The sequence below is a fragment of the Ruegeria sp. CG1 genome (assembly GCF_056537265.1).
In genome coordinates this window covers 456,440-512,485 of the sequence record NZ_JBQFRF010000003.1, presented here as the reverse complement: position 1 = coordinate 512,485, position 56,046 = coordinate 456,440, and the positions used below count along the sequence as shown (strand labels likewise).

55 protein-coding genes and 1 riboswitch (2 of these 56 only partly in view) are annotated in these 56,046 nt (G+C 58.7%); of the genes, 41 read left to right on the top strand and 14 right to left on the bottom strand.

Annotation, left to right across the window (positions count from 1 at the left end):
* Positions 1-24, top strand: a riboswitch (cobalamin riboswitch); it begins 183 nt to the left of the window's first position.
* A gap of 85 nt (positions 25-109) precedes the next feature.
* From ACR0AU_RS12035 to cobJ, 7 genes are read left to right on the top strand one after another with little or no spacing between them, the layout of a single operon-like run.
* Positions 110-490 (top strand): DUF1636 family protein, encoded by a 381-nt coding sequence (locus ACR0AU_RS12035; RefSeq protein ID WP_170391837.1) that lies wholly within the window; start codon positions 110-112, stop codon positions 488-490.
* Complete coding sequence (gene cobW / locus ACR0AU_RS12030) at positions 487-1,542, top strand: cobalamin biosynthesis protein CobW (protein WP_480795717.1); 1,056 nt, start codon at positions 487-489, stop codon at positions 1,540-1,542. Before ACR0AU_RS12035 ends, cobW begins: the two co-directional genes overlap by 4 nt.
* 5 nt (positions 1,543-1,547) lie before the next feature.
* Entirely contained in the window at positions 1,548-4,841 is a 3,294-nt protein-coding gene (cobN, locus tag ACR0AU_RS12025) for a cobaltochelatase subunit CobN (RefSeq protein WP_480795716.1), read from the top strand.
* Positions 4,838-5,965 (top strand): precorrin-3B synthase, encoded by a 1,128-nt coding sequence (gene cobG, locus ACR0AU_RS12020; RefSeq protein WP_170732864.1) that lies wholly within the window; start codon positions 4,838-4,840, stop codon positions 5,963-5,965. Before cobN ends, cobG begins: the two co-directional genes overlap by 4 nt.
* Positions 5,965-6,594, top strand: a complete 630-nt coding sequence (locus tag ACR0AU_RS12015) for a precorrin-8X methylmutase (RefSeq protein WP_170594882.1) — start codon at positions 5,965-5,967, stop codon at positions 6,592-6,594. Before cobG ends, ACR0AU_RS12015 begins: the two co-directional genes overlap by 1 nt.
* Positions 6,591-7,319 (top strand): precorrin-2 C(20)-methyltransferase, encoded by a 729-nt coding sequence (locus ACR0AU_RS12010; protein ID WP_170732865.1) that lies wholly within the window; start codon positions 6,591-6,593, stop codon positions 7,317-7,319. The genes ACR0AU_RS12015 and ACR0AU_RS12010 overlap by 4 nt, the downstream gene beginning before the upstream one ends.
* On the top strand, positions 7,316-8,074 hold the full coding sequence (gene cobJ, locus ACR0AU_RS12005; protein ID WP_480795715.1) for a precorrin-3B C(17)-methyltransferase: 759 nt from the start codon (positions 7,316-7,318) through the stop codon (positions 8,072-8,074). The genes ACR0AU_RS12010 and cobJ overlap by 4 nt, the downstream gene beginning before the upstream one ends.
* Here the strand turns inward: cobJ and ACR0AU_RS12000 are convergent.
* Entirely contained in the window at positions 8,071-8,802 is a 732-nt protein-coding gene (locus tag ACR0AU_RS12000; protein ID WP_480795714.1) for a cobalt-precorrin-6A reductase, read from the bottom strand. The genes cobJ and ACR0AU_RS12000 overlap by 4 nt on opposite strands.
* Here ACR0AU_RS12000 and cbiE point away from each other — a divergent pair.
* From cbiE to mdoH, 13 genes are all read left to right on the top strand, one after another.
* A complete protein-coding gene (cbiE, locus tag ACR0AU_RS11995; protein WP_170732868.1) occupies positions 8,801-10,000 on the top strand; it encodes a precorrin-6y C5,15-methyltransferase (decarboxylating) subunit CbiE in 1,200 nt (399 codons plus the stop codon). The genes ACR0AU_RS12000 and cbiE overlap by 2 nt on opposite strands.
* Positions 9,997-10,365 (top strand): cobalamin biosynthesis protein, encoded by a 369-nt coding sequence (locus tag ACR0AU_RS11990; RefSeq protein ID WP_170732869.1) that lies wholly within the window; start codon positions 9,997-9,999, stop codon positions 10,363-10,365. Before cbiE ends, ACR0AU_RS11990 begins: the two co-directional genes overlap by 4 nt.
* The gene (gene cobM / locus ACR0AU_RS11985; protein WP_170391857.1) at positions 10,362-11,156 is read left to right on the top strand and encodes a precorrin-4 C(11)-methyltransferase; all 795 of its coding nucleotides are present in this window, start codon (positions 10,362-10,364) and stop codon (positions 11,154-11,156) included. Before ACR0AU_RS11990 ends, cobM begins: the two co-directional genes overlap by 4 nt.
* Complete coding sequence (locus ACR0AU_RS11980; protein WP_480439220.1) at positions 11,143-12,465, top strand: cobyrinic acid a,c-diamide synthase CobB; 1,323 nt, start codon at positions 11,143-11,145, stop codon at positions 12,463-12,465. The genes cobM and ACR0AU_RS11980 overlap by 14 nt, the downstream gene beginning before the upstream one ends.
* A complete protein-coding gene (gene cobA / locus ACR0AU_RS11975; protein WP_480795713.1) occupies positions 12,462-13,190 on the top strand; it encodes a uroporphyrinogen-III C-methyltransferase in 729 nt (242 codons plus the stop codon). Before ACR0AU_RS11980 ends, cobA begins: the two co-directional genes overlap by 4 nt.
* Complete coding sequence (gene cobF, locus ACR0AU_RS11970; protein ID WP_170609347.1) at positions 13,183-13,926, top strand: precorrin-6A synthase (deacetylating); 744 nt, start codon at positions 13,183-13,185, stop codon at positions 13,924-13,926. Before cobA ends, cobF begins: the two co-directional genes overlap by 8 nt.
* A 76-nt stretch (positions 13,927-14,002) precedes the next feature.
* Entirely contained in the window at positions 14,003-14,467 is a 465-nt protein-coding gene (locus tag ACR0AU_RS11965; RefSeq protein ID WP_480795712.1) for a DUF302 domain-containing protein, read from the top strand.
* A gap of 79 nt (positions 14,468-14,546) precedes the next feature.
* Positions 14,547-16,166, top strand: coding sequence for a thiamine pyrophosphate-binding protein (locus ACR0AU_RS11960; RefSeq protein WP_170662082.1), 1,620 nt, complete (start codon positions 14,547-14,549; stop codon positions 16,164-16,166).
* Positions 16,153-17,337, top strand: a complete 1,185-nt coding sequence (locus ACR0AU_RS11955; RefSeq protein ID WP_480795711.1) for a CaiB/BaiF CoA transferase family protein — start codon at positions 16,153-16,155, stop codon at positions 17,335-17,337. Before ACR0AU_RS11960 ends, ACR0AU_RS11955 begins: the two co-directional genes overlap by 14 nt.
* Before the next feature lie 180 nt (positions 17,338-17,517).
* The gene (locus ACR0AU_RS11950; RefSeq protein ID WP_170512182.1) at positions 17,518-18,888 is read left to right on the top strand and encodes a tetratricopeptide repeat protein; all 1,371 of its coding nucleotides are present in this window, start codon (positions 17,518-17,520) and stop codon (positions 18,886-18,888) included.
* Positions 18,889-18,921: 33 nt separating this feature from the next.
* Complete coding sequence (locus ACR0AU_RS11945) at positions 18,922-20,139, top strand: OpgC domain-containing protein (RefSeq protein ID WP_170648103.1); 1,218 nt, start codon at positions 18,922-18,924, stop codon at positions 20,137-20,139.
* Positions 20,136-21,635, top strand: coding sequence for an OpgD/OpgG family glucan biosynthesis protein (locus ACR0AU_RS11940; RefSeq protein WP_480795710.1), 1,500 nt, complete (start codon positions 20,136-20,138; stop codon positions 21,633-21,635). The genes ACR0AU_RS11945 and ACR0AU_RS11940 overlap by 4 nt, the downstream gene beginning before the upstream one ends.
* Positions 21,632-23,503, top strand: a complete 1,872-nt coding sequence (mdoH, locus tag ACR0AU_RS11935) for a glucans biosynthesis glucosyltransferase MdoH (protein ID WP_170563640.1) — start codon at positions 21,632-21,634, stop codon at positions 23,501-23,503. Before ACR0AU_RS11940 ends, mdoH begins: the two co-directional genes overlap by 4 nt.
* On the opposite strand, the gene ACR0AU_RS11930 is transcribed toward mdoH, so the two are convergent.
* Positions 23,504-24,319 carry a PHB depolymerase family esterase gene (locus ACR0AU_RS11930; RefSeq protein ID WP_170391879.1) on the bottom strand — a complete coding sequence of 272 codons (816 nt, stop codon included), beginning with the start codon at positions 24,317-24,319 and terminating at the stop codon, positions 23,504-23,506.
* Entirely contained in the window at positions 24,316-24,789 is a 474-nt protein-coding gene (locus tag ACR0AU_RS11925) for a rhodanese-like domain-containing protein (protein WP_170732875.1), read from the bottom strand. Before ACR0AU_RS11925 ends, ACR0AU_RS11930 begins: the two co-directional genes overlap by 4 nt.
* A gap of 220 nt (positions 24,790-25,009) precedes the next feature.
* On the opposite strand from ACR0AU_RS11925, the gene ACR0AU_RS11920 reads away from it, so the two are divergent.
* From ACR0AU_RS11920 to selD, 7 genes are read left to right on the top strand one after another with little or no spacing between them, the layout of a single operon-like run.
* A complete protein-coding gene (locus ACR0AU_RS11920) occupies positions 25,010-27,880 on the top strand; it encodes a monovalent cation/H+ antiporter subunit A (protein ID WP_170732876.1) in 2,871 nt (956 codons plus the stop codon).
* A complete protein-coding gene (locus ACR0AU_RS11915; protein ID WP_170391885.1) occupies positions 27,880-28,239 on the top strand; it encodes a Na+/H+ antiporter subunit C in 360 nt (119 codons plus the stop codon). Before ACR0AU_RS11920 ends, ACR0AU_RS11915 begins: the two co-directional genes overlap by 1 nt.
* Complete coding sequence (locus ACR0AU_RS11910) at positions 28,236-29,774, top strand: monovalent cation/H+ antiporter subunit D (RefSeq protein ID WP_480591766.1); 1,539 nt, start codon at positions 28,236-28,238, stop codon at positions 29,772-29,774. The genes ACR0AU_RS11915 and ACR0AU_RS11910 overlap by 4 nt, the downstream gene beginning before the upstream one ends.
* Positions 29,774-30,271 carry a Na+/H+ antiporter subunit E gene (locus tag ACR0AU_RS11905; RefSeq protein ID WP_170392908.1) on the top strand — a complete coding sequence of 166 codons (498 nt, stop codon included), beginning with the start codon at positions 29,774-29,776 and terminating at the stop codon, positions 30,269-30,271. Before ACR0AU_RS11910 ends, ACR0AU_RS11905 begins: the two co-directional genes overlap by 1 nt.
* Positions 30,268-30,537, top strand: coding sequence for a K+/H+ antiporter subunit F (locus ACR0AU_RS11900; RefSeq protein WP_170391889.1), 270 nt, complete (start codon positions 30,268-30,270; stop codon positions 30,535-30,537). Before ACR0AU_RS11905 ends, ACR0AU_RS11900 begins: the two co-directional genes overlap by 4 nt.
* A gap of 7 nt (positions 30,538-30,544) precedes the next feature.
* A complete protein-coding gene (locus ACR0AU_RS11895) occupies positions 30,545-30,931 on the top strand; it encodes a Na+/H+ antiporter subunit G (RefSeq protein ID WP_170401276.1) in 387 nt (128 codons plus the stop codon).
* Between the two features lie 5 nt (positions 30,932-30,936).
* On the top strand, positions 30,937-33,096 hold the full coding sequence (gene selD / locus ACR0AU_RS11890; protein WP_480795709.1) for a selenide, water dikinase SelD: 2,160 nt from the start codon (positions 30,937-30,939) through the stop codon (positions 33,094-33,096).
* Here the strand turns inward: selD and mnmH are convergent.
* The gene (gene mnmH, locus ACR0AU_RS11885; protein ID WP_170732879.1) at positions 33,087-34,139 is read right to left on the bottom strand and encodes a tRNA 2-selenouridine(34) synthase MnmH; all 1,053 of its coding nucleotides are present in this window, start codon (positions 34,137-34,139) and stop codon (positions 33,087-33,089) included. The two genes, selD and mnmH, sit on opposite strands and share 10 nt — an antisense overlap.
* A gap of 151 nt (positions 34,140-34,290) precedes the next feature.
* On the opposite strand from mnmH, the gene ACR0AU_RS11880 reads away from it, so the two are divergent.
* Complete coding sequence (locus tag ACR0AU_RS11880; RefSeq protein ID WP_170776256.1) at positions 34,291-35,943, top strand: tetratricopeptide repeat-containing sulfotransferase family protein; 1,653 nt, start codon at positions 34,291-34,293, stop codon at positions 35,941-35,943.
* 51 nt (positions 35,944-35,994) lie between these two features.
* On the opposite strand, the gene ACR0AU_RS11875 is transcribed toward ACR0AU_RS11880, so the two are convergent.
* Positions 35,995-37,572 carry a bifunctional metallophosphatase/5'-nucleotidase gene (locus ACR0AU_RS11875; RefSeq protein WP_170625323.1) on the bottom strand — a complete coding sequence of 526 codons (1,578 nt, stop codon included), beginning with the start codon at positions 37,570-37,572 and terminating at the stop codon, positions 35,995-35,997.
* Positions 37,573-37,680: 108 nt separating this feature from the next.
* Here ACR0AU_RS11875 and ACR0AU_RS11870 point away from each other — a divergent pair, with 108 nt between their 5' ends.
* Genes ACR0AU_RS11870 through arsC form a run of 4 tightly spaced genes read left to right on the top strand, consistent with a single transcriptional unit; the run spans position 37,681 to position 39,840 of the window.
* Positions 37,681-38,019 (top strand): DUF952 domain-containing protein, encoded by a 339-nt coding sequence (locus tag ACR0AU_RS11870; RefSeq protein ID WP_480795708.1) that lies wholly within the window; start codon positions 37,681-37,683, stop codon positions 38,017-38,019.
* Positions 38,016-38,447 (top strand): DUF1330 domain-containing protein, encoded by a 432-nt coding sequence (locus ACR0AU_RS11865; protein ID WP_480795707.1) that lies wholly within the window; start codon positions 38,016-38,018, stop codon positions 38,445-38,447. Before ACR0AU_RS11870 ends, ACR0AU_RS11865 begins: the two co-directional genes overlap by 4 nt.
* Complete coding sequence (locus tag ACR0AU_RS11860; RefSeq protein WP_480795706.1) at positions 38,444-39,502, top strand: quinone-dependent dihydroorotate dehydrogenase; 1,059 nt, start codon at positions 38,444-38,446, stop codon at positions 39,500-39,502. Before ACR0AU_RS11865 ends, ACR0AU_RS11860 begins: the two co-directional genes overlap by 4 nt.
* The gene (gene arsC / locus ACR0AU_RS11855; protein WP_170420902.1) at positions 39,499-39,840 is read left to right on the top strand and encodes an arsenate reductase (glutaredoxin); all 342 of its coding nucleotides are present in this window, start codon (positions 39,499-39,501) and stop codon (positions 39,838-39,840) included. The genes ACR0AU_RS11860 and arsC overlap by 4 nt, the downstream gene beginning before the upstream one ends.
* Here the strand turns inward: arsC and ACR0AU_RS11850 are convergent.
* From ACR0AU_RS11850 to ACR0AU_RS11840, 3 genes are read right to left on the bottom strand one after another with little or no spacing between them, the layout of a single operon-like run.
* A complete protein-coding gene (locus ACR0AU_RS11850; RefSeq protein WP_170391909.1) occupies positions 39,837-41,153 on the bottom strand; it encodes an MATE family efflux transporter in 1,317 nt (438 codons plus the stop codon). The two genes, arsC and ACR0AU_RS11850, sit on opposite strands and share 4 nt — an antisense overlap.
* A gap of 2 nt (positions 41,154-41,155) precedes the next feature.
* Positions 41,156-41,674, bottom strand: a complete 519-nt coding sequence (locus ACR0AU_RS11845; RefSeq protein WP_170391910.1) for a PaaI family thioesterase — start codon at positions 41,672-41,674, stop codon at positions 41,156-41,158.
* A gap of 1 nt (position 41,675) precedes the next feature.
* Complete coding sequence (locus ACR0AU_RS11840; protein WP_010438901.1) at positions 41,676-42,095, bottom strand: PaaI family thioesterase; 420 nt, start codon at positions 42,093-42,095, stop codon at positions 41,676-41,678.
* Positions 42,096-42,212: 117 nt separating this feature from the next.
* Between ACR0AU_RS11840 and ACR0AU_RS11835 the strand changes: the two genes are divergently transcribed.
* The 8 genes from ACR0AU_RS11835 (at position 42,213) to ACR0AU_RS11800 (ending at position 49,817) form a co-directional block, all read left to right on the top strand.
* Positions 42,213-42,581 carry a MerR family transcriptional regulator gene (locus tag ACR0AU_RS11835; RefSeq protein ID WP_170391912.1) on the top strand — a complete coding sequence of 123 codons (369 nt, stop codon included), beginning with the start codon at positions 42,213-42,215 and terminating at the stop codon, positions 42,579-42,581.
* A 172-nt stretch (positions 42,582-42,753) separates the two neighbouring features.
* Complete coding sequence (locus tag ACR0AU_RS11830) at positions 42,754-43,155, top strand: MerR family transcriptional regulator (protein WP_039536426.1); 402 nt, start codon at positions 42,754-42,756, stop codon at positions 43,153-43,155.
* Between the two features lie 38 nt (positions 43,156-43,193).
* Positions 43,194-44,975, top strand: a complete 1,782-nt coding sequence (locus tag ACR0AU_RS11825; RefSeq protein WP_170512231.1) for an acyl-CoA dehydrogenase C-terminal domain-containing protein — start codon at positions 43,194-43,196, stop codon at positions 44,973-44,975.
* Positions 44,976-45,028: 53 nt separating this feature from the next.
* A complete protein-coding gene (locus ACR0AU_RS11820; protein WP_170391916.1) occupies positions 45,029-45,241 on the top strand; it encodes a hypothetical protein in 213 nt (70 codons plus the stop codon).
* A gap of 31 nt (positions 45,242-45,272) precedes the next feature.
* Entirely contained in the window at positions 45,273-45,911 is a 639-nt protein-coding gene (locus ACR0AU_RS11815) for a glutathione S-transferase (RefSeq protein WP_170420898.1), read from the top strand.
* A 12-nt stretch (positions 45,912-45,923) separates the two neighbouring features.
* Positions 45,924-47,135, top strand: a complete 1,212-nt coding sequence (locus ACR0AU_RS11810) for an acetyl-CoA C-acetyltransferase (protein WP_480795705.1) — start codon at positions 45,924-45,926, stop codon at positions 47,133-47,135.
* A complete protein-coding gene (locus tag ACR0AU_RS11805) occupies positions 47,135-47,623 on the top strand; it encodes a cupin domain-containing protein (RefSeq protein WP_480795704.1) in 489 nt (162 codons plus the stop codon). The genes ACR0AU_RS11810 and ACR0AU_RS11805 overlap by 1 nt, the downstream gene beginning before the upstream one ends.
* The gene (locus ACR0AU_RS11800) at positions 47,616-49,817 is read left to right on the top strand and encodes a 3-hydroxyacyl-CoA dehydrogenase NAD-binding domain-containing protein (RefSeq protein WP_480734536.1); all 2,202 of its coding nucleotides are present in this window, start codon (positions 47,616-47,618) and stop codon (positions 49,815-49,817) included. Before ACR0AU_RS11805 ends, ACR0AU_RS11800 begins: the two co-directional genes overlap by 8 nt.
* A 53-nt stretch (positions 49,818-49,870) precedes the next feature.
* Here the strand turns inward: ACR0AU_RS11800 and ACR0AU_RS11795 are convergent, their stop codons facing one another.
* Both ACR0AU_RS11795 and ACR0AU_RS11790 read right to left on the bottom strand, forming a co-directional pair.
* Positions 49,871-50,647, bottom strand: coding sequence for a Hint domain-containing protein (locus ACR0AU_RS11795; RefSeq protein ID WP_480439192.1), 777 nt, complete (start codon positions 50,645-50,647; stop codon positions 49,871-49,873).
* A 209-nt stretch (positions 50,648-50,856) separates the two neighbouring features.
* Complete coding sequence (locus ACR0AU_RS11790) at positions 50,857-51,795, bottom strand: DMT family transporter (RefSeq protein ID WP_170594814.1); 939 nt, start codon at positions 51,793-51,795, stop codon at positions 50,857-50,859.
* Positions 51,796-51,942: 147 nt separating this feature from the next.
* Between ACR0AU_RS11790 and ACR0AU_RS11785 the strand changes: the two genes are divergently transcribed.
* Entirely contained in the window at positions 51,943-52,956 is a 1,014-nt protein-coding gene (locus tag ACR0AU_RS11785) for a hypothetical protein (protein ID WP_480795703.1), read from the top strand.
* 3 nt (positions 52,957-52,959) lie between these two features.
* Here ACR0AU_RS11785 and upp read toward each other — a convergent pair whose 3' ends face one another.
* The 4 genes in view from upp to ACR0AU_RS11765 are tightly spaced (each overlapping or abutting the next) and all read right to left on the bottom strand, a layout consistent with a single transcriptional unit that may run on beyond the window.
* On the bottom strand, positions 52,960-53,592 hold the full coding sequence (gene upp, locus ACR0AU_RS11780; protein WP_170391930.1) for a uracil phosphoribosyltransferase: 633 nt from the start codon (positions 53,590-53,592) through the stop codon (positions 52,960-52,962).
* Positions 53,589-54,575 (bottom strand): adenosine deaminase, encoded by a 987-nt coding sequence (locus tag ACR0AU_RS11775; protein ID WP_480795702.1) that lies wholly within the window; start codon positions 54,573-54,575, stop codon positions 53,589-53,591. Before ACR0AU_RS11775 ends, upp begins: the two co-directional genes overlap by 4 nt.
* Positions 54,572-55,783, bottom strand: coding sequence for a phosphopentomutase (locus tag ACR0AU_RS11770; RefSeq protein WP_480795701.1), 1,212 nt, complete (start codon positions 55,781-55,783; stop codon positions 54,572-54,574). The genes ACR0AU_RS11775 and ACR0AU_RS11770 overlap by 4 nt, the downstream gene beginning before the upstream one ends.
* On the bottom strand, positions 55,780-56,046 hold the end of the coding sequence (locus ACR0AU_RS11765) for a thymidine phosphorylase (protein ID WP_480795745.1). Its footprint extends 1,041 nt past the window's final position; only the last 267 of its 1,308 coding nucleotides appear in the window; the start codon falls outside the window, past its right edge; it ends in the stop codon at positions 55,780-55,782. The genes ACR0AU_RS11770 and ACR0AU_RS11765 overlap by 4 nt, the downstream gene beginning before the upstream one ends.

The window sequence follows — 56,046 nt, the reverse complement described above, 5'->3', positions numbered from 1 at the left end:
ACCTGCCAACGCCCGAAGATGAAACCGGACGGGGTGTTCCGGTGTGGGGCTGTGATCGGCCCGCATGAAACCCCGTCCCCCACGAAGAGGATTTGGGGGGATGAGAGACATGACCGAGACCGCACCGGTCGAACTGCTGGTTTGCACTACCTGCCGTCGCGGGCTGCCTGTCGAGGATGACGCCCAGCGCCCCGGCACGTTGCTGCACAAGGCGCTTGAACAGGCGGGCCTGCCCGAAGGCATTACCTTGAAAGCTGTGGAATGCCTGTCGAATTGCGATGAAGGCTGCTCGATCGTGCTACGCGGAGGACCGGATCGCTGGACTTTCGTGTATGAGCATCTGAACGAGATCGACCATGTTGAAACCATCGTCGAAGGCGCAGCCAAATACCTCGCCACCGAGGACGGTTTGGTCAAATGGCGCGAACGTCCCGAACATTTCCGCAAAAACTGTGCGGCCCGCATTCCCCCGATTGGAGCCCTGAAATGAGCAATCTCGAGAAACTCCCCGTCACTGTGATCACCGGCTTTTTGGGCTCGGGCAAAACCACACTGGTGCGCCATCTGATGCAGAACCCGCAGGGCAAGCGTCTGGCGGTGGTCGTCAACGAATTCGGCGATGTCGGCGTCGATGGCGATATCCTGAAGTCCTGCGCCATTCCTGATTGCCCGGCGGAAAACATCATGGAACTGGCCAATGGTTGCATCTGCTGCACCGTGGCCGATGATTTCATCCCGACCATTGAAGCCCTGATGGCACTAGAGCCGCGCCCCGATCACATCCTGATCGAAACCTCCGGTCTTGCCCTGCCAAAACCGCTGCTGAAGGCGTTCGACTGGCCCGATATCCGCTCGAAAATTACCGTCGATGGCGTGATTGCTCTGGCCGATGCCGAGGCCGTGGCCGCTGGTCGGTTCGCTCCGAATGTCGAGGCGGTGGATGCGCAACGCATGGCAGATGACTCGATTGATCATGAAACGCCCTTGTCCGAGGTGTTCGAGGATCAGATTTCCTGCGCCGACATCATTCTGCTGACCAAGCCCGATCTGGCTGGCCCGGAAGGCGTTGCGAAAGCGAAAGAGATCATCGCCGCCGAAGCGCCCCGCCCCATGCCCGTGGTCGAAGTGGCCGAGGGTGCCGTGGACGTCCGCGTCGTGCTGGGTCTAGAAGCCGCGGCCGAGGATGACATGGACGCGCGTCCCAGCCATCACGACGGCCATCACGATCACGAGCATGACGAATTCGAAAGCATCATCGTTGAACTGCCCGAGCAAACCGATCCGATTGATCTGGTCGCCAAGATTGAACGATTGGCCAACGAGTTGAATATCCTGCGCGTCAAAGGCTATGCCGCCGTTCAGGGCAAGCCCATGCGCCTACTGGTTCAGGCCGTCGGTGCGCGCGTGCGTCACCAATATGACCGCCTGTGGGAGCCCGGCGAAGACCGTCGCTCGCGCCTTGTGGTCATTGCCGAGCATGACGATATCAAAGAGGCCGAGATCCGGGATATCCTCGTGGGTGTAACCGAGGCTGCCGAGTAAGACCTATGCACGTCGTCTTCCGCGAAAGCCATGGGCTCGAAGAAACCGAGACCCCGACCGATCTGGGTCAGAGCCCGGCGGACCTGGTGGTGCTGTCCTTTTCCGACAGTGACCTTGGCGCTTTCGCGGCGGGATGGCATCGTGGAGGTGGGCCTGAAGGACGCATGCCAACGATGCGGCTGGCCAATCTGACGGCGCTGAAGCATCCCCTCTCAGTCGACACATATGTCGAGCAGACACTGGAGAGCGCAAAGGGCATCCTGATCCGTCTGATCGGTGGAGTGCCCTATTGGGCGTACGGCTTGCAGCAGGTTCTGGCGCTGGCGCAGGCCAAAGGGATTGCACTGGCCGTGCTGCCCGCAGACGGTCGCGAGGATACGCGGCTGGATGATTACTCTACCCTGCCTGTCTCGACCCTGCGGCGGCTGGCGCATCTGTGCGACACCGGCGGTGAGGTCGCGGCGCAGGCCGCTCTGGCGCAGATGGCACTGGCTGCGGGGTTGTATGCAGGTCCGGTCATGGGCGCGAAGACCATCCCTGAATGCGGCGCCTGGTGCCCAGATCACGGCGTGATCCCTACAGAAAACGCTCTGCCCGGTGATGCGAAACGTATCATCGTAACCTTCTATCGTGCTTATCTGACCTCGGCGGACACAGCCCCAATCGCAGCGCTGATCCGCAGCTTGCGCGCGCGAGGTTTTGAGGCCGTCGGCCTGTTTGCCCCGTCGCTCAAAGCACCAAATGTCGCCGATTGGCTGCGCGAGACTATTGTAGCGCTGAAGCCTTCGGCGATCGTCAACGCCACCTCATTCTCAGGCAAGGGCGCATCAGGCACCTCACCTCTCGATGTGGCAGAGGTGCCGGTCTTTCAGGTGGCGCTGGCCACCTCACGCCGCAAAGCGTGGGCCGAAGCGGAACGTGGCCTTTCACCAGCTGATCTTGCCATGCATGTGGTCCTTCCGGAAGTGGACGGGCGGATCAACGCGGGCATCGTATCCTTCAAAGAGCCGGGCAAACGCGACCCGCATCTCGAGTATTCTCGCTTCGCTCATCGGGCTGAACCCGAACGGATCGAAGCCATCATCAACCGCATCTCCGGCTGGCTGAACCTTCACGACAAACCCAAAGCGGAGCAGGTTCCGGCGCTGGTACTATCGACCTATCCCGGCAAAGACTGGCAGATGGCACATGCAGTGGGTCTGGATGCGCTGGCCTCGGCTGAGGCAATGTTGCTCGATCTGCAAGGCGAAGGGTATGACACCGCGCCTGCCGAGCCGATTGCTGAAACTCTTCTTGATGCCCGGATTTCATGGCCGCTAGAGGATTATCAGGTGGCGCTGGCGGCGCTGCCGGAAACACTCCGCGCCGATCTCAATAAGGTTTGGGGCACTCCCGAAGACGACCCTGCTTTCACAAATGGCGCGTTCTACTTCACTGCGCTGCGTCGCGGAAAGGCTCTGATCGCGCTGCAGCCCGAGCGCGGCACACCCGAACTGCGCGATGATGACTATCACGATCTGTCGCGCACACCGCGCCACGCCTACGTCGCCTTTTACCTTTGGTTACGCAAAGGATTGGGCGCGGATGCGCTGATCCATATCGGCGCGCATGGCACGCTGGAATGGTTGCCGGGAAAATCAGTCGCCTTGTGCAACGAATGTTGGCCCGAGGCGTTAATCGGCGATCTGCCGGTGATCTACCCCTTCATTGTCAACGACCCCGGCGAGGCCGCGCAGGCCAAGCGTCGGATCGGGGCGGTCACGTTGGGCCATATCCCCCCCCCGATGAAGGAAAGCGGCACACCAGATCGCATGGTGCGGCTGGAATCGCTGTTGGACGAGTTCTCGAATGCGGATGGCCTCGACCCCAAACGCCGTGACCGCCTGCAGGAAGATATCCGGGACGAGGCGCAGGCGATCGGGTTGGAAAACGACCTTGGCCTCGATCAGGCAACCTGCACCGCCGAGGCGATCACGCGCATTGACCGATTTGTCTGCGACATCAAGGAAAGCCAGTTCGGTGATGGGCTGCATATCTTTGGGCGCGTCCCCGATGAGACGGGCAATTTCGACGCTGCCCACTCAGCCCAAGCTGAACGCTCTGCCCTGATTGACGCTTTAGCGGGCAAACGGATCGAGGCCGGGCCGTCCGGTTCCCCCTATCGCGGGCGTACGGATGTTTTGCCGACCGGGCGGAATCTTTACACGACCGACCCACGCTCGGTTCCCACGCGCGCGGCCTATACACAAGGCGTCAAGCTCGCCGAGGAACTGGTTCGGCGGCACCTGCAAGAAGAAGGCGACTACCCCAAGGGCTTGATCGTCGATCTATGGGGTTCGGCCACTATGCGCACAGCGGGCGAGGAATTCGCCATGGCGCTACACCTGCTGGGAGTGAAGCCGGTTTGGGATAAAGGGTCTGAGCGGGTCTCGGGCATCGAAGTGTTGCCGATCACCGATCTCAGCCGCCCGCGTCTGGACGTAACATTGCGCGTCTCTGGCCTGTTCCGGGACGTGTTCCCGACGCTTTCAGCGCTGTACGGTCAGGCTGTTCGCGCATTGACCAAACGAGATGAAGCACCCGACTGGAATCCTTACGCCGGTCAGGAGCCTGCGGCGCGGGTCTATGGGCCAGCCCCCGGCAGCTATGGTCTGAACATGACTCATCTGTCCGAAATCTATACGGATGAGGCACGCGTGCAAGCGGGTGAGGCTTGGCTTGATGCCAGTTCCTTCGCTTTGGAAGGCGAGCATATAGCGCAAGATAAGGACGGCATCTCTCAGCGCGTCGCCAATGCCGACAGCTTTGTGCACCTACAGGACCTGACCGAAACCGATCTGCTGCTGGCCAACGACTATGCCACGCACGAGGCCGGATTTGCCGCCGCCAAGAAAATCACCGGCGGTACCGCACAGCTCTATCATCTGGACAATACCAACCCGGACAACCCGCGCGCCCGCACCCTGCCCGAGGAAATCAGCCGCGTCGTCTATGCCCGCGCCGCCAACCCGGGCTGGATTGCCGGAATGCAGCGGCACGGGTTTCGGGGTGCCGCTGAAATCGCGGCGACGCTGGATCATATGGCATCTTTCGCGCATCTGTCCGGCACAGTCGCACCGCATCTGTTCGATCTGTACCACGACGCCACGCTGGGCAATGAAGAGGTCGACGCCTTCCTGCAACAGGCAAACCCGCAAGCACATCAGGCCATGCAGGATCGGTTCCGTGCACTGCTGGAGGCAGGGCTATGGCATACCCGCCGGAACTCGATCCGCGCCGACCTGGAGGGGTTGGGATGAGTGCGCCCATCGTGCAGGGCTGGTGCCCCAGTGCCCATCGCCCGATGATGTCCGGTGATGGGCTGGTTGTGCGTGTACGCCCTCGGCTGGCGCGTCTGGATGCCCAACAGGCGATAGGGCTGTGCGAATTGGCGGAACGGTTCGGCAATGGCACGATCGACCTTACCAACCGCGCCAACCTTCAGCTGCGTGGAGTAGAGGAAACCGACCATCAATCCTTGTTGGCCGCGCTTTCCTCGCTGAACCTGCTGGACGCCGAACCCGGAATCGAAATTCGCCGCAACATTCTGGTCTCGCCACTCTATGAAGCCGGTGATCTGACCGCACGGCTGACACAGGAATTGATCCAGCGTCTGGCCGAGCTTCCGGATTTACCTGCCAAGTTCGGCTTTGCCATCGACACAGGTTCCGAGCGTTTATTGGCCGATGACTCGGCGGATATCCGGCTTGAACTCGGTTCGGGCAGCCTGATCCTGCGCGCGGACGGGGCCGAAACCGGGCGAGTGGTGTCGGAAGCTCAAGCCATCGACCAAGTGATCGCGTTGGCGAAGTGGTTTGCGCAAACCCACACAACCGAGACCCGCCGCATGGCGCGGACCGTTGCCACATATGGTTTGCCCAACGAGTGGCAAGGCAGCGCGCCCGGCCCCATTGGCGTGCCTCTTCAACCGGGAGCCTGCGTGCAGGGGACACTCTATGGCGCTGCCTTTGGGCAGCTACCGGCGCGGCAACTCCATTTGCTGATCGAAAACAGCAACGCCACTGCCCTGCGGGTCACACCATGGCGGCTGTTCCTGTTGGAAGGCGGGGCGGCGATACCCGCCCTTGACTTTGTCACAGATGGCACCGACCCGCTGAGAACAACCGACGCCTGCCCCGGCGCGCCATACTGCCCGCAGGCGCAGGTCGAAACCCGCGGTGTGGCGCGCGCCCTGGCCGCGCGCGTTGCAGGCAGCCTGCATGTATCGGGCTGCGCCAAGGGATGCGCCCGAATGGGTCCGGCCGATGTCACTTTGGTTGGCAATTCCGGACGATTTGACCTTGTCAAACAAGGCCGTGCGGGGGATGAGCCCTGCCAACGCGGCCTGACCGAAGAAACACTCATGACCATGGACTTCACCTGATGCCCTATGAATACGAAACCGACGGCGCGGCGATCTACAAGCAGAGCTTTGCCACCATCCGATCCGAGGCTGATCTGGCCCGGTTCGATGCCGATGAAGAACAGGTCGCCGTTCGGATGATCCACGCCGCAGGGATGGTCGGGCTGGAAGAGTTCGTCCATTTCTCGGACGGTTTTGTCTCGGCAGCGCGTTCCGCGCTGGAAAATGGCGCGCCGATCCTGTGTGATGCCCGCATGGTCAGCGAAGGCGTCACCCGCTTTCGCCTGCCCGCTGATAACGAAGTGATCTGCACCCTGCATGACGAGCGCGTGCGCCCTCTGGCTGCCGAAATGAGCAACACGCGCTCTGCCGCCGCGCTAGAGCTGTGGCGTCCGCATCTGCAAGGAGCACTGGTCGCGATCGGTAACGCCCCTACCGCGCTTTTCCACCTTCTGAACATGTTGGAAGATCCCGACTGCCCACGCCCCGCTGCCATTATCGGCTGCCCGGTGGGCTTCGTCGGAGCGGTCGAGTCCAAGGATGCCTTGTGGGAAGCGCAGCCAGTACCATCCTGTATCGTCAAAGGCCGTTTGGGAGGCAGTGCGATCACAGTTGCTGCCATCAATGCTATCGCGAGCCGCACCGAATGAGCGGGGGTAAAATATACGGCGTGGGCCTCGGCCCCGGCGATCCGGACCTGATGAGTGTCCGTGCGGACCGCCTGCTGCGCAATGCCCGCCATGTGGCGTTTTTTCGCAAACCTGGCCGCACAGGTCAGGCCCGCAAGATCGTCAATGGAATGATCCCCGGCGACGCCATCGAGTTTCCAATGGAGTACCCGGTAACAACCGAAATCCCGGTGACAGATCCAAGGTATAATGAACTCCTTTCGGTGTTTTACGAAGACTGTGCCACACATCTGAAATCACTTACCGAAAATGGTGAGGATGTAGTGGTCCTGTGCGAAGGCGATCCGTTCTTCTATGGATCATTTATGCACCTTTACAATCGACTACGAGACATATCTGAAGTCGAAGTCGTACCTGCCATAACCGGCATGTCCGGCGCTTGGACCGCAACCGGTGACCCGATAACTTGGGGCGACGATGTCCTCACGGTTCTTGTTGGAACCTTGCCCGAGGATACGCTGACTGAACGCATGACCCAGACCGACGCGCTGGTTGTCATGAAGATCGGGCGGAACTTCGACAAGGTAAAGCGCGCGCTGAAACAGGCCGGGCTGTATGACCGCGCGTGGATCGTCGAATACGCTCAGATGCCGAACCAACGGGTCTGCAAACTGTCTGATAATTGCGAAGGGATCACGCCCTATTTCTCAATCATTCTGGTTCATGGACAGGGACGCCGACCATGAGCGGTTGGGTCAAGATCGCTGGCCTTGGGCCTGGAAACGAAGCACTGGTCACTCCCGAAGTCACTGCCGCTCTGGCAGAAGCGACGGACGTGGTTGGCTACATCCCTTATGTTGCTCGGGTGGCCGAGCGAGAGGGGTTGACCCTGCACGCCAGCGATAACCGGGTCGAGATCGACCGCTCTCAGCACGCTTTGCAAATGGCGGCCGACGGTAAACGCGTCGTTGTAGTCTCGTCAGGGGATCCTGGCGTGTTTGCAATGGCCGCTGCGGTGTTTGAAGCGCTTGAAAACGGGCCGAAAAACTGGCGCGACATACAGATCGAAGTGTTGCCGGGGATCACTGCGATGCTGGCGGCTTCGGCCCGCGCTGGGGCACCGTTAGGGCATGATTTCTGCGCCATCAACCTGAGCGACAACCTGAAGCCATGGCCACTGATCGAAAAGCGCCTCCGACTTGCCGCGCAGGGCGATTTCGCCATGGCGTTCTATAACCCTCGCTCGAAGTCTCGACCGGAAGGGTTTGAAAAAACGCTGGAAATCCTGCGGGAGGAATGTGAGCCGGAACGCCTGATCCTGTTCGCACGCGCTGTATCCCGCGAGGATGAGGCTTTGCGGATTTCAACTCTGGAAGAAGCCACGGCAGATATGGCGGACATGCAGACTGTCGTCATCGTCGGCTCGTCCCTGACCCGCATAGTCGAGCGCAACAGCGCCCCGATCGTCTACACCCCGAGATTCACGCTGGCCAAGGATTAAGTATGCGCCAGCCAGTCCAAGACCTGCGTGACATTTGCCAACTCGGTCCGCTTCGGCAGAGTCGGACGGTCTATCATCAGAACCGGCAAGCCCAGCGCCCTGGCGGCATCCAGTTTGGCCCGCGCGCCGGTGCCACCCGCATTCTTGGATACAATCAATTGCGTATGGTGACGTTCCATCAAGGCCCGGTCCTCTTCAACAGAAAACGGGCCCCGCGAAACGATCACATCGCTTTTCGGAAGCGGCAATGCGTCCGGATCGTCTACAAGCCGCAAAAGATAGTGATGCTGAGGGTGGGCTGCGAAGTCATGAAGATGCATGCGGCCGACTGCCAGGAAGACGCGGCGGGCTGGACCGGCCAGAGCTTCAACCGCACCTTCAATATCCGGTACGTGCTGCCAGTTGTCCCCGTCTTGCGCGACCCAAGCAGGTCGCGTCAAAGCGGCCAAGGGCGTTGCGCCCCCCGCACAGGCTTCCACCGCATTTCGGCTCATCTGCGCCGCAAAGGGATGAGTCGCATCGACAACATGGGTGACGCCGTGCTCGTGAATGTACCGCGCCAGTCCCGCTGCACCACCAAACCCGCCCACGCGCATCGGCACGGGTTGCGAGCACGGGTTATCGACACGTCCGGCGTAGGAATATGTAGCGGGAATGCCTTGATCGGCAACCGATTTTGCCAGAGCATTCGCCTCGGTCGTGCCACCAAGAATAAGGAGGTTGGGCATGTCTGAAACTCCGTGGTTGACCGTTCTGGGTTTGGGCGAAGATGGACTGGATGGCCTGTCCCCTGCAAGCCGTCAAGTGCTGGACCGCGCTGAGATTGTCATGGGTCCGACACGCCACCTGTCGTTGATCCCAGACAGCGCGGCGGAACGGATTGAATGGCCGGTCCCATTTGCCGATGGCCTGCCAATTCTGACCGCATTGCGCGGTCGGCAAACCGTTGTGCTGGCCTCGGGTGATCCGTTCTGGTTCGGGGCCGGGTCCGTTATCGCGCGTAATTTCGAAACGAACGAATGGATTGCCCTACCCGGCCAGTCGACCTTTTCGCTTGCTGCTGCGCGGCTTGGTTGGCCGCTTGAAAACACGTTGACCTTCGGGCTACATGCCGCGCCTCTGACGCGCCTTCGCCCTCACTTGGCAGCCGGCCTGCGCGCGATTCTCTTGCTGCGCGACGGCAAAGCCGTAGCCGAGCTTGCGACCTATCTGGGCGAAACCGATTTTGCCGATTGCACTCTGCACGTCATGGAAGCGCTCGGTGGCCCCCGTGAACGCGCGCGCAGCGTGTCGCTGACCGAGGCGTTGCTTGGAACCTTCGAACATCCGGTTTGTGTCGGTCTTGATGTCGCGGGTACTGGGCGTGCCTTTCCCAAAGCCTCGGGAAAGCCCGATGACATCTTTGAAACCGACGGCCAGATCACCAAGCGCCCCATTCGCGCGCTAACCCTGTCGGCGCTTGCCCCTCATCGGGGTGAGCATCTGTGGGATATCGGTGGTGGCACCGGTTCGATCAGCATCGAGTGGCTGATGTGCGATCCGACGCTAACTGCAACGACTATCGAGCCGCGTGCTGATCGGGCCGAACGCATTCGCCGCAATGCCAATACGTTAGGGCAGGATCGGTTGTGCGTTGTGCACGGTTCTGCACCAGAGTCGTTGGCTGATCTTGACCGACCCGATGTGGTGTTCATCGGTGGCGGTCTGAGTGCGGATCTGCTGAACTGGCTACACGCTAATCTTCAGGCCGGCACGCGGCTGATCGCCAACGCGGTGACATTGGAAAGCGAAGCGTTGCTAGCTGAATGGCACGACAAGCTCGGCGGAGACCTGCTGCGCATCGAACTGGCGCAGGCAGCTGCGCTTGGTCCACGGCGAGGCTGGAAATCTGCCTACCCAGTGGTGCAGTGGAGCCTCACGTTATGATCGTCGCGGGGTTAGGTTTCTCATCCTCTGCTACGCTGGCCAGTCTTCGTGCCGCTTTCGAGCTTGCCTCGACAGGAAAAACTGTCGATGCCCTTGCGACCGTTGCGGACAAGGACGGACACGCCGCACTTGCCGCGCTTGCAGAAGCAACTGAGCTGCCGATACATTTCATTCCGGCAAATGATCTTGCCGAACAACGCACACTTACTTGCTCAGCCCGCAGTCGCGCCACATATGGCACCGGCAGCGTGGCCGAAGCATCCGCTCTTGCTGCCGCCGGACATGGCGCGCGGCTGATTTCACCCAGACAAATCTCGGACGACAGGCTTGCAACCTGCGCCGTCGCCATCGGAGGACAGACATGACCGTTCATTTCATCGGCGCCGGACCGGGCGCCGCCGACCTGCTAACCCTGCGCGGGCGCGATATCATCGGCTCCTGCCCGGTGTGCCTCTATGCGGGTTCATTGGTACCCGAGGAGATTCTGGGCCACTGCCCCGAAGGCGCGAAGATCGTAAACACCGCACCCATGGATCTGGATCAGATCATGGCCGAAATCGAAGCAGCGCATAAAGCTGGACAGGACGTGGCGCGGCTGCATTCCGGGGACCTCTCGGTCTGGTCGGCGATGGGTGAGCAAATCAGACGTCTGAAAGAGATGGGTGTCCCGGTCAGCGTCACGCCCGGTGTACCCTCGTTTGCGGCTGCGGCTGCAGCGCTCGGGACCGAGCTGACACTGCCCGGTCTGGCGCAATCAGTGGTCTTGACCCGCACGCCCGGGCGTGCGTCTTCGATGCCGGAAGGCGAGACACTGAAAAACTTCGCTAAAACAGGTGCGACTTTGGCTATCCACCTTTCGATCGGAAATCTGGATAACGTCATCGCCGACCTGACACCTGCCTATGGGGCAGACTGCCCGGTCGCCGTGGTCTACCGCGCTAGTTGGCCGGATGAGAAGATCATCCGCGCAACGCTTGCCACGTTGAAGGAGGCACTGGACAACAGCATCTCGCGCACCGCACTGATCATGGTTGGTCCGGCGCTTGCAGGTGAAGGGTTTGACGAAAGCTGTCTGTATTCCAAGACATATGACCGCCGCTATCGCCCTCAAAGCGCCGACAGTCCGTGGTCGAGCTGGAGCCATGGTGATGACTAACCCCCCCGGAATACTGATTTCCGCTCCGTCGTCGGGTACAGGCAAGACCACTGTCATGCTGGGATTGCTCCGGGCTTTGGCCCAGGACGGCTTGACCGTGCAACCGTTCAAAAGCGGGCCGGACTATATAGATCCGGCGTTTCACCGCGCTGCAGCGGGCCGAGCCTCGTTCAATCTGGATAGCTGGGCGATGGGAGAGCCACTGCTAACCGCGATCTCAGAGCAGGCAACCGGAGCAGATATCGTGGTGGCCGAGGGCTCGATGGGTCTGTTTGATGGTGTCGCCAAACCCGGAGAGCTGGGGCATGGGTCGAGCGCTGAAACGGCGCTGCGCATGGGATGGCCGGTCGTTCTGGTCCTGGATGTCGGAGGACAGGCGCAATCGGCGGCGGCGACCGCGCTTGGCTTTCGGATGTATAACCCCGATCTACCTTTTGCCGGGGTGATCCTGAACCGCTGTGCCAGCCCAAGACATGAGCGGCTGACGCGGCTGGGCATGGAACGGGCTGGATTGCCGGTTCTGGGCGTTCTTCCGCGCCGAGGTGATCTGACTCTGCCCGAAAGACATCTAGGCCTGATCCAGGCGGTTGAGCATCCGGATCTGGAAACGGCAATCGCCGGATATGCCGCATTCCTGCGTGAACATGTCGATCTGGATGCGATCAAACGGGCGGCCTCCTCAGGCCCTGCTGGGCCATCGTCAGCCGCGCTGCCGCGCCCCCCGGCGCAGCGGATCGCACTGGCCCGTGATGCAGCGTTTTCATTTACCTACCCGCATCTGCTGGAAGGGTGGCGCAGCGCCGGTGCAGAAATACTGCCCTTTTCCCCACTGGCAAACGAAGCGCCAACTGCAGACGCTGAACTGGTCTGGCTACCGGGGGGCTATCCCGAGCTGCACGCAGGAACATTGGCGGCAGCAGATACCTTCTTGACGGGGCTGCGCAAACACGCGGAAACGCGGCCCGTGCATGGTGAATGCGGGGGCTATATGGCATTGGGGGAAGTTCTGGTCGACAAGGAAGGCGCGCCACATCAGATGGCGGGGTTGTTGGGTCTGCAAACCTCACACCAAAAGCGCAAATTCAACCTTGGCTATCGTAGGGCTGAACTTTTGGCGTCGATGCCTGGCTTTGCCAAGGGTACCGCCTTGCGCGGACATGAGTTCCACTATTCCTCGATCATCGAACAACCTGACGCTCCTCTTGCGCGAGTCTTCGATGCCGAGGGGGCCGAAGGCCCTCAGACAGGATCGCGACGTGGCAATGTCACCGGCACATTTTTCCATCTTATTGCAGAGGCCTCGGCATGACCGGTTTTGTCTCTTTCATTGGCTCCGGTCCGGGTGATCCGGAGCTACTAACGCTCAAGGCCGTAGACCGGATGCAGAGAGCCGATGCGGTGCTGTTTGATGATCTCAGCAGCGGCCCGATCCTGACCCATGCGCGTGACGATGCTGATCTGGTTGGTGTTGGCAAACGCGCCGGTCGCCCTTCGCCCAAGCAGGATCACGTCAGCCGATTGTTGGTGGAGTATGCGCAGACCGGTCAGCAGGTGGTACGCCTGAAATCCGGTGACGGAGGAATGTTCGGTCGACTGGAAGAAGAACTGGTCGCGTTGCAGGCAGCCGGCATCAAGTACGAGATCATTCCCGGCATCCCCTCTGCCGTCGCGGCGGCAGCTGCAGCTGGTATTCCTCTGACCCGACGCCTGACTGCACGTCGTGTTCAATTCGTCACCGGGCATGACGTAAGTGGCAAATTGCCGACCGATCTGAACCTTTCCGCCCTGGCTGATGCTAGCGCGACGACGGTCGTATTTATGGGCAAGCGCACCTTTCCCTTGCTGGTCGAAGCCCTGAGCGCGCGTGGCTTGCCGTTGGACACGCCTGCTTTGATGGCCGAATCTGTTTCAACTCCCGAGCAATCCTTGGAGCGCTCCACAATCGGAGACCTGTCCGACAAGCTGCGATCCGAGGTTGGAACCGCCCCGGCCCTGATCCTGTATGGCCCGCTGGCAGAGTTCGAAGATGTTTGAACTGATTCTGATCGGAATCGGCACGGGTAATCCCGACCACCTGACCTTTCAGGGGGCGAAGGCGATCAGATCAGCGGACCTGATCCTGATCCCGCGAAAAGGAGAGAACAAAGCTGATCTGGCCGGTTTGCGCGAAGACATCATCTCGCAGGTCACCGACAAACCTGCACGGATCGCCTATTTCGACGTTCCCAAACGCCGGGCAGATGACGGCTATCTCCGAGGCGTCGACGAATGGCACGACGCAATTGCCCTGCGCTGGCACGAGGCGATTTCAGCCTACCCGGACGCGCAGAAGGTGGCGTTGCTGATCTGGGGTGATCCGTCGCTGTATGACAGTTCGCTAAGAATTGCAGCGCGGCTGGACCCGCAACCGCCAGTCCAGGTTATTCCGGGAATCACAGCGTTACAGGCATTGACTGCAGCCCATGCGATCCCGATCAATGAGCTGGGCGCGCCCTATGTCGTGACCACAGGCCGTCGCATCCGCGATGATGGATGGCCTGAAACGGCGTCGAAAGTGGCCGTAATGCTGGATGGCGAATGCTCGTTCCAGAGCCTGAAGATGACCGATTATGACATCTGGTGGGCGGCATATGTGGGCATGAAAGAAGAGATTCTGATCAAAGGCCCATTGGCGGATGTGGCGCAAGACATTCTGGATACCCGCGCGCAGGCCCGTTCTGATCACGGCTGGATCATGGATATCTATCTGCTGAAGAAACGTGCGGCCTGACGCGCGCACAGGATTGTGAGCCCCGTTTCAGCGCTTTTCTGTCATCAATTCCCCAGTCAACAGGAAGGGAAAGAACATGAGGGCGCTTTGGGCTGCGATCTGCCTGCTGGCGATGCCTGCTTGGGCCGACGGCATCGAACCTCTTGCTGGATGGGCGGTTTACTCCAGCGGAAAAAGCTATGAGACCCTCGTGGATGACACAAAGGCCGCGGTAAAGGAAAACGGCCTGATCGTTGTGACACAGGCCGGGCCGACCAAAGCGGCGGCCTCGCGCGGTATCACCATTCCGGGCAACCGGGTGATTGGCGCATTCAACAACGATTACGCAGTTCGGGTTCTTGAAACCTCGACCAACGCGATGATCGAAGCGCCCATCCGTTTCTACGTGACCGAGAACGAGGACGGCACTGCAACCCTTTCTTACAAGACACCAAGCTTCGTCTTTGCCCCTTACGCAGACGAGGGCGGAGACGCTCTGCGCGAGATTGCCATAGAATTGGACGCAAAGTTTCAGGCCGTAGCGGAAAACGCCGTCAAATAGTCACACTGACGTGAACCTGCTTGCGTCCGGACGCGTCCTCCGCAATCTGCTGACAGATAACTTTGTCGGAGCTTGATTAATGCAGGACCTGTCTCCCCGCGCTGCGGATTTGTTGGCACAACGCCTTTTCGAGGCCGGATGCCGCCATGCGTTCGGTATGCCCGGCGGCGAGGTTCTGACATTGGTGGATGCGCTGGAAAGCGCGGGCATTGCTTTCCACCTTGCAAAACACGAAAACTCAGCAGGTTTCATGGCCGAAGCGGTCCACCATCGCGATGGTGCACCTGCAATCCTCGTGGCCACACTCGGGCCCGGAGCGATGAACGGGATCAATGTGGTCGCCAACGCCCTGCAGGATCGGGTGCCGATGATCGTGCTGACCGGATGTGTCGACGCGGATGAGGCGTTGACCTACACCCATCAAGTGATGGATCACGCGCAAGTCTATCGCTCGATCACCAAAGGCAGCTTTATGCTGACGGCCGACGGGGCCGATATCATCGCCGACAAGGCGGTATCGCTTGCCAACCAAGCGCGCCCCGGCCCGGTACACATCGATGTGCCTATCTCGGTGGCCGATACGCGCGTATCAGGGGTTAAACGTCGTCGACTGGCAAAAGTTGCTCCTGTCGCGCCTGGCGCGGAATGTCTGGAAAAGGCCCGCCGCTGGGTGGCCGAGGCTGAGCGACCTTTGGCGATCATCGGTCTTGATGTTCTTTACGACGACTCGCGCTGTGTGGTGCGAGCATTTCTAGAGCATTTCAACATTCCCTTTGTCACCACCTACAAGGCCAAGGGGGTGGTGCCCGAGGATCATCCACTCTGCCTGGGCGGGGCGGGTTTGTCTCCGCTGGCCGATAAGCATCTAGTCCCGCTGGTGGAACAGGCTGATTTGGTACTGTGTTTGGGATATGACCCTATCGAGATGCGCCCCGGCTGGCGCGAGATCTGGGACCCAGAAACCAAGCGCGTGATCGACATATCAGCCGTGGTGAACGATCATTACATGCATCAGGCTGGGCTAAATCTGGTCGCCGACACCGGCGCAACGCTTGAGGCCATTGCCAAGGGCAACCCTGCCGGCAAGACCTGGCCGAATGGTGAGCCTGAACAGGTCAAGGCTGCGCTGGCGAATGCTTTTCCGACAGATGAAGACTGGGGACCGGCGGCGATCATCGCAGAAACTCGTGCCGTTCTGCCACCCGAGACCCTCGCCACGGCCGACAGCGGCGCGCATCGCATTCTGCTCAGTCAGATGTGGGAGTGTTCGGAGGCACGAGGGTTGATCCAGTCCTCGGCGCTCTGCACCATGGGGTGTGCCGTTCCGATGGCGATCGGTCTGAAAATGGCCGAACCGGATCGCCCCGTGATCAGCTTTTCTGGCGATGCCGGCTTTCTGATGGTTGCTGGAGAGCTGTCGACTGCCGCCGAATTGGGTGGCAACCCAATCTTTCTGGTCTTTGTCGATGCCAGCCTTGCGCTTATCGAACTGAAACAACGCCAGCGCCAGATGGGCAATCGCGGAGTGGACTTTGACCGCCATGACTTTGCGGCTTTAGGCCGCGCATTCGGCGGTTATGGTCACACAGTTCGTAGCCGCGACGATTTGCGGGCTGCATTGGATCAGGCGTTGAAAGCAGACAAGTTCACTGTCATTGCTGCGGAAATTGACCGTGGAGGATATGATGGCCGCATCTGAAGGACCGCTGAAAGGCGTCAAGGTACTGGATCTGTCTCGCATTCTGGCAGGACCCACTTGTACGCAGTTGTTGGGCGACCTTGGCGCTACCGTCATCAAAGTCGAAAACCCGGCGACCGGTGGTGATGATACGCGGCAATGGGGCCCTCCTTACGCCGAGGATGCGGATGGCAACCGCTCAGACCTGAGCGCATATTTCATGTCCTCCAACCGCAACAAGAAATCGGTCGCCTTGGATATCGCAACACCCGAAGGACAGGCAGAAGTCCGACGCCTAGCCTCGCACGCTGATATTCTGATCGAGAATTTCAAGCCCGGTGGACTGGCGAAATACGGGCTCGACTACGCAACCTTGTCCAATGAGTTTCCTGACCTCGTCTACTGTTCGATCTCAGGCTACGGGCAGACAGGCCCAAACTCATCGAAGCCCGGATATGATCTTATGGCGCAAGGATATGGCGGGATCATGTCTCTGACCGGAGACGCCGACGGCGCGCCGATGAAAGTAGGCGTCGGAATTGCTGACGTGATGTGTGGTATGTATGCCTGCGTTGGTATTCTGGCTGCGCTGCGTCATCGCGACATGACTGGCGAGGGTCAGCAGATCGATCTGGCGCTGGTGGATGCACAGATCTCTTGGCTGATCAATGAAGGCGTGAATTATCTGACCTCGGGCGAAGTGCCTCAGCGGCGCGGCAACGGGCATCCCAATATTGTGCCTTACGAGGTCTATCAGACGGCGGATGGGCACGTGATTCTGGCCGTTGGAAATGACAGTCAGTTCAAAAGATTCTGCAGCTTCATCGAAAAGCCAGAGCTTGCCGACGATCCCCGATTTGCCACCAACCCGGCCCGTCTTGAAAATAGGGATGCGTTGAATGCGATCCTGCGTCCGGCAGTTCAGGCGCTGGATACAGGCAGCGTCATCGCGGGGCTTGAAGAGCTGAAAGTCCCTGTTGGCCCGGTGCGGACGCTCGATCAGGTTTTTGCCTCGGATCAGGTCGCTGCCCGCCAGATGCAGATCTCGATGCAAGCTGAGCCTGGCGAGGTGCAACTGATCGGGAATCCCCTGAACCTGTCACGCACGCCTGTAACATATCGCAGCGCACCACCGGTCTGTGGGGCTGACACACAGGCTGTTCTGAACGCGGAAAACCCCTTCGAAGATTGAAACACTCTGCCCGTTTAGGCGGCAAGTTGCTGAAACATGCCCTTGAATCGGCGGTTTTTTTCGCGTTTCTCACACACGGGATTTCACCAATTCGAGAGCAGGGTCGATACTGTTACGACCCGGCTGCACACTCTGTTACATCGAACAGTGTAGAACGTCGCAATCAGATTGGACTCGAGTATGAAACAAGACGTCTTTGGACAGATGAACACCCTGAACCAGCCCGCGAGCGTCGAGGCATGGGATGGTGTTCTCCTTGGGTTCATGGCGCATGCCGCTGTCACACCGCAACATCTGGGCAAGGTGCTGGAGCTTGAGCCGGACTTTGCGCTGGGCCATGCGGTCAAGGGGCTGTTCATGGTTCTGCTGGGCCGGCGTGAGATGATCGCGGTCGCTGCCGAAGCGCTGAGTGCCGCGAATGCAGCGATGGAGCGTCAGCCCGTTTCAGCCCGGGAAAGGCTATATGTCGAGGCGCTGGGTTTGTATATGGCCGACCTTCCATCACAGGCCGTTCAGAAATTTGAAGAGATTCTGCGAGCGCACCCAACTGATACTCTGGCCATGAAGCTCAGTCATGCGACGCGTTTCGTTCTGGGCGATGCGGCGGGGATGCGTCGGTCGATCGAACGGGTGATGCCTGCGTATGAACCCGACCACGCCGGACGTGGATACTTGCTGGGATGCCACTCGTTCGCGCTGGAGGAAACCGGCGCCTACGAGAAAGCCGAGATCGCCGGTCGTCAGGCCTTGTGGATGGTTTCGGACGACGCCTGGGGATTGCACGCTGTAGCGCACGTGCACGAGATGACGGGCAACGCGCAGCTGGGACTGGACTGGCTCGCGGGACGCGAGGACGCTTGGGCGCATTGCAACAATTTCCGCTATCATGTCTGGTGGCACAAGGCGCTGATGCATCTGGATTTGGGGCAAGTCGATCAAGTGATGGCGCTTTACGATCATCACATCCGCCAGGACAAAACCGACGACTATCGCGATATCTCGAATGCAACCTCGCTGCTGTCCCGGCTAGAGCTTGAGGGCGTTGATGTTGGCAACCGTTGGGAAGAACTGGCCGATCTCAGCGCAGCCCGAACCGAAGACGGATGCTTGATCTTCGCCGATCTTCACTACTTGCTGGCATTGACCGGGGACAATCGTTCGGAGGCTACAGCAAATATGCTGCAGCGTATTCAAAATGACGCCCAGCGCAATCAGGGTGACACGCCGATCCGCATGTCCGACCCGGGCATTGCCGCCGCCAAGGGGCTTGAGGCCTTTGGAGAGGGCCTTTACGGCCAAGCCTTTGATTTTCTTTCAAATGCCCGGGGTGGGATGCAACTGGCGGGTGGCAGCCACGCCCAACGTGATGTATTCGAGCGCATCACCATTGATTCCGGCCTGCGCGCTGGCCGTCTGGATGCTGTCGAGCGCATCCTGGACGACCGCCGCGCCAAACGTGCCGGGGGAGAGGACAATTACGCCCTCGCCCGCCGAGAATTGATCGAGGCCGCACGCGACAGCGGCGACGCACAAAGCGTCCCCGCCGAATAACAACAATAAAAGACCAAGAAGGACAGAAACCGTATGGCGACCGCATCGCCCGCTTCTGATTTTGCTCCGGTGGCGTCTCAGGTCGCCGCCCCCGCCGCTACGCGCGATCCGCGGTTGGATTTCTATCGCGGCATCGCGATGTTCATCATCCTGATTGCCCATATTCCGAACGATCCGTGGGCCAAATGGATACCTGCCCGCTTTGGCTTTTCGGACGCAACCGAGATCTTCGTATTCTGTTCAGGCATGGCTTCGGCAATTGCTTTTGGGGGGGCGTTCATGCGCAAAGGCTGGTGGATGGGCACCGCACGCGTGAGCTTTCGCATCTGGCAGGTCTACTGGGCGCATATCTGCCTGTTCTTCTTTGTCGCGATGACAATGGCGGCCCTGAACCAGAGTGGGCTGTTCGAGAAAAACTATATCTCCTCTCTCAATCTACAGCATTTCTTCAACGATCCGGCGTCACAGATCGTCGGACTGTTTACCCTGACCTATGTGCCGAACTACTTCGATATCCTACCGATGTATCTGGTGGTACTGGCGATGATGCCCCTGTTTATGGGGCTATATCGTATCGGATTCTGGGCGGTCGCCATGGCCTCGGTCACGATCTGGCTCGTTGCACAATTCGACTACCTTGACCTGCCGGCCGAGCCCTGGTCAGAGCGCCAGTGGTTCTTCAACCCATTCGGGTGGCAATTGCTGTTCTTCACCGGCTTTGCGTTCATGCGAGGTTGGATTCCAGCGCCGCCGGTGTCGAAAACTCTGATCTGGGCGGCAGCATTGTTTTTGATCTTCTCGATGCCGTTCGGCTCGTGGAAGGTATTCAGTTGGATCAATGCAGCAGCCCCTGATCTGGCTGATGAGATTCGCAAGGTCTGGCCAGTGACCAAAGAATTTCGCGACAAGACCGACTTTGGTCTATTCCGATATCTACATTTCCTGTCGCTTGCCTATCTGGGTTGGGTTATCGCTGGTGAGCACGGCCGTCGCCTGATAGCGACCGGTCAGGGGGCAGCTGCAAAAGTCTGGCAGTTCCTGCTGACCATCATCACCAAAGTGGGTCAGCAATCGCTCGCGGTGTTCGTATTTTCTATGGCAGCAGCACGACTTATCGGCGTCGGACTGGACCTGAGTGGGCGGGATGTTGCCAGTGTGTTCATCGCCAACATGATTGGCTTTGCCATGATCATCGGCGTGGCTTATCTGGCCGCCTGGTTCAAGTCACAACCTTGGAAATCAAAGAAATGAACTTTACACGTCGCGCTTTTCTCGCCTCATCAACCGCTCTGGCCTTCGCCCCAGCGGCATATGCCACAGGTGGAGAGACCCCGTTCAGCCGAGACGACGTCATCGCAATGGCCCGCGACCTGGCCAGCCGCGATTATGCCGAGCGTGAGATGGTTCCGCAGGAGTGGCAGGACCTGACGTATCAGCAATACCGTTCAATCCGGTTCCGGCTGGATCGCGCGCTGTGGTACGAGACCGAGACGCCCTTCAACGTCGATTTTTTCACGCCGGGCCTGTATTTTCCACGCACAGTGAAAGTATCGACCGTCGAGGACGGTATGACCAAGCCGGTCGCCTTTGATCTAGCCATGTTCGATAAGTCTGAAGACGTACCTGAGCTGCCCATTGACGACACGCTGGGCTTTTCAGGTCTACGCCTGCGTACTGAGATGCACCGTCCTGGCGAGACAGACGAGTTCTGCGTTTGGCAAGGGGCCAGCTATTTCCGCGCCATCGGTTTGCACGAAGTCTATGGCCTTTCGGCCAGAGGGCTCGCCTTGAAGACCGGCGATCCAGATGGCGAGGAATTCCCCGAGTTCATTCGTTTCTGGTTGGAGCGTCCAGAACCGGATCAACGTTACATGGTCGTTCATGCGCTCATGGACAGCCCCAGCGTTACAGGGGCCTACCGCTTCCACGTTACCGCCGGATCAGATTGCGTGATGGATATTGAAGCCACCCTGTTCCCACGTACCGAACTGCCCCATGTCGGCATCGCGCCCGGCACATCTATGTTCCTGTTCGATCAGACCAATCACAGCCGTTTCGATGATTTTCGCCCCGCAGTGCACGACAGTGACGGGTTGATGATCCGCAACGGCGCAGGAGAGGTTCTGTGGCGCCCGCTTGCGAACCCGACTCGCCTGCAGATCTCGTCTTTTGTCGACACAAACCCCCGCGGCTTTGGTCTGATGCAACGCAAGCGCAAGTTCTCAGACTATGCGGATCTTGAAGCCAATTATCACAAACGCCCAAGCTTGTGGGTCGAACCCAGCGAAGACTGGGGTAAAGGCACCGTCACGCTTGTCGAAATCCCGGCGGATCAGGAGATTTATGACAACATCGTCGCCTATTGGCGCCCGATGGAACCCTACGCCGCAGGCAGCCAGATTGATCTGTCCTATCGCCTGATCTGGGGCGAGGAACCGCAGCACACCCCTATGGCCCGCGTGATCAACACCGCGATGGGCGACAACACGTTCGGCGAGGGCCGTTTGGCTGTGATTGACTTCGAAGCCAGTGAGCTGCTTGACGATCCCGAGGCCATCACGGTGTTTGTCGACTCGCCCCATGCCGAAACCTCAGAAGGCGTTCTGCAGCTTAACCCAGACACGGGCGGGTTGCGGCTGGCGTTCTCATTCGAACCAGGCGAACGCAACCACGTGGAACTGCGCGCGCAGTTGCTGAAAGACAAACAACCAGCCTCTGAAGTCTGGCTTTACCGTTGGACCATATGAACCGCGATCTTCATATCATGCCGCCCGAGGCCCCTCTGGCGATGCCAGCGCAGAACTTTGCGCAGGGATTCCGCGATGCGCAGGTACCTGCCGGGGGTCGAATTCCCTCTGTCGGGTTCTGGCGCGCGCTGGTCTTCTCACCTGCCATGGCGGCGGCTTTGGGCCTGCTCTGGGTCATGTCCGACTGGTTCAGCGCCGAAGGGATTAATCTGGTCGAAGGTATCCTGCTGACGCTAATCTCGTTCAATTTCTTCTGGATTTCCTTCACGGTCTGCACCGTGCTGCTGGGCATGGTCTCGCTGTCCCGGCAAGAGCAGCCAAAGCGTGAAGGACGCTCGCAACCGTTGCGCGTGGCGCTTTTGACGCCTGTCTATAACGAGGTGCCGTGGAACGTGCTGGGGAACGCCCGCACGATGCTGGAAGACCTGCAGAAACGCGGTGGTCAGCACCACTATGCCATGTTCATTTTATCCGACACGCGCGACCCCGAGATCGCCGCGCAGGAACAGGCCAGCGTTGAGGCGTTGCGGACCACGCTGGCACCGGGGCTTGAACTCTATTACCGCCGCCGCCCCCAGAATACGGATCGCAAGGTCGGTAATATTGCCGATTGGGTCAGCCGCTGGGGCGCGGACTGGGACGCGATGTTGGTGCTGGATGCCGACAGCCTGATGACGGGTCGCGCGATCTCGCGTCTGACCGATGCGCTAGCCCGCGATCCCGGCGCAGGCCTGATCCAAAGCTATCCGCAGCTTATTGGCGCGCAATCGGTCTTTGCCCGGATGCAGCAGTTTGCCAACGGCGTCTATGGTATTGCCTTTGCCGAAGGCCTCGCGCGCTGGTGCGGGCAAGAAGGCAATTATTGGGGCCACAACGCCATCATTCGCACCTGTGCATTTGCTTCTAGCGCAGGTCTGCCCAAGTTGCGGTCGCTCAACGGACAAGACAAGCTGATCATGAGCCACGATTTCGTCGAGGCAGGATTGCTGCGCCGCGCAGGATGGGCCGTGCGCTTTCTGCCGCGCATACGCGGATCATATGAGGAAACACCCCCAACCCTCATTGACCACGCAATGCGCGATCGCCGCTGGTGTCAGGGCAACCTGCAGCACCTGAAACTGCTGGGTTCGACCGGCTTCCGCGCAGTCTCGCGGTTCCATATGTTCCACGGTGCGGTCGGATATCTGATGTCGCCGTTATGGTTCGCACTTTTGGTGATGTGGGCCTTGATCGGTCAGGGCAAGGACGCCTCGGTCCTGCATTACTTCAGCCCGGACAATCCGCTGTTCCCGCAATGGCCAGAAATGTCCGAAACACGCCATGTGCTGATCATTCTGGTGATGTATGCGATGCTATTGGCACCCAAGGTTTTGGGCGTCGCTGCTCTGCCCCTCAGCGGTGTGCGCTATTCCGATTTCGGCGGAACGCGGAAATTCTTCACTTCATTTCTGTCCGAAGTCATCCTGTCGATCCTCTATGCCCCTATACTTATGGTGCAGCAGATGATTGCAGTGTTCCGCACCGCGTTGGGCATTCAAAAGGGCTGGTCCCCGCAAGCGCGCGATGGTGGCAGCTACGGGCTGCGCACGCTGATCCTGTGCCACAGCCTTGAGACTATCATCGGCGTCGCGCTTAGCGTTGGCATCCTCGCCGGTCTGGTCTCGGTCTGGCTGGCCCCGATTGCGATCAGCCTGGCACTGGCGATCCCATTGTCTGCGCTCAGCGGCGTATCGGCAGGCACCGCGCGCCGAATGGTTGGTATGCGCGAAGATGTCAGTGAGCCTGCAATTACACGCTCGGCCCGGCGCTATCGCGATGAGTTGAAGCGATTGATCGAAGGCAAGGGCGTGATCACACCGGCGGAATGATCACCCGCCGGGCAAGCCTTCGTACCAGTCTACCATCATATCAGCCCAGCCGTTTGGCACCGTATGGCCGCCCGGGAACAGAGCAAATTCCAAGGCGCTACCTTCGGCACATCCCATCCAGTTGCGACGCATAAACTGGCCCGTGGTAGAAAACCCGCTGGGCTTGGTATCGGCACACTCATTGGCGACCCGCCAGATTTCCAATCCGGCAAAGATATCGCCCTGGTGGAAACGGCCTCCGCCCAAAAGGCGGCCCTCCAGCGGCACCACATTGTCCGTCCAACCATGGGTGTGGAACATGCGTACCGGACCATCACAGCTTTCGGGATGTGGCCGCCAGAACCCGCCTGAAACCGGGACATAAGCAGAAAATGAATCCGGCGCAGCGCAGGCGAGGTAATAAACCATGAACGCGCCAGCCGAGAAGCCGCCCAGCACCACGCGATCCGGGTCGATATCAAACCGGTCGGCAGCGTCCTGCACTACTTCACGAAGAAACGCGGGTTCATCCCGACCTTCCCAACCGGGAAAGAAGTTCCAGCTTTTTCGGCCGTTTCTCTCGGACCCTTCCGGTGCCATCACCGCGTAGCCGCGCGCCAGCAGTGGCTCGACCATGGATCGGTTCTTGAGCGTACCGGTGGCGCTGCCGCCATAGCCGTGCAGGAACACAACCAGCGGAGGGTTCTCCGCTTTCGGCAGTTCGATGTGATATCCGCCTGATGCGGTTTCGCACATCCCCTCGGTATCGCCACAAGCCGCAAGGCCGGGTTGCCCGGCAAAAACAAAGCACGCGGCCAACCAGTGTCTGACACTCATCCCGTTTCCTCTTCATAAGCGTTGACAGGCAACCCAGCCCGCACCCAACCGGGCCCGGCCGCCGAACCCAGCATGCCCTCGGGCACGTCGATGATATTGGTAAATCCAGCCTCGGTCAGTCGATTGCTTAATCGGGCCGAGCGCACCCCGCGTGCACAGATCAGTGCGACAGGTGCAGATCGGTCCCCCCCGAGCAGGTGGTCCAAGGCCTGCACGAAATCCTCACGGCGCATGTCGAGCGGATGGGCCGCTTCGGCGACCCCGGTCGCCCGCCATTCGCGTGGGGTTCGGATATCGATAAGATGGATCGCGCCGTCGAGAGCCTGTTGATGGGCGGTGGCCGCCGCAATCTGACCACCAGCATAGGCCTGCGGGATCAGCCGGTATTCGCGGATTGCGAAACCCGCTGCAATGGCGGCCCCTCCGCCCAATAGGACCCATCTGCGGGTTCGGCCTTTCCCTTCTGCCATGCGGCACTCTCCTGCATTGTCAGATCGGTATTATCATATGGCAATTCGCGACGCTTTCAGGAAATCCAACCCTCAGATCAAGTTCGCGTCATAGTTACACAGGTAGATCACGTCCAATATGTGCGCTTTAGGACCTTTCGGAACCTTGCAATTTCCGGACAGTCAATAAATTATCCCTAGCAATTCAGTCATATTGACCGCACAGACCGGAGTATCGCACTTGTCCCTATTCCTTATCGCGGCCCTTCCCTTCCTCGGAGCTGTCTTTCCGGCCCTCCTGATCCGGGCAGGACGAAACGCAGCAGCATCAGCGGCTGGGTTGACCACCTTCCTCGCGTTGATGGGATTGCTGATCCACATTCCCAGCGTCATGCGCGGTGATGTTGTGACCGCGCGGTTCGACTGGATACCCGGGCTTGGACTAAACGCGAACTTCATGCTGGACGGTCTGGGTTTCTTGTTCGCCTTGCTGATCCTGGGCATCGGTCTTCTGATCATCCTCTACGCACGATTCTACTTGTCGCGCGAGGATCCGATGGGGCAATTCTATACCTATCTGCTGCTGTTTCAGGGCGCGATGGTGGGAATTGTTCTGTCTGACAATATCCTGCTTCTGCTAATATTCTGGGAACTTACGTCGCTCAGTTCATTCTTGCTGATCGGTTACTGGAAGCACCTGCCCGAGGGTCGTCAAGGCGCGCGTATGGCTTTGGCCGTGACCGGCTCGGGCGGGCTGGCGATGATCGCAGGGATGCTTATCCTCGGCAATATCGTGGGATCTTATGACCTGAGTGTCATTCTGCAGAACAAAGAGCTGATCCAGTCCTCACCCTACTACCTTCCGGCGCTGATCCTAATCTTGCTTGGCTGTTTCACCAAATCGGCGCAATTCCCGTTCCATTTCTGGCTGCCGCACGCGATGGCGGCACCGACGCCGGTGTCGGCCTATCTGCACTCGGCCACAATGGTGAAGGCAGGCCTGTTCCTGATGGCCCGGATGTGGCCGGTTCTGGCGGGTACGGATGCGTGGTTCTACATCGTCGCCACTACCGGTTTGATCACCATGCTGCTGGGTGCCGTGATTGCGCTGTTCAAGGATGACCTAAAGGCGCTGTTGGCGTTTTCGACGGTGTCCCATCTGGGTCTCGTTACGATGCTACTGGGCTTTGGCACGACGATCGCTGCTGTTGCAGCCGTCTTCCACATCATCAACCACGCGACGTTCAAGGCGGCCTTGTTCATGACCGCCGGGATCGTGGACCACGAGACCGGCACACGCGATGTCAAACGGCTGGGTGGTTTGCGGCATCTGATGCCGATCACGTTTACTATCGGCACCATCGCTGCCCTGTCGATGGCCGGTCTGCCACCGCTGAATGGCTTCCTCTCGAAAGAGATGATGCTGGAAGAGACGGTCCACACGACTTGGCTTAACTCGCCTTACTTGGTACCCGGCTTGACGCTTTTGGCTGCGCTATTTTCAGCGGCCTACTCCTTTCGCTTTGTCAGCCATGTCTTCCTTGGGCCCGAGCGGGACGATTACCCCGCGCATCCGCATGACCCGCCTGTTGGTCTTTGGTTGGCGCCGGCGTTCCTTGTGGTGCTGGTTGTCCTGATCGGTCTCTATTCTGCTGCCATCGTTGGCCCGCTTGTCGCGGTTGTCTCCAGCGCCGTGATCGGGGGCGAGAAGCTGCCTTATTACTCGCTGAAACTGTGGCACGGCTTTACACCTGCGCTTTACATGTCGGTGGTCGCGACGCTGGGAGGCCTGTTCCTGCTGTCGTTGCACAAACGCGGCGACCAGATATGGAACGCCCTGCCCCGGCCCGAGGCAAAGGTGATCTTCGAGGCAATCATCGACGCGCTGACCCGACTCAGCCGCTGGATTACGGACGAGCTGCATAATGGTGTGCTCAGCCGATATGCGATCATCTTCGTGGCTTTTGTCGTTGGGCTTGGCTACTACGCCTACTCCACCGGCACCATTGGCGTTGAAACACGCGTACCGCTTGAGGCTCAGGTCATCCCGATCATCGGCTGGATCTGTCTGGTGGGTGCGACGCTGGCGATCATGTGGTTCCACCGCAACCGACTGCTGTCACTGGTGTTGATCGGGGTGGTTGGCCTGATCGTTTCGATGGCATTCAACTACCTTTCTGCCCCCGATCTGGCGCTGACACAGATTTCGGTCGAAGTGGTGACCATGATCCTGCTGTTGTTGTCGCTGAACTTTCTGCCGACCGACACACCCTGGGACAGCAGCGCGGCACGGCGTTGGCGTGATGCGGCAATTTCGGTGGTTGCCGGGATCGGCTCAGGCGCTTTGATCTATGCGCTGATGATGCGGGATTTTGCTTTCCCAACGATCTCGGAATTCCATCTGGCCAATTCGTACAAAGGTGGCGGTGGCACCAACGTCGTGAACGTGATCCTCGTAGACTTCCGGGGTTTTGATACCTTTGGCGAGATCATCGTGCTGGGCATCGCAGCCCTGATCATCTACGCCCTGACCGAAGCAGTGCTGAGCACCAATGTGCGCAGTTACCTGCTGAACCGTAAACCACATTGGCCGCAGTCGGGTGACTCTCACCCATTGATGATGGTGGTCGTCACCCGCGTGATGATGCCCATCGCATTGATGGTCGGGGCCTATATCTTCTTCCGAGGCCACAACCAGCCCGGCGGCGGCTTCATCGCAGGCCTCATCGTCGCGATCGCCTTCCTGATGCAATATATGGCCAGCGGCTATACCTGGGCGATTGAACGGCAGCGGTTCTACTATCACGGCACCATCGGTTGGGGCGTTCTGATCGCCGCTGCCACTGGTCTGGGTGCATGGTTCAATGAACGCCCGTTCCTGACCAGCGATTTCGGTTATATCCACTGGCCCCCGCTGGAAGAATTCGAATGGGCCACCGCGATTCTGTTCGATACCGGCGTCTTCCTTGCGGTACTGGGCGCTGTGATGCTGGCGCTCGACAGCCTGTCGCGCTTCGCGTGGCAGCCGGGAATGGCACAAGAATTCCCGATGGATATCAACCCGCTGCGGGATAGCCCTCAGGATGAAGATAACGAGAAGGAGCAGGCCTGATGGAAGCGCTCGTAGCCTCTGCAGTCGGCGTCATGACCGCCGCCGGGATATTTCTGATCCTGCGCCGCCGTACATTCCCAGTCATTCTGGGCCTGTCCCTGATCACCTATGCGGTGAACGTGTTCCTATTCGCCACCGGGCGGCTGGCGCTGAACGCACCTGCCGTTCTGAACAAATATGAAGATGTCCCCTATACCGACCCGCTACCGCAGGCGCTGGTGTTGACGGCCATCGTGATCTCATTCGGGATGACGGCGGTGATCGTGATGATCTCGCTGTCCGCCTATCTGTCCTCGAAGGATGACCATATCGATATGAGCGCAAGCGATAGCGTGGACGCACCGGGAGAAGACGCATGAACCATTGGATCGTCGCGCCGATCGTCCTGCCCGCGATCCTGGCCCCGTTTATCATTATGGTGTTGCGATATCATTTGGACCTTCAACGCATCTTCTCGGTCGCCGGCGTCGTGGGATTGCTGGGTATCGCCTTGACCATTACCGCCCAGGCATCGGGTGGCGAGGTTCAGGTCTATGAGCTCGGCAACTGGCCCGCACCGTTCGGCATCGTAATGGTGTTGGACAAACTTTCGGCCATGATGGTGTTGTTGACGGCCCTGCTGGCCCTGCCGGTTGTCCTTTATGCCATCGGCTCTGGCTGGGATGAGAGAGGCAAACACTTCCATGCTCTACTCCATTTTCAGCTAATGGGTGTCTGCGGTGCTTTTCTGACCGGCGACGCCTTCAACCTTTTTGTGTTTTTCGAGGTCCTGCTGATTGCCTCTTACGGCCTCATGACGCATGCAGGTGGCGCAGTGCGGTTGAAGGCCGGTGTTCAGTACGTCGCCTATAACCTGCTCGGCTCGACCTTGTTCCTGTTTGCCTTGGGCACGATCTATGCTGTGACCGGCACGCTCAACATGGCTGATCTGGCCGTTCGCGTGGCCGATATCCCACCCGAAGACACCGCCTTGCTGCGGGTTGGAGCAGTCTTGCTATTACTGGTTTTCTGTATCAAGGCCGCAGTGTTGCCACTGCATTTCTGGCTTCCTGCAAGCTACGCAAATGCGCCGCTGCCCGTTGCGGCGCTGTTCGCGATCATGACCAAAGTCGGTGCTTATTCGATCCTGCGGGTCTATACGCTGGTCTTTGGGCCCAATGTAGCCGCAACCGAAGGGCTAGTCGGTAGTTGGCTACAACCTGCAGCGCTGCTGACATTGGCCGTTGGCGCTATTGGCATTCTGGGCTCGCAACATATCGCGCGAATGGTGGCCTTTTGCGCCATCGCATCGATGGGCACATTGCTGATTGCGATCTCGTTGTTTAGCGAGGCCGCGACGGCGGCAGCGCTCTACTATATCTTCCATTCGACGCTGGCGACGGCCCTGCTGTTCCTTGTCGCGGACATGGTAATGGAGCGCCGTGGCGGAGCCATAGCCCCTTCGACGCCGATGCCGCAATCCGGTCTGATCTCAGCCCTGTTCTTTGTCGGCGCCATCGCGATGGCTGGCATGCCGCCACTATCGGGCTTTGTGGGCAAGCTGCTGGTACTGGACGCCTCACGTGGCGCGCCCGATGCAAATGCAGTCTGGGCCGTGATCTTGATCGGGTCGTTCGTCACAATCGTGGGTCTGGCCCGCGCGGGAACGCTGATCTTCTGGAAAAGTCACGACGCCCAACATAATGTGACGCCTGAGCCAACCGAAGAAGCCGGCCTACCAACCGCGCCCGAGCCCTATCCAGGCCTCGCCTTTACTTCGGTGTTCGGGGCGGTTCTGGGACTTGTGCTGCTGACACTGTTTGCAGGTCCGGCGCTGCAATATGCCAGCAACACGGCCGTGCAACTGTTCGCGCCGGATGACTACATTTCGGCTGTGCTGGGAGGGGAAGAATGATGAAGCTTCTGCACCGTATATTTCCGCATCCCCATCTGACCGCACTACTTACACTGGTGTGGGTGTTTCTGGCAAACACCGGGTCTTTGAACTCGGTGGTCTTTGGCCTGCTATTGGGAATCATCATTCCGTTTATCACTCAGCCCTATTGGCCGGATCGCCCGAAACTGCGCAATTGGCCGATGGTGGCGGAATACATGTTGGTAGTCTTATGGGATATCGTGATGGCCAATATCGCAGTGGCCCGGATCATCCTGTTCAAGCGCGATGCCGACCGCCAGCCAAGCTTTGTCAGCGTCCCGCTGGAACTGCGCACGCCCGAGGCCATCACAGTTCTGGCCGGAACCATCACCATGACCCCCGGCACCGTCAGTTGCGATTTGTCCGCACAAGGGCACTACCTGCTGGTTCATTGTCTGGATGCACCGAACCCCGAAGAGGTGCGCGACCAGATCAAACAACGCTATGAGCGCCGCCTGAAGGAGATTTTCGAATGATCACCTATGCGATCTACTTTGCTTTTGCCTGCTTCGGCGCTGCGATCATGATGTGCTTGTGGCGTATCATTACTGCCGACGGTGTCGGTACCCGTGTTCTGGCTCTGGATACAATGGTGATCAACACCATTGCTCTGCTTATCCTTTACGGCTTGAGTATCGAGACCGAAATCTTCTTTGAATCCGCCATGATAATCGCCATGCTCGGCTTTGTCTCAACCGTGGCTTATGCGCGCTTTATGCTGCGTGGCAATATCATCGAATGAGCGTGGCATGACCTTTATCTTCGAACTGCTCATCGCATTCTTCCTGATCGTATCGGGCATTTTCGGCTTTGTCGGATCATTCGGCATGATCAAGCTGAAAGACCCCATGTCCCGCCTGCACGCACCCACCAAGGCAACTACGCTGGGCGTGGGCGGCGTCCTGCTGGCCTCGATCGCGCATTCGGTTTTGCTTGAGGGCAAACTGTCGATGCACGAGTTGTTGATCACGCTCTTTCTGTTCCTGACGGCCCCGATCACGGCCCTGTTCATTGCCAAATGGCACATTCATCGCCATGAAAAACCCAGTGATCTACCAGACGCAGGCGAGGATGAGCTTTGGGCCACCCACGCGGTCGAACAGGTCGAGGACGTCCCGGACCACAGTACGAACTGAGACCCATGCGCACACCTCCGCTGCCCCTAACCCGCGATCTGGTTCTGATAGGCGGAGGACACACGCACGCGCTGCTGCTGCGCAAATGGGGCATGAAACCGCTGTCCGGCGTGCGGGTCACGTTGATAAACCCCGGTCCCACCGCACCCTATTCGGGCATGTTGCCAGGATTTGTCGCTGGTCACTATCAGCGGTGGGAGCTTGATATTGATTTGGTGCGTCTGGCCCGCTTTGCTGATGCCCGGGTGATACTGGGCGCTGTTGAAGGCATCGCCCCGGACACACGCCAACTCCATGTGCCCGGACGCCCGCCGGTGGCGTTTGATGTGGCCTCGGTCAATGTCGGGATCACCTCGGATATGCCAGCATTGCCGGGATTCGCCGAGCATGCCGTTCCGGCCAAGCCGCTCGGCCTCTTCGCCGCGCAGTGGCAAAGCTATCTTTCAGGGACGGGCCGCGCCTCGGTCGCCGTGATCGGTGGTGGCGTTGCGGGAGTAGAGCTAGTCATGGCGATGGCCCATGCACTGCGTTCCAAAGGACGTGAAGCGCAGGTTACGTTGATCGACAGTGCAACAGCCCTGACAGCGACTGTCCCGAAGGCATCCGCCACCATCCGGCGGGCGATGGCGCAACTGGGGATCGAAGTTCTGGAAAACACATCAATCCAGAAGATTTCTGCGGGCGAAATCGAGCTAACGGACGGTCGCCAGATACCAGCCGATTTCATCACCGGCGCTGCAGGCGCGCGGCCCTATGAGTGGATATCCAATACCGGCCTCGCGCTGCATGACGGTTTCATTAAAGTGAACGCGTCCCTGCAATCCAGCGATCCGGTGATTTTCGCCGCGGGAGATTGCGCCCATCTGTCCGAGAACCCGCGCCCCAAGGCAGGGGTCTACGCAGTGCGCGAGGCACCAATACTGTATGACAATTTGCGCGCCGCGCTAGGGTCTGGGAAAATGCGGCGTTACGTGCCGCAGAAGGATTACCTGAAACTCATCTCTTTGGGCGGAAAATCCGCACTGGCCGAACGATTGGGAACATCGTTCAGCGGGCCGCTCATGTGGCAATGGAAAAACCATATCGATCAGAAGTTCATGAACCGGTTCCGTGAACTGCCCCAAATGCCCACCACCGCATTGCCCCGTCATCACGCAGCAGGGCTGCAAGAGGCGTTGGGAGAAAAACCATTGTGCGGCGGGTGTGGTGCAAAGGTGGGTCGAAGCGCTTTGCAGGCCGCACTGCAGGAGTTGCCGCAGCTCGACAGGCCCGACATTACACCCCTGCCCGGTGACGATGCGGCGGTGCTGTTAACCGGTGGCACGCGACAGGTTATGACATCGGATCACTTACGCAGCTTCACCAACGATCCCGCCTTGATGACGCGTATCGCCGCTGTCCACGCGCTTGGTGATATCTGGGCAATGGGCGCTCGTCCGCAGGCTGCGACAGCAACGATCATCCTGCCGCGCATGTCAGCTGAGTTGCAGCAGCGCACAATGGCTGAGATCATGCATATTGCCAGCGACGTCATGCACCAAGCCGGGGCTGAGATCGTCGGCGGCCATAGCTCAATGGGTGACGAAATGACCATCGGGTTCACTCTGACCGGGCTCTGTGATGCTGAACCGATCACGCTGGGTGGCGCAAAACCTAATGACGCTTTGATCCTGACAAAGCCGTTGGGCAGCGGTGTTTTGATGGCGGCCGAAATGGCGGGCAAGGCGGAAGGCGCCTGGGTCGCGGCAGCTTTAGCGCGAATGATACAGCCGCAGGGTGAGGCGTCCCGCATTCTGAAAAATGCCCATGCGATGACGGATGTCACCGGTTTTGGTCTGGCGGGTCACCTGCAAGGGGTATGCGAAGCGTCTGGCTGCGGGGCAACCCTGTCTTTGGACGCGATTCCAGCTCTGGAAGGTGCGGCAGAGCTCAGTGATCAGGGCATTCGATCTACAATCTACACCGACAACCATGCCATCGCCCCAGGCCTTCCGACCGGCGGCAAGGCGGATTTGTTATTCGATCCTCAGACTGCGGGAGGTCTCTTGGCGGCCGTCGATGCCAACGAAGCCGAGCAAGTGTGCTCGGAACTACGCGCCGCCGGTTACCCTGCCGCCCTGATTGGTCACATCGACGCGACATCGGGCCTGCGTGTTCAAAGCTGATCCAGAACATTCTTGATCCGAGCCACCGTCGCCGACAGCCCGGTATCATCAAGTGACGGTGGCTCAATCTGCGCGATCACTTCGGCACGCTGCGCCTTACGCGATTTGGCATAGGCCGGGTCGTAATGCTGTTCCATCAATGCCTGTGTCAGTCCACGCTTGTCGCCGGCATTGATCAATTCCAGCCAACCATCCACAACCTCATGACCGCGATGAATGCGCAGTGGAGACAATCGATCACGTAGCCGTTCGCTATCCGACAGGATGTCATCGTAGGCAGACACCAGATACGCGGTGCGCGCAGCAATCGGTGCTGTGATCTGGATGCGAGGTGCAGAACACAAGGCCGACCACAGGCTGGGCGGGAGGATCAGGTTTCCGATCTTGGATGATTCTGCTTCAACAACCACCGGACGCGCTGCATCCAGCTCGCCCAAGGAAGCGGCGAGCGCGGATTCGAAGGCTTTCTGACTGGGTTGCCCACCCGGCATTTCGCCCAACAATGAGCCTCGGTGATTGGCCAGCCCTTCAAGGTCCAGCACTTGCGCGCCTTGCGCCTTTAGATGGCCCAACAGGTCTGTCTTGGCCGTCCCGGTATAACCATCCAGCGCGACCAATCGATATGGCAACACTTCATCATAGAGGAACTGCTTTACTAGTCGGCGATAGCTGCGATAGCCGCCTTCAACCACCTCGGCGCGCCAGCCGATTTGTTGCAACATCCAGGTAAATGATCCTGATCGCTGCCCGCCACGCCAGCAATAGACCAGCGGTTTCCAGTCGCCCTCATGATGGCTCAGGTGATCCTCGATATGGCCTGCCGCGTTGCGAAACACCAGCGCAGCACCCAGCTTGCGGGCCAGAAACGGGCTTTGCTGGACGTAGATGGTACCGACCCGTGCCCGTTCTTCATTGTTCAGAACCGGCAGATTGATAGCGCCCGGCATATGGTCTTCGGCGAACTCAGCCGGGCTACGCACGTCGATAATCGTATCAAACGTGTGGTCGTAGAATTGCTGCAGGCTGGAGACTTTCAAAACCATATCAACGGTCTATCCCGCATGGTGCCGGAAGAAAACCCAAGCCGCCGTTGAAGGTACCAGACCATAATACTGAACAGCCATTGCAAACCATCTTCGCTTGGGTAATGAACCATCGATACTGGTTTCTTAATGGCATGGGACGTGCGCACAAATGGCACAGCAGACCGCAAATTCCCTCAAGAGCAAAGCATTGGCCGATCTGGAGACAGGGAAGTTGCCGCAGGCCTTGAAAAAAGCGCAGCTTGGCATCAAGAAACACCCCAAGGATGCCGATTACCAAGCAATCGCAGGCTTTGTCCTGACCGAGATGAAGCGGTACAAGCAATCCATTCCACACTTTGCTGAAGCATCGCGAATGAAACCGGACGATGCTCAATTTGTCGAAAACCTCGCCAACGCGTTGATGCAGACAGGTCAAATTCCGCGTGCGCTATCCTATGCCGAGCAGAAACTTGAACGCTTCCCGAATAACAAAGAACTGGTCCGCGTCATTGATGAAATACAACTCAAGGGACAGAATTGGCGCCTGATCATCGACCATACGACGAACAAACTGGAAAAAGACCCTGACAATGCAGATTTGCTTTGGTTGCGGGCCCGCGCCTACGGAGAGGTCGGGTTCTCCGATCACAGCTCTCAGGACATTGCCCGCGCTTTTGGGATCGCACCTGAAAATGAAAAAATCGCATTGTCGAAAGCCGTAGACTTGTATCAAACGGGCGACAAAGAGGGCTCAAAAACCATTTTGCGCGCTGTACTTGAGAGAAACAAGTTTTGCGCGGCGGCGCTCTACCAAATGTCTCTAATGGTGGACAATGACCATGCCGAGAGCCTTGCGCGTGCTGTCGACACCGCAATTTCAGAAAGTGATCACGCCAACTCGGTGCTTGAATTCGCAAAGGCACACTTGATCTCCAAACGTGATGGGCTGTTCCCGGCGCTCCCCCACTTTGCGCGGGCCAATGCCATTCAACACAACGTGAATCCCTATGACAGTACGCAAGAAGAGAAACGGTTCAAAGAAATCAGCACGTTTTTTCCGCTGAATGTACCCCCTGCGACTGCAGGCGTAAGCGATGGGCCCAAGCCGATATTCGTGGTCGGACAGCCAAGATCAGGCACAACACTGATGGAAATGATGCTTAGTTCGACACCGGATATCGCCGGCTGTGGAGAGCTGACGATTGCAGGTGAATTATCCCAGAAGGTCAGAGAGAGCGGCAAACCATTTGACGCAGACGCAGCTGCTGAATGTGCAGCAGAGTTTCGCAGGCTGATGCCACCCTTACCCGAAAGTTCGACTGCATTCGTTGACAAGATGCCACATAACTATCAGCGGCTCGGCTTCATAATGTCAGCGTTCCCGAATGCCCGCGTGATCAACATGTTGCGCGATCCAAGGGATGTGGGGCTATCAAAATGGATCAGGCGTTTTCACTCACCGGGTATGCGCTATGCATCCAATCTTGAATCGATTGCCCACTCAGCCAACCTGTACCGGTGCTATCTTTCTCATTGGGAAAAGCTGTTCGGTGATCGTATTCTGACGGTTCGATATGAGGACCTGGTAGTCGACCCCAAAACCTGTATCCAGCAAGTCGCCGCCTTCTGCGGTATCGACTGGGATGAGCGGATGATGACCCCTGAGAAAAATACCAGGAAAGTCCGCACCGCCAGCACCGATCAGGTGCGCAAGAAAATCTCAACCGGGTCAATTGGTGGCTGGCAAGAAGTTGCGGATCAAATTCAGCCGATGTTGGATGGGCTGGATCAGGCGTTGTGGCCCGAATACAGGTTCGATTGACCAAAAAAAGGCCGCCCCGAGAGACGGCCTTTTTTTGCTTCTCCAGTCACATCACTTCTGTTTGATGCGCCCGTCCAGATAAGGCTGATACGGGGCGTTCTCGGCTAGATATTCCGCCGTAACATCCGCCAGATCAGGCCCGAAATCATAGGCGTTCTTGTCATCACCCGAGAACACAGAATAACCATCGCCGCCATTGCGGACATAGTTGTTTGTCACCACCAGATATGTCGCCGCGGGATCAATAGCTTCGAAACCGCCATCCTTGGCGACCATGACCTCAACAATCCGGCCCTCATTCGGGGCAACCGATGGATCCCAGGTAAATGTCATTCCTGCCACCTGAGGGAAGCGGCCTTTGACCTCTTCAACTTGGCTCACCCCGTTTTCAAGAGCATCAATCACGCCCTGACCGCTGATCTCGAAGGTCGAGAGCGTGTTCTGGAACGGCAGAACTGTCAGCACCTCACCCATGGTCACCTCACCCGGATCGATCGAGGCGCGCAGCCCACCCGAGTTCGCAATCGCAATCTGGGCACCCTGATCGGCAACCCGCGCCAGCATGGCATCCGCAACAAGATTGCCCATCTCACATTCCTGCACGCGACAAACGGACCGGTCGCCTTCAATCGAAGCTGACGCTTCCGCGACAACCTTGTTGCGAATTTCATCCAGCGGTACGGCCAGCTCGGCGATGCGGTCCAGCGCGGCCTGATCCTCGGTCACCGCATTATCCATGATCAGCGGCTCACCCTCTGCGGATACAACATTTCCGTCATCATCGAATGTCACATTCAATTCACCCAGAAACTTGCCATAGGCATAGGCCTGAACGATCTGCACCCCGTTTACGACGGTCGGGTACGGCCCGGCGGCCTTGTCGGATGTGTTCGAAAGATATGTGTTCGAATGCCCACCCACGATCACGTCAACGCCCGTGGTCTCCTGCGCCACGCGCTGATCTACGCCATAGCCTGAGTGGCTGAGAACGATGATCTTGTTCACACCTTCGCCGGTCAGCTTGTCGACCTCAGCCTGAACGGCAGGAACTGGATCAGAGAAGGTGATGTTTGGACCGGGTGACGCGATATCGTGCGTGTCTTCCGGTGTCAGTCCGATCAGACCGATCTTTTCGCCGCCCACTTCGATCACAGCCGATTTCTTGATCTTGTCGGTCAGCAGTTCCTCATCCGCATAATCGGCGTTGGACATCAGCACCGGGAAATCGACCGAGTCGATGAAGCCGCGCAGCACCTCAGGGCCATCGTCGAATTCATGGTTGCCCACAGTCATGGCGTCATAGCCCAGCTTGTTCATGAACTCAGCCGCAACCTTACCCTTGTAGTAGGTATAGAACAGCGAGCCCTGGAACTGGTCGCCCCCATCAACGAGGATCGAGTTATCGGCCCGTCCGCGGGCCTCTTCGACTGCCGTCACAAGGCGCGCCGATCCACCAAAGCACTTGCCTTCGGCATTGTCTTCGTCGCCACAGGCGCTGTCGTACTTGTTGATCGGTTCAAAGCGCGAGTGGAAATCGTTTGTATGCAGAATCGTAAGCTTGTATTCGGCAGCCGCCATACCGGCGCTGAGTGCCAATACCGCAGCCGAAGCCAGAAAACGGGTGAACATCGTGAAACTCCCTATGATTGTTTTGCGCGATGGTGCGCGTTGCGTGGCGAAGAGTCAAAGGGGGAAATCCGGCTTGATTCTACCCGTCGTGCGGGGCATCAGGACTTCATGCTGATTTACAAGATCTTCCGCGCCAATGAATGGGCAAACCTGCAGGCACAAGGGGCTTCGGATGGTGCACCGATTGATGTGTCGGATGGATATGTTCATTTCTCAACCGCAGAACAGGCCGCTGAAACCGCTGCCAAGCATTTTGCCGGGGTCGTGGGCCTGACCCTCTTGGCCTGTGATAGCCAAGCAATGGGCGATGATCTGAAATGGGAGGTTTCGCGTGGTGGCGCATTGTTCCCCCATCTCTACCGCCAGATTAAAATTTCGGATGTGGTCTGGTCACGCGATCTGCCCTTTGACGGTCAGGCGCACCAGTTCCCGCAGGAGATGGAATGACACGCTTCATCGATCCCGAACGCGAACAGTTCGAGGCGTTTAAGGCCCTCGATCGAGACCATCCTATCGAGATGCTCAATCTGGTGAAGTTTCGCGAAACAGCTCAGTATCCGTCCGATCACGCACTGGCCGGCGCACATCTGACCGGCGCACAAGCCTATGGCAAATACGGGTCTGAAACCGCGCCTATCGTCGCCCGCATAGGAGCGTCGATCCTTTGGCGCGGCGCATTTCAGACAATGCTGATCGGTCCACAGGATGAGGCTTGGGATGCTGTGTTCATCGCCCGCTACCCCACCGCCCACGCATTTCTTGAAATGGTGACCGACCCTGCCTATCGCGCCGCGGTGATACACCGGCAGGCCGCCGTTGAAACCTCGCGCCTGATACGTTGCGCACCGACAGAGGGTGGAGATTCCTTCGGATGAAACTGACCGAAAAACTTGGGCTCGCTGCGCTGCACCGTTTTGACCCAGAAACCGCGCATGGGCTTTCGATCAAGGCCCTGACCTCGGGGCTTGCACCGACGCCTGGGCCGGTCACATCGGACCGACTGAAGACCCAAGTCGCGGGTCTGGATTTGCCCAACCCCGTCGGACTGGCCGCAGGGTTTGACAAAAATGGTGAAGCACTGTTGCCGCTTTCACGCGCCGGGTTCGGGTTTATCGAAGTCGGGGCGGTGACACCCCGTCCGCAGCCCGGCAATCCTAAACCGCGCTTGTTCCGCCTGACCGAAGATCGCGCCGCCATCAACCGCTTTGGCTTCAACAACGAGGGAATGGGGGTCATGGCCGCGCGTCTGGCGCGGCGTCCAAAGGACGCGGTGATCGGGTTGAACCTTGGGGCCAACAAAGACAGTGATGATCGCCCCGGAGACTTCGCAAAAGTGCTTGCCCATTGCGCTGCGCATTTGGACTTTGCCACCGTCAACGTATCCTCGCCCAATACCGAAAAGCTGCGGGATCTGCAGGGCAAAGCGGCGCTAACTTCGTTGCTGAGCGGTGTGATCGAAACCCGAAACGCCCTGCCCCGCCCAATCCCGATCTTCCTGAAAATTGCCCCGGACCTGACCGAGGCCGAATTGCAGGACATCGCCGATGTCGCCCGTGAAACCGGTGTGGACGCGGTGATCGCCACCAACACCACACTGTCTCGCGATGGCCTGCGCAGTGCACACAAGGATCAGGCCGGAGGCCTGTCCGGCGCGCCGTTGTTCGAGAAATCGACGCGAGTGCTGGCGCAGCTCAGCCAGTTGACGGGCGCAGATATCCCGCTGATCGGGGTCGGCGGCATCAGCACGGCAGAACAGGCCTATGCCAAGATCTGCGCCGGAGCGTCCGCAGTGCAGTTCTACACGGCGATGGTCTATGGCGGGATTTCCCTGGCCGCTGACATCGCACAGGGGTTGGACACGCTGCTGGAGCGCGACGGCTTCGATTCGGTCGCTCAGGCGGTGGGCAGCAAACGAGAGGACTGGCTATGATCGAATACTGGCACAATCCGCGCTGTTCCAAATCCCGCGCGGGGTTGGCGTTGCTGCAGGAAAACGGCGCAGATCCTGAGGTGCGCAAATACCTCGAAGACGCGCCCTCGGCCGATGAAATCCGGACGGTTCTGGCCAAGCTGAATATCCCGGCGATCAGCATGATGCGCACCGGAGAGAAAACGTTCAAAGAGCTTGGTCTGGCCAAGACCTCGCCCGATGAGGAGCTTGTTCAGGCCATGGCCGAACACCCGATCCTGATCGAACGTCCGCTGGCCATCGCGGGCGACAAAGCCGCTATCGGACGCCCGCCCGAGAACCTGCTGGACTTGCTTTAGGCGATCTGTGCCTCAAGTCGCGGATAGCGCCAACCAAGCGTAAGGCCCCGTGCGATGTTCAACACCATCAGCGCGGCCCAAAGCCCATGATTGCCCATCGTTGGCACCAGCACGAACAACGCAACCACGTACAGCGCGACTGACTGGATCATCGCGTTGCGCATATCGCGGGTCCAGGTGGCGCCGATATAGATACCGTCGAACATCCAGCTTGCCACTCCGATGATCGGTGCCAGAGCAGCCCAGAGCAGATACTCGCGTGCCGTCATACGAACTTCAGGCGATGTCGACATCAGATCGATCAGCGCGGGCCCTGCCAGGTAAAACACCAGCCCAAGCCCGATGGCCCCGCCAACGCCCCATTGAGACGCCATAACCGACGCGCGCCGGACCTTCCGGCGGTCGCGAGCACCGACGGCTCCTCCGACAAGAGCTTCAGCCGAGAAAGCAAATCCGTCCAAAGCGAACGCGGTGATTTCGAGAAACTGCAATAACACCTGATTGGCCGCCAAATTCACGTCGCCCAGATCGGAACCGACAAACAAAAACGTGGTGAAAGCCCCGGTCAATAGAACCGAGCGCACCATGATATCGCCATTCACCTGCATCATCCGGCGCAGCCGTGCGGCATCAAAAATACGCGGCCAATCCCGCCACTGCTTGCCGCCAAACGCATCACCACAAAGCCACAAACCCAGGGCAAGACCCGTCCACTCGGCAATCAATGTCGCGATGGCAACGCCCTCGACACCCCAGCCCAGGCCAAGCACAAACCATAGATCCAGCGCTATGTTCAGCCCATTCATCCATATCTGCAGGATGAATACACCTCGCGTGCGTTCGACTGCGATCAGCCAGCCTGTCACCGCATAAAGGGCAATCGTGGCCGGAGCGCCCCAGATGCGAATCTCCAGATAGGCGCGCGTCAGAGACTCGACTTCGGCGCTGGCGGGCGACAGTGCAAAAGCTCCAAGGAATACCCAAACCTGCGCGGCAATGAAAACCAATCCTGCTGTTCCGCCCAGCAGCAAGCCTCGCATGAGCAACGCTCCGGTTTCTGCAGTGTCACCTGCACCGCGCGCCTGTGCCGCCAGCCCGGTGGTGCCCATCCGCAGAAAGCCGAAAATCCAGTAGATCGCCGACAGGATCACCGCACCCATGCCCACAGCCCCGATGGGGGCGGCCTGCCCCATCTGACCGACAACGCCGGTATCCACTGCCCCGAGGATCGGTACGGTCGCGTTTGACAGCACGATCGGCAACGCGATTTTCAAAACGCGCCGATGGGTAATGGGCGCTGAGGCGTCCTCCATCCTTAGTCTTTCGATGTCGGAGATTGCGGCATCAGGAAGTGCCCCGTACCTTGCGCAAAGAGTTTGGCGTGATTGTCTTGCCAGGCTTCGACCCGGACAGAGGCATAACGTCGACCCGAGCGGTTGATGAAAGCGCGCGCATAGGCGTCTCGCGGCAGGCCCGACCGCAGGTAGTCGACCGTGAAGTCGATGGTTTTGGGAAAGCGGATATTCACGTCAGTCAGGATGTCCTCCGCACCGATCTCACCGCTTTCAATCCTGGGAAACATATGTTCCCAACTCAGCGTGATTACGGCAGTGACTTCCAGAAACGCCGCTGTCACCCCACCGTGGATAGCGGGTAGAAAAGGATTACCGATCAACTTCTCATCGAAATTCAGAACGCCTGTCAGTTCGTCCCCCCGCCGGTCGAATGTTATATTGAGGAACCGAATATACGGCACACCTTCGACCAGCGCGGTCAATGCGGCATCACGGCGTTGCTTGACCACCTGCATAGGTTCTGGGCGAGGTCTTGCCATCTCAGCGACCCTCCACAGTGAAGGCACCTGAAGCGGTGGCAACGGGACGGTCGCTGTCATCATCCGTCGCCGTTGCCCGCACAAAAGCCACGTTGCGCGTGATGTGATAGCAGGTCGCGCGGGTCCGGATACTTTGACCCGGCGTTGCGGCCCGCATGTAATCAATACGCAGATCGATGGTGGCGGTTCCTCCCGGGGCCGAGGGGTGGCTCATCACTGCGGCACCGCAACAGGTATCCAGCATGGCCGACACAGCCCCGCCATGGATCACGCCAGTCCGAGGGTCGCCGATCAGTTGCTCGTTATAGGGCATCGAGATTTCAGCCTCACCCTCTCCGATGTGGGTCAGATCAAGCCCCAAGGCCTTGGCGTGCGGAATCGCCTCGATGAACTGGCGCGCTAAAACTGTCTTATCGACCATGGGGTTGGGTCCTGTCTTTGTACCTGCCCCTTTATGGGCCTGCGTTTACACCAAGGGCAAGCCCACCTGTTGCGCTTGCCGCAACGACGCCCTAGGTTGCTGCCAAGGAGACCCGGAATGTCCGACACCCGTTTGTCATTCAAAGAAATGTGCGCCGAGTTCGACGTGACCCCACGCACCCTGCGCTATTACGAATACATCGAATTGCTGCAGCCTGATCGTGAAGGCAGATCGCGGTTTTACGGGCCTCGTGAATGCGCCCGGATGAAACTGATCATGCGTGGTCGAAAGTTTGGATTTCCTTTGGAAGAGATTCGCCAGTGGCTGCTGATCTACGAAGATCAGGGCAATCAGGCGCAGATGGCGACCTTTATCGAGATGGCCGATCGTCAAATGGAAGAGCTGCGCCAGCAGCGCGCGCAGTTGGATGAAGCAATGGATGCGCTTCAGCAATTGCGCGATCAGACCGTCGGCCTGCTGAAATAGCCCCTTCCCCTACGGCAAGAAAATTGCCGAAACCCCTGCTTACGCGACTGGATGTTACGTCAACTATTTTGTGACGCAGCGTCCGCATTACGTAAACGTCACTTGTGTGTTGTAAAACGCTCATCGACTGCGCAACTCAGATTGCATGACGCCAGTGATGAGAGTTTGAACCATGACCGAAGATCTGCTGACCATCCGCGAAATGTGCGAGACCTATGATGTCACGCCCCGCACATTGCGGTTCTACGAGGCCAAAGAGCTTTTGTTTCCGATCCGCGAGGGCCAAAAGCGCTTGTTCACCAAACGGGATCGTGCACGCCTGAAACTGATCCTGCGCGGCAAGCGCTTTGGCTTCAGCCTCGAAGAGATCCGCCAGCTTCTGGACCTGTACCACGTGGGTGACCAGCAGCTGACCCAGATGTCCCGCACTTATGAAATCGCGTGCGAGCGCCTTGCTGACATGGAATCGCGCCGCGAAGAGCTGACGCAGGCCATTGACGAACTAAAAGAGCAGTTGCGCTGGGGCGAAAAGGTTATCGCCTCGATGAAACAGGAAAAGAAGGCCGCCGAATAAGCCCGGCCTTTCGGACATATGAATTAAGGGAGCTTCACATGCCCGTCTATAACGCGCCAACCAAAGATACGCAGTTCATCCTGCACGATGTTCTGAAAGTCTCGCAGTCGGATATCCCCGGCTATGATGAACTGGAGGCCGAGTTTACCGGCGCGGTTCTGGAAGAAGCGGGCAAAGTTGCCACCAATGTGTTGCACCCGCTGAACGTGGTTGGGGACATCGAAGGGTGCCGGTTGGAAAACGGGATTGTGTACACCCCAACAGGTTTCAAAGATGCCTTCGAGCAGATGAAAGAAGGCGGCTGGACTGGCCTCGACATGCCGGAAGAGTATGGCGGCCAGAACATGCCTTATGTGATGGGTACTGCGGTAGGCGAAATGTTCTCGGGCGCGAACCAGGCGTTTGTGATGTATCAGGGCCTGACCCACGGCGCAGCCTCAGCCATTCTGGCGCACGGAACCGACGAGCAGAAGAACACGTACCTGCCCAATATGGTCAGCTGCGAATGGACCGGCACCATGAACCTGACCGAACCGCATTGCGGCACCGATCTGGGGCTTATGCGTACCAAAGCCGAGCCGCAGGACGATGGCAGCTACAAGATTTCCGGTCAGAAAATCTTTATCTCTGCGGGCGATCACGACATGGCCGACAACATCATTCACCTGGTGCTGGCCAAAATTCCAGGCGGACCCGAGGGCATCAAAGGTGTGTCGCTGTTTATTGTCCCGAAGTTTATCGTGAACGAAGACGGTACTCCGGGCGAGCGGAATGGTGTTTCGGTCGGCAAGATCGAGGAAAAGATGGGCATCCACGGCAATTCGACCTGCGTCATGAACTATGACGAGGCCACCGGCTGGCTGCTGGGCGACGAGCACAAAGGCATGCGCGCCATGTTCACGATGATGAACGAAGCGCGTCTGGGTGTGGGCATGCAAGGCCTGTCCCAGGCCGAGGCAGCGTATCAAAACGCCGTCGAATACGCCAAAGACCGCCTGCAGGGCCGCGACGTAACAGGTGTGAAGAACCCGGATGGCCCGGCCGATCCGCTGATCGTGCACCCGGACATCCGCCGCAACCTGATGGATCAGAAAAGCTTCACCGAGGGCGCACGTGCGTTCATCCTGTGGGGCGCGACCATGATCGACAAGGCGCACCGCTCGGGTGACAAGGATGCCGACGGGCTGATCTCGCTGCTGACACCGGTCATCAAGGGCTTCCTGACGGATGAAGGTTACGACATGACCGTTCAGGCGCAGCAGGTCTATGGCGGCCATGGCTACATCGAAGAATGGGGCATGTCGCAATACACCCGCGACGCCCGCATCGCGATGATCTACGAAGGGGCAAACGGCGTTCAGGCGTTGGATCTTGTTGGCCGGAAGCTGGCGCAGGATGGCGGCAAGCATGTCATGGCGTTCTTTGAGATGGTTAAAACCTTCTGCAAGGAAAATGCCGGCAAGGATGAAGCTTATGACAAAGCGTTCATCGAACCGCTGAAGGCCGCGTCCAAGGACCTGCAAGCCGCTGGCATGTATTTCATGCAGGAAGGCATGAAGAACCCTAACAACGCGCTGTCCGGTTCGTATGACTTCATGCACATGTTTGGTCATGTTTGCCTGGGCCTGATGTGGGCTCAGATGGCGAAAGCCGCTCGCGAAGCGCTGGATGGTGGCGCCTCGGACAAAGAGTTCTACGAGACCAAGATCAATACCGGTCGCTTCTACATGGCCCGTCGCCTGCCCGCGACAGCCATGCATTTGGCGCGCATCCAAACCGGAGCGGACACGGTAATGGCGCTGGACGCAGCGAACTTCTGATCTCAGTGTGGGCTTGGGCGTCGTAGCCCGAACCCACCCTTGGAGGAGACAAGATGCCAAAACGCTTTCGCCTGACCCGCCGCTTTCCCGTCGCCATGACCGAGGATGGCTATCGCAAACTCCGCGGTTTCGCGCGAGAGGCGGGATTGGATGAAGGTGAGGCTTTGTCGTTCCTGTTCGAGAATTTCAATAGCGTGATTGATCACGAGAACCTGACGCACAGATTGCGCATCTTCAACTCCGAGCTGGACGCAAGAAAGCGCTGAACGCGCAATACGCCTTGGGAGGGGCGCCCAAATGACCATCAAACTGCATTGCTTCGGTGAAAGCGGAAACAGCTACAAAGCCGCTCTGGCGCTTGAGATGTCGGGTCTGGAGTGGGAGGCGGTCTTTGTCGACTTTTTCAACGGCGCAACGCGCACCCCTGAATTCCGGGCCGAAGTGAACGAAATGGGCGAAGCACCCGTACTGGTAGATGGCGATTTTCGCACCAGCCAGTCCGGAGCAATTCAGGCCTATGTCACCGAGAAATCCGGAAAATTCGGCGGCAAGGATCGTGACGAAAATTACGAGATTTTCAGATGGGTTCTTTGGGACAACCACAAGCTTAGCTCGATGGCCGGACTGACTCGTTTTCTGATCAACTTCCTGCCCGAAAAGCACCGCAATCCGGATGTTATCGCGTTCAATCAGGGTCGCCTCAAGGCTGCTTATCAGACACTGAACGCCCATCTTGAAGGCCGCGACTGGATCGTTGGTGACGGCGTGACCAATGCCGACATCAGCTGCTGCGGCTACCTCTATTATCCCGAACCATTTGGCTTTGATCGCGCCGACTGGCCCAACATCGATGCCTGGCTGACGCGCCTTAGCGAACAGCCCGGTTGGAAACACCCCTACGACCTGATGCCCGGCAACCCGTCGGATCGAGCTTAAGGAGAAGACCCCATGACCGAAGCTTATATCTATGATGCCCTGCGCACGCCGCGCGGCAAGGGCCGCAAGGATGGCAGCCTGCACGAGGTAACCACGGTGCGCCTGTCCGCCCTGACCCTGAACGCAATGAAAGAGCGCAATAATCTGGAAGGTCACGCCGTCGAGGATGTGATCTGGGGCAACGTCACGCAGGTGATGGAGCAAGGTGGCTGTCTGGCGCGCTCGGCAGTTCTGGCTTCGGATCTAGATGAATCGATCCCCGGTCTGGCGATCAACCGTTTCTGCGCCTCGGGCATGGAAGCTGTGAACTTGGCGGCAAACCAGGTCAAAGGCGGCGCGGGTGAAGCCTATATCGCAGGTGGTGTCGAGATGATGGGCCGGGTGGCCATGGGCAGCGACGGTGCGGCGATTGCCGTTGACCCGTCTTTGGCGATGGAAACCTATTTTGTGCCGCAGGGTATCTCGGCAGATATTATCGCGACCGAATATGGTTTCAGCCGCGATGACGCGGATGCGCTGGCCGTTGAATCTCAGAAACGCGCTGCAGCGGCGTGGGAGGACAACCGGTTCGAGAAATCGGTCATCACAATCAAAGATCAGAACGGCCTGACCATTCTGGACCGCGACGAATATATGCGCCCCGGAACAGATATGCAGAGCCTTGGCGCGCTGAACCCGTCATTCCAGATGATGGGTGAACAGATGCCGGGGTTCGACAAGGTGGCGATGATCAAATACCCGCATCTTGAGCGGATCAACCACATCCACCACGCGGGCAACAGCTCGGGCATCGTGGACGGGGCGGCGGCTGTTTTGATCGGCAACAAGGAGTTTGGTGAGAAATACGGTCTGAAGCCGCGCGCCCGCATCAAGGCGACTGCCAAGATCGGCACCGACCCGACCATCATGCTAACCGGTCCGGTTCCGGTGACCGAGAAGATCCTGGCCGACAATGGCATGAAGATCGGCGATCTGGACCTGTTTGAAGTAAACGAAGCCTTTGCCTCGGTCGTGCTGCGCTTCCAACAGGCGTTTGATGTCGACCCGGAACTGGTCAACGTCAACGGCGGCTCAATCGCTATGGGTCACCCGCTAGGTGCAACCGGTGCGATGATCATCGGTACGCTGCTGGACGAGCTGGAGCGCCAGGACAAGGAAACCGGTCTCGCAACCCTCTGCATCGCGTCCGGCATGGGTGCGGCAACTATTATCGAGCGTGTCTGATGCCCAAGATTGATTTGTCCAAACTACCCTTTCAGAACGGGTCGGGCTATCCCGGAAAACTGGCGCGCGCAGGCGATGAACGCTATGTGCAGCGCCTCGGTGATCCGAATGGTTTGACCCAGTTCGGCGTCAATATTGTGCGGCTGGAACCCAATGGCCTGTCCTCGCTGCGCCACTACCACATGGAGCAGGACGAGTTTGCCATCATGCTCAGCGGCAAATGCATTCTGATCGATGATGATGGCGAGCATGAGATGCTGCCCGGTGACTGCGCCGCTTGGCCTGCAGGTGAGGCCAATGGCCATCACCTTGTGAACAAAACCGACACGCCCGCAACCTTTCTGGTGGTGGGCACCCGGACCCCGACCGAGACCGGCTATTACAGCGATATAGACATGATGGTGAAAGATGATGAGAACGGATTCTCTTTCACTCGCAAGGATGGCAGCCCGCTGACGGCTGACCAGATTGGAGATGACAATGACTGATTTCACCCTCAGCAAAGACGCCGATGGCGTCGCCTTCATCACCTGGGACGTTCCCGGCAAATCCATGAACGTCCTGTCGCGCGAGGCCTTCACTCTGGTCGGTGATCTGATCGATCAGGCGCTGGCGGATGATGAGATCAAGGGCATCGTTATCACCAGTGGAAAAGAAGGGTCGTTTGCAGGCGGCATGGACTTGAGCACGCTCGCCACGATCCGACAGGAGGCCGGCGACGAACCCGCGCAGGCACTGTTCGATTTCGTCATGAGTGGCCATAACATCCTGCGTCGGCTGGAACTGGCAGGCATGGACCCCAAGTCCAAAAAAGGCGGCAAGCCGGTCGCCTGTGCCATCAACGGCACCTGCGCAGGGATCGGGACCGAGATCGCATTGGCCTGTCATCACCGTGTGATGACCAGCAATCCGAAATCCAAGATCGGCCTGCCTGAGATTCTGCTGGGTATCTTCCCCGGTGGAGGCGGCACCATGCGCTACAGCCGTATGGTCGGCGCAATGGCAGCGGCACCCGTCTTGCTTGAAGGCAAGATGATGGACCCGAAGAAGGCCAAAGGCGCACAACTGATCGACGCGGTGGCGGATGATCCGGTTGCGGCGGCCAAGGAATGGGTACTGAACGCCAAGGAAGCTGATCTGGTAAAGCCGTGGGATGCCAAGGGCTACAAGATGCCCGGCGGCGCACCCTACCACCCCGCAGGTTTCATGACCTTCGTCGGCGCAAGCGCCATGGTGAACGGCAAGACTCAAGGTGCCTTCCCAGCGGCCAAGGCTCTGTTGAGTTCAATCTACGAAGGCGCATTGGTTGACTTTGACACCGCCTTGAAGATTGAGGCGCGCTGGTTCACCAACGTGCTCATGAACCCGTCTTCGTCAGCGATGATCCGGTCGCTGTTTCTGAACAAGGAGGCGCTGGAGAAAGGCGCAGTGCGGCCCAAGGACGTGCCCGATCAGCGGGTCAAGAAGATCGGCGTTCTGGGTGCCGGCATGATGGGGGCTGGTATCGCGCTAGTCTCGGCACAGGCCGGGATGGAGGTCGTTCTGATCGACCGCGATCAGGCGGCTGCCGACAAGGGCAAAGCCTATAGCGAAAGCTACATGGATAAAGGGATCAAGCGCGGCAAAGCGACGGCTGAGAAGAAAGAAGCCCTGTTGGCCCGCATTACCGCCACGCCCGATCTGGAGCACCTGAAAGGCTGCGACCTGATCATCGAAGCCGTGTTCGAAGACCCCGGCGTCAAGGCTGAAATGACCAAGAAGGTCGAGGCGATCATCCCCGAGGATTGCATCTTTGCATCGAACACCTCGACCCTACCGATCACAGATCTGGCCAGGGCCAGCGTACGGCCCGAGCAATTCATTGGCATCCACTTCTTCTCACCGGTCGAGAAGATGTTCCTGGTCGAAATCATCAAAGGCAAGGAAACCGGTGATCGTGCTGTCGCCAAGGCGTTGGACTATGTGCGCCAAATCCGCAAGACACCGATCGTGGTCAATGACGCGCGCTTCTTCTACGCCAACCGCTGCATTATTCCGTACATCAACGAAGGTCTGCGGATGATCACCGAAGGCGTCAGCCCTGTTCTGATCGACAATGCGGCGCGTCAGTTGGGCTTCCCCGTAGGACCCATTCAGCTGAACGACGAAACCTCGATTGACCTGGGGGCCAAGATCGCCCGCGCTACTAAGGCAGCTATGGGCAACGCTTACCCGGAAAATCCGGGCGATGATCTGATCTTTTGGATGGAAGAACAAGGTCGTCTGGGTCGCAAGGCCAATGCAGGTTTCTTCGACTATGACGACAAGGGCAAACGCGTCGAGTATTGGAAGGGCCTGCAGGACAAATACCCACATGCCGCAAACCAGCCCGACCTGATCGAAGTGCAGGAACGTCTGATGTTCGCACAGGTTCTGGAAGCCGTCCGTGCGCTAGAAGAGGGTGTTCTGGAAGACATCCGCGAGGGCGACGTGGGTGCGATACTTGGCTGGGGCTTTGCGCCGTGGTCCGGTGGCCCGCTCAGCTGGTTGGACATCATTGGTACGCCCTACGCCGCCGAACGCTGCGATCAACTTACCGAAGCCTATGGTGAGCGCTTTACCTGCCCGCCGCTGCTGCGTGAGATGGCGGAAAAAGGTCAGAGCTTCTATGGCCGCTTCAACCCCGAAGCACAGGCCGCCTGAACAGACAAAGCAGGCGCATGAACCCATGCGCCTGCTTTATTCTTATACACGTACTATTGCAGCTGCCATTCAGGCCGCAAGAACAGCGCAGGCATATTGGGCCGCCCCGGTCGCCCGGGTCGACGTACGCCCAACGCAGGCCGAATCGGGAAAATCGGTTCTTGCGGAATGGGTGCAGGTAACGCGGCCAACGGGTTGGTCAAAGCCGAAAGGTTCCCTTTGCCGGTCACGGCCTCGATCAGAAGATCGGCGTGTTCAGCATCCGCGACTTCATAGGCCTCAGGGTTTCGACTTGACCCGGTATTCATGCGACCGGACGGGCAATAAGCCTGAAATCCGCCCTCGATAAAAACCAGCTCATCCTCGTCAAAGAATAATGACGTGACATCGAATGACTGCGCAGGCGTGCTGGATTCAAGACGCCCCACCCCGCTGAGCATTCGAGCTGGAATGATCGAGACCCCCTCGATTCCAACACCAAGCTTGCCTTGATCCAATGCCATACCCTGTTCCGGCATCAGCCAGACTGGGCGCCCATTATAAGCTGCTCGGGATGGCACAAGGATCGGCAGATGCTCGGGCCGACGCTCGTCTCCAGCCACAACAATGCGGTCGACGCAAACGCGCCTCAGTTCTTTGAACCCATGGTCCCGTGTCCGCACCAGATCACCTGCAACCAGTCTTTCGACCCGTTTCCAGCCCCCTGTTGTGGACACTTTGGTTCCGTGCAGCAATCCCCCACGACGCGCTGATGCGGCCTGTCCCACAAAGGCCTGTCGGCCTTTAACTTCACGTTTCGAATACCCCGAAACACTCACTAACTCTAACACGTGCCGTCCCCCTGTTGGCACCTTCAAACAACTCAGAAGGTCTTAGAGTTGTGCCTCAATTGGACTTAGTTTTGCCACATTTGAGGCCAAATTAGGTCAGTTTCGCCGCAATTTACTGGTTTTGAATAAACAAATCAGTATTCCGAACGGGCTTTGATATGCATCTCGAAACGATACTATGACGGATACAAGCCGATTCTATTCCGTTCTTACTGCGCCGCCTGCTGTAGCGAGGATATCCGCCGCTCCCGCCACCCAAGCAGCACTCCGGCAGAGGCGATCATGCCAATACCGATAATTTGCATCTGCCCGACGGACTGCCCAAACGCCACCCAGGCAAAGAGCGGGCCAAATATCATGACCGAGTATTCAAAGACTGCGACATATGATGGCTCACCCAGTTGATAGGCTTTGATCAGCATAAAAACGGCAATTGTTGAGCCCACGGCCTGAACCACTACCCAAGGCAACGCGTCTTGCATCGGCCAAACCCAACCGCGCATCGCGAAGCCATCCGGCCCGACTGGCACGCCAACCGGAAACAGGGCAAGCCAGATCAGTCCGATCGCCCCCGCAAGCCCCAGTGTGACAACCATCGCCGCCAGCAGCGCAACAGTGCTTTCGTCGGAACAGTGGGTGCGCGTTACAACAGCGCTGAGTGCGTAAAAGAAGCCACCAGCGACTGGCAGTAGCGTCTTTACGTCAAATGATGTCGGGTCCGGCTGCAATACGCACAGAATTCCCGAAAACCCCAATAAAACAGCCACGATCCGCCAGGGACCTATGCGCTGCTTCAACAAAAGGGCCGAAATCAACAGCACGAATATCGGCGATGTGAATAACCCGGCAAGCGCCTGAGCGATGGGCATCAATGCCAGCGCGCTGAAATAGAAAAGCATTGCCAGCGTGATCAACACGCTGCGCACCGCGACGACACCAATCCGCCGGGGTCTCAAGGTGCCCAAACCCAATATCGACAACACCGCGATCAGCGGCAGCATCAGTAAGGCGCGACTTAGGTGAAACTGCCAAAGCCCCACGCTCTCGGCCACGCGGATCACGAAATTGTCGATCACGCCGATAATAGACATGGCCGCAACCATCAGCAACGACGCCATGATTGAATGGGTTTGTTGTTGTGACTGCATCCGCGCCTCTGCCCTTAATCAGCCCGTTCTGGCCGAAACTTACCCGGCACACTCAGCACATTTCACAAACACTGCGCAACAGGTTTGCGCCGCTGGTTTTCGCCATGCTAAGCTTGGCGCAAAATAATATTCGAGCAGCATTACCCGATGACCGCACTCAAACAGTACCAGCGGATCGAAGCCACCGGTCTGTGGCGTCCCTCGCCCGATGAGCAACGGCGCGAAGTAGTCGTATCGATTGGTGAAGCCACTCTGACGATTTCTGACTTCAATGACAGCGCGCTGACCCATTGGTCGCTGGCGGCGCTAGAGCGACAAAACCCCGGAACCTATCCCGCGATATTCAATCCCGACGGCGATCCCGGCGAAACACTGGAGCTTGCAGAATCTGAAACCACAATGATCGAAGCAATTGACCGGCTGCAGCGCGCCATCGACCGTGCCAGACCACATCCCGGACGGCTGCGTTGGCTCAGCGTTGCAGGGGTTGTTCTGGCGGTCTTGGCAGTGCTTTTGTTTTGGCTACCCAGCGCACTGCAGCGCCATGTTGTTTCGGTAGTGCCAGAGGTCAAGCAACAAGAAATCGGCGATGCAATCCTGCAGCGGATCGAAAGGGTGTCAGGCAAGGCTTGCTCTTCGCCTGATGCGCAAGCGTCGCTGGATCAGCTGGCGCGCCGCACCGGTGTCCGCCAAGTCGTGATCCTACCAGCAGGTCTGCCTGACAGCCTGAGCCTGCCGGGTGGAACCGTACTGCTAAACCGGGCACTGGTCGAAGATCACGAAGACCCAGCCGTTGCCGCCGGATACATCATAGCCGCACGCGCGCGGGCAACTCAGCAGGAACCGCTGGACGATCTGTTGGACCGTACAGGCCCGAGTGCCGCATTTCGGTTGCTGACCACCGGCGAATTGACGCCCGAGATCGTGGACACCTACACCGAGCAGGTTCTATCCGGTCCACAGCCGCAGCTAAGCGATGACGTGCTGCTCGCGGTTTTTGCACAGACCGCTCTGCCCTCGACCCCATACGCCTATGCGATTGATATCACAGGCGAGTCCGTTCTTGGATTGATAGAAGCCGATCCGATGGCGGGTCGTACTTTGGAACAGGTACTGCCCGACCGCGATTGGGTCCGGCTACAGAATATCTGCGGGCAATAGCACCTATTTGGTCCCGAACATCCGATCCCCGGCGTCACCTAGTCCAGGCATAATGTAACCCTTTGAGTTCAGTTCACGATCCAGCGCGGCCGTGACGATTTTGACATCCGGGTGCGCCTCTTTCATGCGCGCGACGCCCTCGGGGGCAGCCAGCAGACACAGAAAGCGGATATCTTTCGCCCCCTGCTCTTTCAGCAAATCAATGGCCGCAGCCGAGCTGTTGCCGGTTGCCAGCATCGGATCAACAGCGATGACCAAACGGTCCGTTAAACCCTCGGGAGCTTTGAAATAGTATTGGACCGGCTTCAGCGTCTCTTCATCCCGATAAAGCCCCACGAACCCCACTCGGGCAGAGGGGATCAGCTCCAGCACGCCGTCCAACATCCCGTTTCCAGCCCGCAGGATCGATACCAGCGCCAATTTCTTGCCCGCCAGAATGGGTGCGTCCATTTCTTCCATCGGGGTTTCGATATGGCGGGTGGTCAGCGGCATCTCGCGGGTGACCTCATAAGCCAGCAAAAGCGTGATCTCGCGCAGCAACTGCCGGAACACAGCGGTTGAGGTGCCTTTGTCCCGCATGAGCGTCAATTTGTGCTGCACCAATGGGTGGTCGACGACGGTCAGGTGATCGCTCATGATGTCTCCAGTCTTTTCTTGACCCGCGCGCGGGTCTCTTCATCGCAAAAGGCCGCGTTCAGGGCTGTTTCATTCAAGGCAGCAAAATCTTCGGCTTGCCAGCCGAACGCTGCATTCAGCATCTCATATTCGCGCCGCATCGTGGTATGAAAAAACGGCGGATCGTCAGTGGATACCGTGACGTTGACGCCTGCATCACGCAATTTCGCGATGGGATGGGCGGCAAAATCAGGAAATAGGCCCAGTACCACGTTTGAACCCGGGCAGACCTCAAGCGTTATGCCCCGGTCAACTAACTCGTACACAAGATCCGGGTCTTCGATGGCGCGGACGCCATGGCCTACGCGCTCGACCCCCAGATCACGGACGGCATCCCGAACACTCTCTGGACCGCCAAATTCACCGGCATGGGTCGTCAATCGCAACCCAGCCTCGCGCGCGCAATCAAAGGCCCATTTGAAATCGCCCTGCATTCCGACGGATTCGTTGCCGCCCATACCAAATCCGGTAATCCAGTCACCTGCAGTTTCAGCCGCACAATGGGCGCTGGCCTTGGCTTGCTCGGGTCCAAAATGGCGCACGCAAGTGATGACACCACGCAGGGTGATCCCGAATTTGCGCTCGGCCTCGTCTGCGGCGTCCTGAATCGCAGTCAGGTAATCCTTCCATGCATGCAAATCGCCACCGCCGCAGAAATCCGGGCTAAGGAATGTTTCGGAATACACCACACCATTCGCGGCGCTCTCTTCCAGAATGGCCAGCGTCAGGCGGCGGAAATCTTCGGGCGTTTTCAGCACCTCGCACGCAGCCTCATAAACGCTAAGGAAATGGGCAAAGTCGCGGAAATCATAAGAGCCGTCGGGTTTGAATACCCCGCTCAGGTCCACTCGTTTCTCATGGGCCAGTTGGCGTATGAAGCTAGGCGGAGCGGCGCCTTCATGGTGCAAATGTAATTCGATCTTAGGCAGGTCAGCGACTGTCATAGAAAAGTCCTTCCCGGCCCTTGCGCCGGTATGTTCAGGTGGTGCGCGATACTGGCGGCGATATCGGCAAAGTTCACGGGACCGATCTCGCCCGTGCCCTGCCCTGCGATCAGCACGGGCACTTGTTCACGGGTGTGGTCAGTGCCGCTCCAACTGGGGTCGTTGCCGTGGTCTGCGGTCAATAGCATCAGATCACCGGGGCGCAGTTTTTGTAGGATCGCGCCAATTTCACGATCGAACCATTCCAGCGCACGGGCATAGCCGCTGATATCGCGCCGATGGCCATACAGACTGTCGAACTCGACAAAGTTTGCAAATGTCAGACTGCCCTCTTCCGCCTCATCAACGAGGTCCGAAAGGTGGTGCATCAACTCTGCGTCCGAACCCTTTCGCAGCGTGTCGATCCCCTGCATTGAAAATATATCGCCAATCTTGCCCACCGCATGCACACGGCGACCGGCATCCTGTGCCCAATTCGTAAGAACGGGTTCAGGTGGAACGATGGCAAAATCCTTGCGGTTGGTTGTCCGGGTGAACCCCTTTTCGGGCGTTCCGACAAACGGCCGGGCGATAACGCGGCCCACTTTCATCTCGTGCAATCGCGGCGCAAGGGTGCGGCACATATCCAGCAGGCGGTCGAGCCCAAAGCTGTCTTCATGGGCGGCAATCTGGAATACGCTATCGGCAGACGTGTAGCAGATCGGCCAGCCGGTACGTATATGCTCGGCCCCCAGTTCTGAGATGATCGTCGTCCCCGAGGCATGGCAGTCGCCTAATATTCCGTCGGTCCCCGCTGCCTCGGCGGCAGCCTTGCTTAGCGTTTCGGGAAACGCTGGCTGGCGATCCGGGAAATAACGCCAGTCCCATGGCACAGGTAAACCCGCCAGTTCCCAATGCCCTGAGGGCGTATCCTTTCCCGGAGAATATTCACGTGCGCAACCCCACAAGCCCGTCGGCGCGGCCTCAAGGCCCGGCGTCGGTGCGCCCGAGGCCAGACGGGTCGCCGCCCCAAGCCCCATGGCATCCAGGTTGGGCAGTTGCAACGGTCCTCTCCGCCCTTCTTCCGCACGCCCCTCGGCACAAGCTTGTGCTATGTGGGCCAATGTATTCGCGCCTGTATCGGGTTTGGTGCCGTTGTAAAACTGATCGGCATCCGGCGCGCCGCCGATACCCACCGAGTCCATCACCACAAGGAAAGCGCGGCTCATGCGCAGATCCTTTCATGGATTTGCGGCGGTTGCGCGACCAGTTCGTCACTCAGCGAAATAGCATCCAGTACCACCGCCGCAGCCCTTTGCGCCGCATCTTCCCGCCCCGCATGAACAACCGCCAACGGAGCGCCTTTGGTCACCTTATCTCCGACCCTCAGAATGCCCGACAAGCCAACCGCCGGATCAATCTCATCGCTCTCGATCTGGCGCCCACCGCCTAGGGCCACGACTGCGAGGCCCAGCGCCTCGCCATCAATAGA

Coding starts and splice junctions, on each gene's coding strand:
- ACR0AU_RS12035 (WP_170391837.1), top strand. CDS start 110: ATGACCGAGACCGCACCGGTCGAACTGCTGGTTTGCACTACCTGCCGT.
- cobW (WP_480795717.1), top strand. CDS start 487: ATGAGCAATCTCGAGAAACTCCCCGTCACTGTGATCACCGGCTTTTTG.
- cobN (WP_480795716.1), top strand. CDS start 1,548: ATGCACGTCGTCTTCCGCGAAAGCCATGGGCTCGAAGAAACCGAGACC.
- cobG (WP_170732864.1), top strand. CDS start 4,838: ATGAGTGCGCCCATCGTGCAGGGCTGGTGCCCCAGTGCCCATCGCCCG.
- ACR0AU_RS12015 (WP_170594882.1), top strand. CDS start 5,965: ATGCCCTATGAATACGAAACCGACGGCGCGGCGATCTACAAGCAGAGC.
- ACR0AU_RS12010 (WP_170732865.1), top strand. CDS start 6,591: ATGAGCGGGGGTAAAATATACGGCGTGGGCCTCGGCCCCGGCGATCCG.
- cobJ (WP_480795715.1), top strand. CDS start 7,316: ATGAGCGGTTGGGTCAAGATCGCTGGCCTTGGGCCTGGAAACGAAGCA.
- cbiE (WP_170732868.1), top strand. CDS start 8,801: ATGTCTGAAACTCCGTGGTTGACCGTTCTGGGTTTGGGCGAAGATGGA.
- ACR0AU_RS12000 (WP_480795714.1), bottom strand. CDS start 8,802: ATGCCCAACCTCCTTATTCTTGGTGGCACGACCGAGGCGAATGCTCTG.
- ACR0AU_RS11990 (WP_170732869.1), top strand. CDS start 9,997: ATGATCGTCGCGGGGTTAGGTTTCTCATCCTCTGCTACGCTGGCCAGT.
- cobM (WP_170391857.1), top strand. CDS start 10,362: ATGACCGTTCATTTCATCGGCGCCGGACCGGGCGCCGCCGACCTGCTA.
- ACR0AU_RS11980 (WP_480439220.1), top strand. CDS start 11,143: ATGGTGATGACTAACCCCCCCGGAATACTGATTTCCGCTCCGTCGTCG.
- cobA (WP_480795713.1), top strand. CDS start 12,462: ATGACCGGTTTTGTCTCTTTCATTGGCTCCGGTCCGGGTGATCCGGAG.
- cobF (WP_170609347.1), top strand. CDS start 13,183: ATGTTTGAACTGATTCTGATCGGAATCGGCACGGGTAATCCCGACCAC.
- ACR0AU_RS11965 (WP_480795712.1), top strand. CDS start 14,003: ATGAGGGCGCTTTGGGCTGCGATCTGCCTGCTGGCGATGCCTGCTTGG.
- ACR0AU_RS11960 (WP_170662082.1), top strand. CDS start 14,547: ATGCAGGACCTGTCTCCCCGCGCTGCGGATTTGTTGGCACAACGCCTT.
- ACR0AU_RS11955 (WP_480795711.1), top strand. CDS start 16,153: ATGGCCGCATCTGAAGGACCGCTGAAAGGCGTCAAGGTACTGGATCTG.
- ACR0AU_RS11950 (WP_170512182.1), top strand. CDS start 17,518: ATGAAACAAGACGTCTTTGGACAGATGAACACCCTGAACCAGCCCGCG.
- ACR0AU_RS11945 (WP_170648103.1), top strand. CDS start 18,922: ATGGCGACCGCATCGCCCGCTTCTGATTTTGCTCCGGTGGCGTCTCAG.
- ACR0AU_RS11940 (WP_480795710.1), top strand. CDS start 20,136: ATGAACTTTACACGTCGCGCTTTTCTCGCCTCATCAACCGCTCTGGCC.
- mdoH (WP_170563640.1), top strand. CDS start 21,632: ATGAACCGCGATCTTCATATCATGCCGCCCGAGGCCCCTCTGGCGATG.
- ACR0AU_RS11930 (WP_170391879.1), bottom strand. CDS start 24,319: ATGAGTGTCAGACACTGGTTGGCCGCGTGCTTTGTTTTTGCCGGGCAA.
- ACR0AU_RS11925 (WP_170732875.1), bottom strand. CDS start 24,789: ATGGCAGAAGGGAAAGGCCGAACCCGCAGATGGGTCCTATTGGGCGGA.
- ACR0AU_RS11915 (WP_170391885.1), top strand. CDS start 27,880: ATGGAAGCGCTCGTAGCCTCTGCAGTCGGCGTCATGACCGCCGCCGGG.
- ACR0AU_RS11910 (WP_480591766.1), top strand. CDS start 28,236: ATGAACCATTGGATCGTCGCGCCGATCGTCCTGCCCGCGATCCTGGCC.
- ACR0AU_RS11905 (WP_170392908.1), top strand. CDS start 29,774: ATGAAGCTTCTGCACCGTATATTTCCGCATCCCCATCTGACCGCACTA.
- ACR0AU_RS11900 (WP_170391889.1), top strand. CDS start 30,268: ATGATCACCTATGCGATCTACTTTGCTTTTGCCTGCTTCGGCGCTGCG.
- ACR0AU_RS11895 (WP_170401276.1), top strand. CDS start 30,545: ATGACCTTTATCTTCGAACTGCTCATCGCATTCTTCCTGATCGTATCG.
- selD (WP_480795709.1), top strand. CDS start 30,937: ATGCGCACACCTCCGCTGCCCCTAACCCGCGATCTGGTTCTGATAGGC.
- mnmH (WP_170732879.1), bottom strand. CDS start 34,139: ATGGTTTTGAAAGTCTCCAGCCTGCAGCAATTCTACGACCACACGTTT.
- ACR0AU_RS11880 (WP_170776256.1), top strand. CDS start 34,291: ATGGCACAGCAGACCGCAAATTCCCTCAAGAGCAAAGCATTGGCCGAT.
- ACR0AU_RS11875 (WP_170625323.1), bottom strand. CDS start 37,572: ATGTTCACCCGTTTTCTGGCTTCGGCTGCGGTATTGGCACTCAGCGCC.
- ACR0AU_RS11870 (WP_480795708.1), top strand. CDS start 37,681: ATGCTGATTTACAAGATCTTCCGCGCCAATGAATGGGCAAACCTGCAG.
- ACR0AU_RS11865 (WP_480795707.1), top strand. CDS start 38,016: ATGACACGCTTCATCGATCCCGAACGCGAACAGTTCGAGGCGTTTAAG.
- ACR0AU_RS11860 (WP_480795706.1), top strand. CDS start 38,444: ATGAAACTGACCGAAAAACTTGGGCTCGCTGCGCTGCACCGTTTTGAC.
- arsC (WP_170420902.1), top strand. CDS start 39,499: ATGATCGAATACTGGCACAATCCGCGCTGTTCCAAATCCCGCGCGGGG.
- ACR0AU_RS11850 (WP_170391909.1), bottom strand. CDS start 41,153: ATGGAGGACGCCTCAGCGCCCATTACCCATCGGCGCGTTTTGAAAATC.
- ACR0AU_RS11845 (WP_170391910.1), bottom strand. CDS start 41,674: ATGGCAAGACCTCGCCCAGAACCTATGCAGGTGGTCAAGCAACGCCGT.
- ACR0AU_RS11840 (WP_010438901.1), bottom strand. CDS start 42,095: ATGGTCGATAAGACAGTTTTAGCGCGCCAGTTCATCGAGGCGATTCCG.
- ACR0AU_RS11835 (WP_170391912.1), top strand. CDS start 42,213: ATGTCCGACACCCGTTTGTCATTCAAAGAAATGTGCGCCGAGTTCGAC.
- ACR0AU_RS11830 (WP_039536426.1), top strand. CDS start 42,754: ATGACCGAAGATCTGCTGACCATCCGCGAAATGTGCGAGACCTATGAT.
- ACR0AU_RS11825 (WP_170512231.1), top strand. CDS start 43,194: ATGCCCGTCTATAACGCGCCAACCAAAGATACGCAGTTCATCCTGCAC.
- ACR0AU_RS11820 (WP_170391916.1), top strand. CDS start 45,029: ATGCCAAAACGCTTTCGCCTGACCCGCCGCTTTCCCGTCGCCATGACC.
- ACR0AU_RS11815 (WP_170420898.1), top strand. CDS start 45,273: ATGACCATCAAACTGCATTGCTTCGGTGAAAGCGGAAACAGCTACAAA.
- ACR0AU_RS11810 (WP_480795705.1), top strand. CDS start 45,924: ATGACCGAAGCTTATATCTATGATGCCCTGCGCACGCCGCGCGGCAAG.
- ACR0AU_RS11805 (WP_480795704.1), top strand. CDS start 47,135: ATGCCCAAGATTGATTTGTCCAAACTACCCTTTCAGAACGGGTCGGGC.
- ACR0AU_RS11800 (WP_480734536.1), top strand. CDS start 47,616: ATGACTGATTTCACCCTCAGCAAAGACGCCGATGGCGTCGCCTTCATC.
- ACR0AU_RS11790 (WP_170594814.1), bottom strand. CDS start 51,795: ATGCAGTCACAACAACAAACCCATTCAATCATGGCGTCGTTGCTGATG.
- ACR0AU_RS11785 (WP_480795703.1), top strand. CDS start 51,943: ATGACCGCACTCAAACAGTACCAGCGGATCGAAGCCACCGGTCTGTGG.
- upp (WP_170391930.1), bottom strand. CDS start 53,592: ATGAGCGATCACCTGACCGTCGTCGACCACCCATTGGTGCAGCACAAA.
- ACR0AU_RS11775 (WP_480795702.1), bottom strand. CDS start 54,575: ATGACAGTCGCTGACCTGCCTAAGATCGAATTACATTTGCACCATGAA.
- ACR0AU_RS11770 (WP_480795701.1), bottom strand. CDS start 55,783: ATGAGCCGCGCTTTCCTTGTGGTGATGGACTCGGTGGGTATCGGCGGC.